Origin of the sequence: Sphaerotilus sp. FB-3 (assembly GCF_023706025.1) — a bacterium.
Lineage (GTDB): Bacteria > Pseudomonadota > Gammaproteobacteria > Burkholderiales > Burkholderiaceae_C > Sphaerotilus > Sphaerotilus sulfidivorans.
The window spans coordinates 1-54,848 of sequence record NZ_BQWE01000057.1 but is presented as its reverse complement, the minus strand read 5'-3'; the positions used below and the strand labels follow the sequence as shown (position 1 = coordinate 54,848).

General features: G+C 70.8%; 52 protein-coding genes, 2 tRNA genes and 1 pseudogene (1 of these 55 running past the window's edge). 25 read left to right on the top strand and 30 right to left on the bottom strand.

Annotation, left to right across the window (positions count from 1 at the left end; genetic code table 11):
* Positions 1–684, top strand: partial view of a septum site-determining protein MinD gene (gene minD / locus NFT33_RS16865; protein ID WP_220785671.1) — the 3' portion only. Its footprint begins 132 nt before the window's first position; the window shows 684 of its 816 coding nt (coding positions 133–816); its start codon lies off the left edge, out of view; it ends in the stop codon at positions 682–684.
* A 4-nt stretch (positions 685–688) separates the two neighbouring features.
* The gene (gene minE / locus NFT33_RS16860) at positions 689–952 is read left to right on the top strand and encodes a cell division topological specificity factor MinE (RefSeq protein WP_037482075.1); all 264 of its coding nucleotides are present in this window, start codon (positions 689–691) and stop codon (positions 950–952) included.
* On the opposite strand, the gene NFT33_RS16855 is transcribed toward minE, so the two are convergent.
* Positions 943–2,331, bottom strand: coding sequence for a CapA family protein (locus NFT33_RS16855; RefSeq protein WP_251677066.1), 1,389 nt, complete (start codon positions 2,329–2,331; stop codon positions 943–945). The genes minE and NFT33_RS16855 overlap by 10 nt on opposite strands.
* Before the next feature lie 31 nt (positions 2,332–2,362).
* Between NFT33_RS16855 and NFT33_RS16850 the strand changes: the two are divergent.
* Positions 2,363–2,800, top strand: a pseudogene (locus NFT33_RS16850) (hypothetical protein); the annotation flags it as partial.
* Here the strand turns inward: NFT33_RS16850 and NFT33_RS16845 are convergent.
* Positions 2,771–5,161, bottom strand: coding sequence for a penicillin-binding protein 1A (locus tag NFT33_RS16845; RefSeq protein WP_376744177.1), 2,391 nt, complete (start codon positions 5,159–5,161; stop codon positions 2,771–2,773). The pseudogene NFT33_RS16850 and the gene NFT33_RS16845 overlap by 30 nt on opposite strands.
* Positions 5,162–5,301: 140 nt before the next feature.
* On the opposite strand from NFT33_RS16845, the gene NFT33_RS16840 reads away from it, so the two are divergent.
* Positions 5,302–6,459: a DNA alkylation repair protein gene (locus NFT33_RS16840; protein ID WP_251677062.1), complete on the top strand. Its 1,158-nt coding sequence runs from the start codon at positions 5,302–5,304 to the stop codon at positions 6,457–6,459.
* 16 nt (positions 6,460–6,475) lie between these two features.
* On the opposite strand, the gene NFT33_RS16835 is transcribed toward NFT33_RS16840, so the two are convergent.
* The 10 genes from NFT33_RS16835 to pedF all read right to left on the bottom strand — a co-directional run bounded on the left by NFT33_RS16835 (position 6,476) and on the right by pedF (position 14,001).
* A complete protein-coding gene (locus NFT33_RS16835; protein ID WP_251677060.1) occupies positions 6,476–6,862 on the bottom strand; it encodes a Spx/MgsR family RNA polymerase-binding regulatory protein in 387 nt (128 codons plus the stop codon).
* Positions 6,863–6,873: 11 nt separating this feature from the next.
* Positions 6,874–7,752: an NADPH-dependent 7-cyano-7-deazaguanine reductase QueF gene (queF, locus tag NFT33_RS16830; protein WP_251677058.1), complete on the bottom strand. Its 879-nt coding sequence runs from the start codon at positions 7,750–7,752 to the stop codon at positions 6,874–6,876.
* A 36-nt stretch (positions 7,753–7,788) separates the two neighbouring features.
* Positions 7,789–8,403 (bottom strand): response regulator transcription factor, encoded by a 615-nt coding sequence (locus NFT33_RS16825; protein ID WP_220785666.1) that lies wholly within the window; start codon positions 8,401–8,403, stop codon positions 7,789–7,791.
* Positions 8,381–9,844 carry a cache domain-containing protein gene (locus tag NFT33_RS16820; protein WP_251677056.1) on the bottom strand — a complete coding sequence of 488 codons (1,464 nt, stop codon included), beginning with the start codon at positions 9,842–9,844 and terminating at the stop codon, positions 8,381–8,383. Before NFT33_RS16820 ends, NFT33_RS16825 begins: the two co-directional genes overlap by 23 nt.
* Positions 9,845–9,883: 39 nt before the next feature.
* Positions 9,884–10,231: a protein tyrosine phosphatase family protein gene (locus NFT33_RS16815; protein ID WP_251677054.1), complete on the bottom strand. Its 348-nt coding sequence runs from the start codon at positions 10,229–10,231 to the stop codon at positions 9,884–9,886.
* Between the two features lie 64 nt (positions 10,232–10,295).
* On the bottom strand, positions 10,296–10,742 hold the full coding sequence (locus NFT33_RS16810) for a GatB/YqeY domain-containing protein (RefSeq protein ID WP_173806221.1): 447 nt from the start codon (positions 10,740–10,742) through the stop codon (positions 10,296–10,298).
* Between the two features lie 108 nt (positions 10,743–10,850).
* Complete coding sequence (gene rpsU / locus NFT33_RS16805; protein ID WP_037482088.1) at positions 10,851–11,063, bottom strand: 30S ribosomal protein S21; 213 nt, start codon at positions 11,061–11,063, stop codon at positions 10,851–10,853.
* 191 nt (positions 11,064–11,254) lie between these two features.
* A complete protein-coding gene (locus NFT33_RS16800) occupies positions 11,255–12,487 on the bottom strand; it encodes a BaiN/RdsA family NAD(P)/FAD-dependent oxidoreductase (RefSeq protein WP_251677052.1) in 1,233 nt (410 codons plus the stop codon).
* A gap of 52 nt (positions 12,488–12,539) precedes the next feature.
* Positions 12,540–13,415, bottom strand: a complete 876-nt coding sequence (locus NFT33_RS16795) for a substrate-binding periplasmic protein (protein WP_251677050.1) — start codon at positions 13,413–13,415, stop codon at positions 12,540–12,542.
* Positions 13,416–13,527: 112 nt separating this feature from the next.
* The gene (pedF, locus tag NFT33_RS16790; RefSeq protein ID WP_251677048.1) at positions 13,528–14,001 is read right to left on the bottom strand and encodes a cytochrome c-550 PedF; all 474 of its coding nucleotides are present in this window, start codon (positions 13,999–14,001) and stop codon (positions 13,528–13,530) included.
* A 351-nt stretch (positions 14,002–14,352) separates the two neighbouring features.
* Here pedF and NFT33_RS16785 point away from each other — a divergent pair, with 351 nt between their 5' ends.
* Complete coding sequence (locus tag NFT33_RS16785) at positions 14,353–16,569, top strand: sigma-54-dependent Fis family transcriptional regulator (protein WP_251677046.1); 2,217 nt, start codon at positions 14,353–14,355, stop codon at positions 16,567–16,569.
* A 49-nt stretch (positions 16,570–16,618) separates the two neighbouring features.
* Here the strand turns inward: NFT33_RS16785 and NFT33_RS16780 are convergent, their stop codons facing one another.
* Entirely contained in the window at positions 16,619–17,578 is a 960-nt protein-coding gene (locus NFT33_RS16780) for a phage virion morphogenesis protein (protein WP_251677044.1), read from the bottom strand.
* Between the two features lie 313 nt (positions 17,579–17,891).
* Between NFT33_RS16780 and NFT33_RS16775 the strand changes: the two genes are divergently transcribed.
* The 10 genes from NFT33_RS16775 to NFT33_RS16730 all read left to right on the top strand — a co-directional run bounded on the left by NFT33_RS16775 (position 17,892) and on the right by NFT33_RS16730 (position 26,201).
* Complete coding sequence (locus NFT33_RS16775; RefSeq protein ID WP_180692759.1) at positions 17,892–18,734, top strand: MBL fold metallo-hydrolase; 843 nt, start codon at positions 17,892–17,894, stop codon at positions 18,732–18,734.
* A gap of 157 nt (positions 18,735–18,891) precedes the next feature.
* On the top strand, positions 18,892–19,611 hold the full coding sequence (locus tag NFT33_RS16770) for an ATP-binding cassette domain-containing protein (RefSeq protein WP_251677042.1): 720 nt from the start codon (positions 18,892–18,894) through the stop codon (positions 19,609–19,611).
* Positions 19,612–19,627: 16 nt separating this feature from the next.
* Positions 19,628–20,605 (top strand): PQQ-dependent catabolism-associated beta-propeller protein, encoded by a 978-nt coding sequence (locus NFT33_RS16765; RefSeq protein ID WP_251677040.1) that lies wholly within the window; start codon positions 19,628–19,630, stop codon positions 20,603–20,605.
* 8 nt (positions 20,606–20,613) lie between these two features.
* A complete protein-coding gene (locus NFT33_RS16760) occupies positions 20,614–21,789 on the top strand; it encodes a type 1 periplasmic-binding domain-containing protein (protein ID WP_376744180.1) in 1,176 nt (391 codons plus the stop codon).
* Positions 21,789–22,637 carry an ABC transporter permease gene (locus NFT33_RS16755; RefSeq protein WP_251677036.1) on the top strand — a complete coding sequence of 283 codons (849 nt, stop codon included), beginning with the start codon at positions 21,789–21,791 and terminating at the stop codon, positions 22,635–22,637. The genes NFT33_RS16760 and NFT33_RS16755 overlap by 1 nt, the downstream gene beginning before the upstream one ends.
* A 1-nt stretch (position 22,638) precedes the next feature.
* Positions 22,639–23,346, top strand: a complete 708-nt coding sequence (locus NFT33_RS16750) for a MotA/TolQ/ExbB proton channel family protein (RefSeq protein WP_251677034.1) — start codon at positions 22,639–22,641, stop codon at positions 23,344–23,346.
* 1 nt (position 23,347) lies between these two features.
* The gene (locus NFT33_RS16745; RefSeq protein ID WP_251677032.1) at positions 23,348–23,950 is read left to right on the top strand and encodes a hypothetical protein; all 603 of its coding nucleotides are present in this window, start codon (positions 23,348–23,350) and stop codon (positions 23,948–23,950) included.
* A 4-nt stretch (positions 23,951–23,954) separates the two neighbouring features.
* On the top strand, positions 23,955–24,455 hold the full coding sequence (locus tag NFT33_RS16740; RefSeq protein WP_149503157.1) for a hypothetical protein: 501 nt from the start codon (positions 23,955–23,957) through the stop codon (positions 24,453–24,455).
* Position 24,456: 1 nt separating this feature from the next.
* On the top strand, positions 24,457–25,179 hold the full coding sequence (locus tag NFT33_RS16735; RefSeq protein ID WP_251677030.1) for a hypothetical protein: 723 nt from the start codon (positions 24,457–24,459) through the stop codon (positions 25,177–25,179).
* The gene (locus NFT33_RS16730; RefSeq protein WP_251677408.1) at positions 25,176–26,201 is read left to right on the top strand and encodes a tripartite tricarboxylate transporter substrate binding protein; all 1,026 of its coding nucleotides are present in this window, start codon (positions 25,176–25,178) and stop codon (positions 26,199–26,201) included. The genes NFT33_RS16735 and NFT33_RS16730 overlap by 4 nt, the downstream gene beginning before the upstream one ends.
* On the opposite strand, the gene NFT33_RS16725 is transcribed toward NFT33_RS16730, so the two are convergent.
* From NFT33_RS16725 to earP, 5 genes are all read right to left on the bottom strand, one after another.
* Positions 26,188–26,532, bottom strand: coding sequence for a zinc ribbon domain-containing protein YjdM (locus NFT33_RS16725; protein WP_251677028.1), 345 nt, complete (start codon positions 26,530–26,532; stop codon positions 26,188–26,190). The genes NFT33_RS16730 and NFT33_RS16725 overlap by 14 nt on opposite strands.
* Before the next feature lie 196 nt (positions 26,533–26,728).
* Entirely contained in the window at positions 26,729–29,218 is a 2,490-nt protein-coding gene (locus NFT33_RS16720; protein WP_251677026.1) for a DEAD/DEAH box helicase, read from the bottom strand.
* On the bottom strand, positions 29,215–30,861 hold the full coding sequence (locus NFT33_RS16715; protein ID WP_251677024.1) for a site-specific DNA-methyltransferase: 1,647 nt from the start codon (positions 30,859–30,861) through the stop codon (positions 29,215–29,217). Before NFT33_RS16715 ends, NFT33_RS16720 begins: the two co-directional genes overlap by 4 nt.
* A 174-nt stretch (positions 30,862–31,035) precedes the next feature.
* Positions 31,036–31,590, bottom strand: a complete 555-nt coding sequence (gene efp / locus NFT33_RS16710; protein WP_251677022.1) for an elongation factor P — start codon at positions 31,588–31,590, stop codon at positions 31,036–31,038.
* A gap of 127 nt (positions 31,591–31,717) precedes the next feature.
* Complete coding sequence (earP, locus tag NFT33_RS16705; protein ID WP_251677020.1) at positions 31,718–32,953, bottom strand: elongation factor P maturation arginine rhamnosyltransferase EarP; 1,236 nt, start codon at positions 32,951–32,953, stop codon at positions 31,718–31,720.
* A gap of 33 nt (positions 32,954–32,986) precedes the next feature.
* Here earP and uvrC point away from each other — a divergent pair, with 33 nt between their 5' ends.
* The 5 genes from uvrC (at position 32,987) to NFT33_RS16680 (ending at position 37,995) form a co-directional block, all read left to right on the top strand.
* Entirely contained in the window at positions 32,987–35,065 is a 2,079-nt protein-coding gene (uvrC, locus tag NFT33_RS16700) for an excinuclease ABC subunit UvrC (protein WP_251677018.1), read from the top strand.
* A 55-nt stretch (positions 35,066–35,120) separates the two neighbouring features.
* Positions 35,121–35,687 (top strand): CDP-diacylglycerol--glycerol-3-phosphate 3-phosphatidyltransferase, encoded by a 567-nt coding sequence (gene pgsA / locus NFT33_RS16695; protein ID WP_149503163.1) that lies wholly within the window; start codon positions 35,121–35,123, stop codon positions 35,685–35,687.
* A 46-nt stretch (positions 35,688–35,733) separates the two neighbouring features.
* A tRNA-Val gene (locus NFT33_RS16690) sits at positions 35,734–35,809 on the top strand.
* Between the two features lie 96 nt (positions 35,810–35,905).
* A complete protein-coding gene (locus NFT33_RS16685; protein ID WP_149503164.1) occupies positions 35,906–37,843 on the top strand; it encodes a SurA N-terminal domain-containing protein in 1,938 nt (645 codons plus the stop codon).
* 76 nt (positions 37,844–37,919) lie between these two features.
* Positions 37,920–37,995 (top strand) — tRNA-His (locus tag NFT33_RS16680).
* A gap of 36 nt (positions 37,996–38,031) precedes the next feature.
* Here NFT33_RS16680 and NFT33_RS16675 read toward each other — a convergent pair.
* Positions 38,032–40,737, bottom strand: coding sequence for a cation-translocating P-type ATPase (locus NFT33_RS16675; RefSeq protein ID WP_251677016.1), 2,706 nt, complete (start codon positions 40,735–40,737; stop codon positions 38,032–38,034).
* Between the two features lie 111 nt (positions 40,738–40,848).
* Entirely contained in the window at positions 40,849–41,496 is a 648-nt protein-coding gene (locus NFT33_RS16670; RefSeq protein WP_149503166.1) for a response regulator, read from the bottom strand.
* A 156-nt stretch (positions 41,497–41,652) separates the two neighbouring features.
* Between NFT33_RS16670 and surE the strand changes: the two genes are divergently transcribed.
* The 5 genes from surE to NFT33_RS16645 all read left to right on the top strand — a co-directional run bounded on the left by surE (position 41,653) and on the right by NFT33_RS16645 (position 46,734).
* Positions 41,653–42,408: a 5'/3'-nucleotidase SurE gene (gene surE / locus NFT33_RS16665; RefSeq protein WP_220787583.1), complete on the top strand. Its 756-nt coding sequence runs from the start codon at positions 41,653–41,655 to the stop codon at positions 42,406–42,408.
* Between the two features lie 5 nt (positions 42,409–42,413).
* On the top strand, positions 42,414–43,271 hold the full coding sequence (locus tag NFT33_RS16660) for a protein-L-isoaspartate(D-aspartate) O-methyltransferase (protein ID WP_251677014.1): 858 nt from the start codon (positions 42,414–42,416) through the stop codon (positions 43,269–43,271).
* A gap of 59 nt (positions 43,272–43,330) precedes the next feature.
* Positions 43,331–44,254, top strand: coding sequence for a peptidoglycan DD-metalloendopeptidase family protein (locus NFT33_RS16655; protein ID WP_149503169.1), 924 nt, complete (start codon positions 43,331–43,333; stop codon positions 44,252–44,254).
* 96 nt (positions 44,255–44,350) lie between these two features.
* Positions 44,351–45,805: a 23S rRNA (uracil(1939)-C(5))-methyltransferase RlmD gene (rlmD, locus tag NFT33_RS16650; RefSeq protein ID WP_220787581.1), complete on the top strand. Its 1,455-nt coding sequence runs from the start codon at positions 44,351–44,353 to the stop codon at positions 45,803–45,805.
* Between the two features lie 44 nt (positions 45,806–45,849).
* A complete protein-coding gene (locus NFT33_RS16645; RefSeq protein ID WP_251677011.1) occupies positions 45,850–46,734 on the top strand; it encodes a transglutaminase-like domain-containing protein in 885 nt (294 codons plus the stop codon).
* Positions 46,735–46,762: 28 nt separating this feature from the next.
* Here NFT33_RS16645 and NFT33_RS16640 read toward each other — a convergent pair whose 3' ends face one another.
* From NFT33_RS16640 to ribBA, 10 genes are read right to left on the bottom strand one after another with little or no spacing between them, the layout of a single operon-like run.
* Positions 46,763–47,053, bottom strand: a complete 291-nt coding sequence (locus NFT33_RS16640) for a GNAT family N-acetyltransferase (protein ID WP_251677009.1) — start codon at positions 47,051–47,053, stop codon at positions 46,763–46,765.
* A 13-nt stretch (positions 47,054–47,066) separates the two neighbouring features.
* The gene (gene tolA / locus NFT33_RS16635; protein ID WP_251677007.1) at positions 47,067–48,341 is read right to left on the bottom strand and encodes a cell envelope integrity protein TolA; all 1,275 of its coding nucleotides are present in this window, start codon (positions 48,339–48,341) and stop codon (positions 47,067–47,069) included.
* Between the two features lie 13 nt (positions 48,342–48,354).
* Complete coding sequence (locus NFT33_RS16630) at positions 48,355–48,804, bottom strand: ExbD/TolR family protein (protein WP_037481243.1); 450 nt, start codon at positions 48,802–48,804, stop codon at positions 48,355–48,357.
* 13 nt (positions 48,805–48,817) lie between these two features.
* A complete protein-coding gene (gene tolQ, locus NFT33_RS16625; protein ID WP_149503173.1) occupies positions 48,818–49,531 on the bottom strand; it encodes a protein TolQ in 714 nt (237 codons plus the stop codon).
* Between the two features lie 31 nt (positions 49,532–49,562).
* Positions 49,563–49,994 carry a tol-pal system-associated acyl-CoA thioesterase gene (gene ybgC, locus NFT33_RS16620; RefSeq protein ID WP_251677005.1) on the bottom strand — a complete coding sequence of 144 codons (432 nt, stop codon included), beginning with the start codon at positions 49,992–49,994 and terminating at the stop codon, positions 49,563–49,565.
* A 10-nt stretch (positions 49,995–50,004) separates the two neighbouring features.
* Entirely contained in the window at positions 50,005–51,297 is a 1,293-nt protein-coding gene (locus NFT33_RS16615) for a serine/threonine-protein kinase (RefSeq protein WP_251677003.1), read from the bottom strand.
* 32 nt (positions 51,298–51,329) lie between these two features.
* Entirely contained in the window at positions 51,330–52,544 is a 1,215-nt protein-coding gene (locus tag NFT33_RS16610; protein WP_251677001.1) for a pyridoxal phosphate-dependent aminotransferase, read from the bottom strand.
* Between the two features lie 34 nt (positions 52,545–52,578).
* Positions 52,579–53,097: a transcription antitermination factor NusB gene (gene nusB / locus NFT33_RS16605; RefSeq protein WP_149503177.1), complete on the bottom strand. Its 519-nt coding sequence runs from the start codon at positions 53,095–53,097 to the stop codon at positions 52,579–52,581.
* Positions 53,094–53,558: a 6,7-dimethyl-8-ribityllumazine synthase gene (ribH, locus tag NFT33_RS16600; RefSeq protein WP_220785222.1), complete on the bottom strand. Its 465-nt coding sequence runs from the start codon at positions 53,556–53,558 to the stop codon at positions 53,094–53,096. Before ribH ends, nusB begins: the two co-directional genes overlap by 4 nt.
* Before the next feature lie 53 nt (positions 53,559–53,611).
* A complete protein-coding gene (ribBA, locus tag NFT33_RS16595) occupies positions 53,612–54,709 on the bottom strand; it encodes a bifunctional 3,4-dihydroxy-2-butanone-4-phosphate synthase/GTP cyclohydrolase II (RefSeq protein WP_251676999.1) in 1,098 nt (365 codons plus the stop codon).
* Positions 54,710–54,848 lie beyond the last annotated feature (139 nt).

Sequence of the window (54,848 nt, the reverse complement as noted above, 5' to 3'; positions counted from 1 at the left end):
AACCTCGACCTGATCATGGGCTGCGAGCGCCGGGTCGTGTACGACCTGATCAACGTGATCAACGGCGAGGTCAATCTTCACCAGGCGCTGATCAAGGACAAGAACTGCGAGAACCTGCATGTGCTGGCGGCCTCGCAGACCCGCGACAAGGAGGCCCTCAACAAGGAGGGCGTCGGCCGGGTCTTCCAGGAGCTGGCCGAGCAGGGCTTCGAGTACATCGTCTGCGATTCGCCGGCCGGCATCGAGACCGGCGCGATGATGGCGATGCACTTCGCCGACGAGGCGCTGGTGGTGACCAATCCCGAGGTGTCGTCGGTGCGCGACTCCGACCGGATCCTGGGCATGCTCAGCTCCAAGACGCTGCGTGCGATCGAGGGCCGCGAGCCGGTCAAGGAGCATCTGCTGATCACCCGCTACAACCCGAGCCGGGTGCAGGGTGGCGAGATGCTGTCGCTGGCCGACATCAACGAGATCCTGCGCATTCCGCTGATCGGCGTGATTCCGGAGTCCGAGGTGGTGCTGCAGGCCTCCAACCAGGGCGTGCCGGTGATCCACATGAACGGCAGCGATGCCTCCGAGGCCTACAAGGACGTGGTGGCGCGCTTCCTCGGTGAGGACAAGCCGATGCGCTTCATCGATGTGGTCAAGCCGAGCTTCTTCAAGCGGCTCTTCGGCGCGAGGTGACCCGATGGGGTTTCTTTCCTTCATGCTCGGCGAGAAGCAGAAGTCCGCGACGGTGGCCAAGGAGCGGCTGCAGATCATCCTGGCGCACGAACGCAGCTCGCGCAGCTCCAGCCCCGACTACCTGCCGGCGCTGCAGCGCGAGCTGCTGGCGGTGGTGACCAAGTACGTCGCGATCCATCCGAACGATGTCAAGGTCCACCTCGAGCGCCATGACAACCTCGAGGTGCTCGAGGTCAAGATCGAGCTGCCCGAGTCGCCTCAGCGCTGAGCGCCGGCCTGGCAGCGCAGCACCGTGCCGACGCCGCGCTGCCCGCACGGCGTCCAGGCCTGCAGGTCGGGATGCGGTGTGCCCTGCAGATCGATGTCGGCCTGCACCGTGTCCCAGTCGCGCACGCCCTGTGCGTCCACCGTCATGCGCAGCAGCCAGCCGCGGCGTGCCGGCGCGAAATCCTCGAAGCCGTCGAAGACGAAGTTGCCCAGGCTCCAGACCACCGGCCGTCCGGCCACCAGGTCGGCGCCCTGGGTGACATGCGGGTGGCCGCCGACCACCGCGTCCGCGCCGGCCTCGATCATGCGCCGCGCCAGGCGGCGCTGGCGCTCGCCCGCTTCCGGCTCGCGCTCCCAGCCCCAGTGCATGAAGGGAATCACCACGTCGGCGCCGGCCTGGCGCGCGGCGCGGATGTCGGCCACCACCTGCAGGTCGTCGCTCCAGGCCACGCCGGGCGTGGACGGGCCGGCACGGAAGCTGCGCGGCTTGAACTCGTTGTAGGCCAGCAGCGCGATGCGCAGCCCGGCGCGCTCGATCCACAGCGGCCGGTGCGCCTCGCGCAGGTCGCGCCCGCCGCCGAAGGGCGCGATGCCGGCCGCGCGCACCCGCTCCAGCGTCTCGACGAAGGCCGCCGAACCCTGGTCGCCGGCATGGTTGTTGGCCACCGACAGCGCGTCGAAGCGGCCCTGCAGCACCCGCAGCGTCGCCGGGTCGGCGCGGAAGCTGTAGATCTTGTTCGGCAGCGGCGTGCCGCTGGCGGCGACCGGGCACTCGAGGTTGCCGATGCGCACGTCGGCCTGGCGCAGCAGCGCGTCGAAGGGGGCCAGCGGATCGCCACCCGCCGCGATCAGCCGGCCCGGCCCGTCGTCGAGCATCAGGTCGCCGGCGAAGACCAGGCGCACGCGGGCGTCGGGGTCGGCGCGCCGTGCCGGGCGCGCGGCCGGCACCGGCCGAGGCGGTGGCGGCAGTGGTGCGGCGGTGCGTTCGCAGGCGTACTGCAGCTCGCCGTCGCGCAGCGGCTCGTGCACCCGCTGCCAGCCGGTGAAGCCGCCGTCGGCCGCGCGTGCCGATCCACGCGCCGGCAGCCGGAAGCGGCCCTGTTGCAGCGGCAGCGGCGACTGGTCGGCATCGCGGTCGGCATCGGTGTCGACACGCAGCTCGATCATGCGGCCGTCGCGCTGCAGCACCGCACGCCACAGGAAGTAGGATCCGACCGGCTGCGCCGGCGTGCCCAGTGCATCGGCGCGCTCGTCGAGCTCGACGACGCGGGTCTCGCCGCCGTAGTCGACATGGCAGCGCACCAGCGGCGCGGCACCGGCCGCGCCTGCCAGAGCGCTGGCGGCCAGCAGCAGGGCGGCCTGACGGGCGGGTCGGGCCATCATCGGTCTTGTCATCGGGAGGATCTTCATCATGGGCTCAGGCATTACCACGCAACGGGCGGCGCGCATCTTCGCATCGTCGTCGCTGTCGTCGCCGCTCCGGGCCGGGCTGGCGCTCGGGCTGGCCCTGGCGCTGTCGGGCTGCGATGCGCAGCGCGAGGCCCGGCTGCAGCCCGGCCAGGCCACCGAGCAGGAGGTGCTGCGCGAGTTCGGCACGCCGGTGACGATCCGGGTGCAGCCTGACGGCCTGCGCCGGCTGGAGTTCTCGGCCCAGCCCGAGGGATCGACCAACCATGTCGCCACGATCGGCACGGATGGCCGGCTGGTGCAGCTGCGCCAGCTGCTGCAGCCCGAGAGCTTCGCGCAGATCCGCCCCGGCATGACGGTCGAGCAGGTGCGCGAGCAGCTCGGCCCGCCCGCGCTGAAGGAGGCCTATGCGCTAAAGAAGGAGGAGGTCTGGGACTGGCGCTGGCAGGACGGTCCGACGCGGCGCATCTTCCGCGTGAGCTTCGACTTCGACGGCCGGGTGCTCTCGGCTGCGGCGATGGATGATCCGCGCGATCTCTACCGCTGAGTCCGGCGGCAGCGTGCCGATGTAGCTCGGCGCGGGTTCCTCGGCCTGCTCGACATAGCGCCAGTCCTCGCCGACCGGCTGCAGTCCGGCCGGCACCGGCGGGGCCGGCGCGATGGCGCTGCCGGCCAGCGCGCTGGCCATGAAGTCCATCCAGCTCTGCCGCGCCAGCGCGACCGGGTCGAAGGCACCGGCATCGGGCGCCAGCGTGGCGGCGCGGCCGATCCAGGTCACCGTGACCAGCCGCTGCTGGTAGCCGGCGAACCAGCCGTCGCCCTGGTCGGAGCGCCCGGCCCGGGCGAACAGGTCGGGGCGCTGCAGCCGGTCGAGCACCGGCGCGGCCTGGCCGGCCAGCAGGTGGTCCTTCAGCAGCGTGCCCATCAGGAAGACATTGCGGGCCGGCACCACCCGCTGGCCCGGATCATGCGGCGGCAGCGCGGGCGGGCGGTAGATCACCACGCCGGAGGCGTCGGTGATCCGGTCCACGAAGTTGGGCGCGACCGGATCGCCGCCGTCGCGCGCCAGCACGCTGTAGGCGCGGGCGAGCTGCATCGGCGTGGTGCCGGCCTGGCCGGTGGCCAGGGTCAGATCGCTGGGCAGCCGGTCGCGGTCGAAGCCGAAGCGCTCCAGCCAGTCGCGGGTCGTGTCGATGCCCACATGCCGCAGCCGCTGCACGGCGGCATGGCGCGCGTCGATCAGCTGGGCCTGGCGCAGCGTCAGCACCCGGGCCTCGCCGGCGGGTGCCTGCGCCAGGGTCGCGCCTTCCTCGGGCAGCGGCGCGTCGCTGATCAGGCTGTCGGGCATGACCCCGCGCTCGAGCGCGGCCGAGTCGATGAAGGGCTGCAGCGCCGAGCCGGCCGGCCGCCAGACCGCGGTGGCCCGGTCCAGCGGACTGCGGTGATGGTCGAAGCCACCGACCAGCGCGCGCACCCGGCCATCGATCGGATCGAGCGCCACCAGCGCGCCCTCGGCCTGCGGCCATTGCGCCAGGCTCCAGAAGGTGCCGCCGTCCTCGCGCTGCAGGCGCTCGAGCCGGATGACCGCGCCCCGGCGCAGCGCGGGCGTGCCCGGCGGCGCCTCGTGCAGGCGCTGCAGGCCGATCGGCCCGAGGGCCACCGCCCGCCCGTCGGCCAGCCGGGCTTCCAGACCGTCGACCCGCACCGTGGTCACGACCGCCAGACGCAGATCCTCGTCATCGCGCCGGTCGCGCAGCGCCTGCGCGGCGATGCGGTCGAGTGCGCTGCCCTCGATGCCCTCGGGCAGATCCTCCTGGCCCTCCGGGCCGCGCCAGGGGCGGGTGCGCTCCTGGGCCATCAGGCTCTGGCGCAGCGCGGCATGGGCGGCGCGCTGCTCGGCCGCGGTCACGGTGGTGTAGATCCGGTAGCCCTGGGCATAGACCGATTCGCCCAGCCGCGCCGCCGCCCAGCGCCGGGCCATGTCGGCCAGATGGCCGGCCTGGACCTCGGTCTGGCTGGGCCGGCGAACCACCAGCACCTCGGCCTCGGCGCTGGCGCGCTGGGCGGCGCTGATCAGGCCGTCGCGCTCCATGCGCTGCAGCACCTGACGCTGCCGGGTGCGTGCGCGTTCCGGGTTGACCACCGGATTGGCCCAGGCCGGGTTCTGCGGCAGGCCGGCGAGCATCGCGGTCTCCGCCAGCGTCAGCGTCTGCAGGGGTTTGCCGAAATAGGTCCGCGCCGCAGCGGCGAAGCCATGGCTGCGCTGGCCCAGGTCGATCTGGTTCAGGTAGAGCTCGAGAATGCGCGGCTTGTCCAGCTCGCGCTCGATGCGCAGCGCCAGCAGCGCCTCGCGCAGCTTGCGCTCGAGCGTGCGGTCCTGGTTGAGGAAGAAATTGCGCGCCACCTGCTGGGTGATGGTCGAGCCGCCCTCGCGCAGCTCGCCGCCGAGGTTGGCCAGCACCGCGCGCGCGATGCCGATCGGGTCGATGCCGGGGTGACGCAGGAAGCGCCGGTCCTCGACCGCGATGACCGCCTGCTGCAGCAGCGGCGGGATCTGCGCGATCGGCACGAACTCGCGGTTCTCCTCGCCGAACTGGGCGATCGGCACGCCGTCGGCGGTGAAGACCTGCAGCGGCTGCTGCGGCTGGTAGTGCAGCACCCGGTCCAGCGCGGGCAGCTGCGGCCACAGCCGGGCCACCGCGATCGCGACCGCCGCCGAGCCGGCCAGCAGCAGCAGCGTGAGCAGCACCGCCAGGGTGAGCAGGATCCGGCGGCAGGACAGGACGAGAGACTTCTTCGTCACGACAGGGAGACGGGCGATGGCGGGTTCGGCAACAGGGTCTGGCCCCGACAGGTCGATGCTGGACCGACGGCAGCCCCGCACTGTAACCGCCTGTACCAAGTCGCGGCCCCGGCCAAGGCATGGGTTGCTATGCTGCGATCATGGCCGAAGCCCTCAGGAACCTGCTCGACGAAGTGGCCGTCGGACAGCTCGGATTTCATCTGGCACGGGTGCTGCCCGGGCTGGACCGCCACGCCTTCGAGACCGAGGCCTGTGCCGGGCTGCAGGCGCTCGAGCTCAAGGCGCGGGTGCAGCATCTGTCGGCGGTGCTCGAGCGCCATCTGCAGCGGGTGCTGGCGGACGACTTCGCGGCCGCCTGCGACGCGCTGGAGGCGGCACTGGCGCCGCCCGGCACGGTGCCCTGGGGCGAGGCGCCGCGCGGACCGGCCGATCCGGCCGCCGGCCTGGCGGGCTGGGTGGTGTGGCCGCTGACCGACTGGGTGGCGCGCTGCGGCCTGCATGAGCCCGATCGTGCGCTCGATGCGCTGCACGCGATGACCCAGCGCTTCACCGCCGAATGGGCGGTGCGGCCCTTCATCGAGCGCCATCCGGAGCGGACCTGGGCGCGGCTGGCCGCCTGGTGCGAGGATCCGAGCGAGCATGTGCGCCGGCTGGCGAGCGAGGGCAGCCGGCCGCGCCTGCCCTGGGGCCGGCAGCTGCAGGGCCTGATCCGCGATCCCGCGCCGACGCTGCCGCTGCTGGCGCGGCTGCAGGACGATCCGAGCGCCTATGTGCGCCGCTCGGTCGCCAATCACCTCAACGACATTTCCCGCGATCATCCGGAGCAGCTGCTGCATTGGCTGCAGGCGCATCTGCCGCAGGCGCCGGCGCCGCGCCGGGCGCTGCTGCGCCACGCCAGCCGCACGCTGATCAAGGCCGGCCACGCGCAGGTGCTGGCCGCCTGGGGCCAGGGCGAGCCGCTGGCCGGCCGCGCGACGCTCACGCTGCGGCCCGGCGCGATCGCGCTGGGCGAGGCGGTGGAGCTGCGCGTCGGGCTGCAGTCGCAGGCCGGGTCGGCGCAGCCGCTGGTGATCGACTATGCGGTCCACCAGGTGAAGGCGGACGGCCGCACCTCGCCGAAGGTCTTCAAGGGCTGGACCCTGACGCTGGCGCCGGGCGAGGCGCGGGTGCTGGTGCGCCGCCATGCGCTGCGCGCGATCAGCACCCGACGCCACCATCCCGGCTGGCACCGGGTCACGCTGCAGGTCAACGGGCAGACGCTGGCCGAGGCCGGCTTCGAGCTGCTGACCGGCGGTTGATGCGCCCCGGGCGGGCTCAGCGCGCCAGCCGCGCGGCGAAGTCCGCCGCGTCGAAGCCGACGCTGAAGCGGCCGTCCGGCCAGCGCACCAGCGGCCGGCGGATCACGCTGGGCTGGGTCTGCATCAGCGCGATCGCGGCGGCCGCGTCGGTCACGGCGGCCCGCTCGGCCTCGTCGAGCCGGCGCCAGGTGGTGCCGCTGCGGTTGATCAGCCGCTCCCAGCCCAGCGCCTCGCTGGCGGGCCCGAGCAGCTCGGCGGGCACGCCCTGCTTCCTGAAGTCGTGGAAATGCACCTCGACGCCGGCGGCCGGTGCCTGTGCGGCCAGCCAGGCGCGCGCCTTCTTCACCGTGTCGCAGTTCGGGATGCCGTGCAGCGTCAGCACGCGGGGCGCGGGGGTCTGCATCGCCGCTTCCATCACTGGCGCGCGGTGCGCACGTTGGCCGGCAGCGTCGCCGGATGGCTGGTGCGCCAGGGGCTGATGTCCAGGCCGCCGCGGCGGGTGTAGCGCGCGTAGACCTGCAGCCGCACCGGCTGGCAGCGCTCCAGGATGTCCGTGAAGATGCGCTCGACGCACTGCTCGTGGAACTCGTCGTGCTCGCGGAAGCTGATCAGGTAGCGCAGCAGCCCCTCCTGGTCGATCTGCGGGCCGGTGTAGCTGATCTGCACGCTGCCCCAGTCGGGCTGGCCGGTGACCAGGCAGTTGCTCTTGAGCAGGTGCGAGGTCAGCGTCTCGGTGACCGGCTGCTCGTCGAAGGCGGCCGTCAGCAGCTCGGGCGCGGGCGGGCCGTAGCGGTCGCAGTCGATGTCCATGCGGTCGAGCAGCACGCCCGACAGCTCGTGGATCGGCTGCGCGTCGAAGGCCTCCGGCAGCACCAGCCGCACGCCCACCCGGGCGCCGGCGGCCGCGCTCAGGTCGTGCACCAGCATCTCGCGCAGCCGCTCGGGCGACTCCACCCGGGTCATGTTGAAGCTGTTGAGGTAGAGCTTGAAGGACTTGCTCTCGATGATGCAGGGCGAGTCGCAGGGCACGGTGATGGTGGCGATCGCCACCTGCGGCTTGCCGCGCGGCGTCAGCCACGACAGCTCGTAGGCGGTCCACAGGTCCGCGCCCATGAAGGGCAGGCGCCCGGCGGCGATGCGCTCTGCGCTCAGGCCGATCTCCTCGCGCTTCGGGGTGCGCGAGATCGGGTACAGCAGCTCGGGCGCGTAGGTCGCGCGGTAGCTGGCGGTCTTGCCCAGCAGCGAGCCGCTCGGATCGCGGGCCGGGGACGGGGAGGAGGGGGTGTCGCTCATGGCCGCAATGGTAGCGGGGCCGCCCCGCCGGGGCGGTCAGCCCGCGGTGCGGCAGTGCTCGACCGCGTAGCGGATCAGCTCGGCCTGGCCCTCGATGCGCAGCTTGCGGCGGATGTTCTGGCGGTGCGTCTCGACGGTGCGCACGCTCAGGTCGTGCTCGGCGGCGATCTGCTTGCTCGACATGCCGCGCGCCAGGCAGGCGAGGATCTCGGCCTCGCGCTCGGACAGGATCGGGCGCGGGCCGTCGCTGCGTGCGCTCTGGCGCGACAGGCTGGCGCTCAGGAAGGTGTCGCCGGCGGCCACCGCCCGGATCGCGTCGACGATGTCCGACGAGGGCGCGTCCTTCAGCACATAGCCGCGTGCGCCGGCCTGCATCGCCTGGTGCACATAGTCCGGGTTGTCGTACATGCTCAGCACGATCACATGGATCGCCGGCCAGCGCTCGCGGATCTGCGCGGCCAGCGCGATGCCGCTGACCTGCTTCATGCCGATGTCGGTCAGCACCAGCGCGGGTTCGAGCCGCGCGATCGCCTCGAGCGCGCCGTCGGCATCGGCCGCCTCGCCGACGACCTCCAGGCCGCTCTGGTGGTTGATCAGCGTGCGCACGCCTTCGCGCACGAGCGGGTGGTCATCGACGATCAGGATGCGCATCGGATCGGAGGGGAGCCAGGGGTTGGAGGGCGGGCACGGCCAGCCGGCGCACGGCGTCGGCGCCGATCTGGGCGACGACCCGGGTCGAGCCCGGGCGCGACTGTACCCGGAACACGCCGCCGATCGCCTCGACCCGCTCGCGCATGTTGAGCAGGCCGATGCCCCGGCGCGGGTCGGACTGGATGCGCTCCGCATCGAAGCCGTGGCCGTCGTCGGCCACCGTGAGCCGCACCTCGCCGCCGAGGTAGATCAGCCGCAGGTCGACCCGGCTGGCCTGGGCATGCTTCTCGATGTTGGTCAGCGCTTCCTGGGTGATGCGGAACAGCACCGTGTTGACCGCCTCGGGCAGATCGCGCTCGCGTCCGCCGATGCGCATGAAGAAGGCCATCTGCGCATGCTCGGCGAATTCCTCGCCGAGGTGGCGCAGCGCGCTGGGCAGGCCCAGCGTGTCGAGCACCACCGGGCGCAGCCGGTGCGAGATGTCGCGCACCTCGGCCAGGGCCTCCTCGATGCGGCTGCGCGCGCGCTCCAGCGCCACCGGTGCCCGGCCGTGCTCGACGCGCAGCTGCTCCATCGTGCTGTCGAGCAGCAGCTTGATCGACACCAGCGTCTGGCCGGTGCCGTCATGCAGCTCGCGCGAGAGGTGGGCGCGCTCGTTTTCCTGCGACTGCACCACCTGGCGCGCCAGCTGCTGCAGCTGCGCGTCGGCGGCGCGGTGGTCGCCCAGGTTCATCGCCAGCGTGCTGCCGCCCACCAGCGCCAGCGCCATCAGCGCGATGATCGCGATCCAGCCGGTGGTCTTGTCGATGTTGGCGCGCCCCTGGCGCTCCAGCGCGTCCAGCGTGGCCTGCACATCGTCGAGGTAGATGCCGGTGCCGACCATCCAGCCCCAGCGCTGCAGGCCGACGACATAGCCCAGCTTGGGCGCGACCTCGCGGGCACTGGGCTTGTTCCAGACATAGCGGAAATAGCCCTCGCCTTCGCGGGCCTTGGCGATCAGGGCCTGCACCACCGGCTGGCCGTCACGGTCACGGATGTCCCACAGGTTCTGGCCGACCAGCTCGGGCTGGTGCGGCAGCACCAGGCAGCGGCCGCTGTAGTCGTAGGCGAAGAAGTAGCCGTCGCCGTTGTCGTAGTCGAAGGCGTTGAGGATGCGGATCGCTTCCTGCCGGGTGGCTTCGTCGTCGCGCCCGCTGTCGTAGAGCGGGCGGATCATGTTCATCGCCATCTCGACATGGTGGCGCAGCTCGGCCTCCTTGCTGGCGAGGTAGGCGGTCTCGACCAGCGCCCGTTCCTGCAGCGCCAGATCCTGGGCCTGCGAGCGCACCGCCAGCGCGATCACCGCCACCGCCGCCAGCAGCGGCATGACGGCCAGCAGCAGGATGCGTCGGCGCAGCCGCCGCGGACCGATCGGCTCGGACGGGGCGGCGGTCGCGGTCATGGCGGCGGCAAGGCGGGCAGGCGGACCGACGGACCGGCTTCAGGCCTGGGTGGCCTGCATGTACAGCCGGGTCGCGCGGGCGCCGCTGCGGCAGAAGGCCAGGATCGGCCGCGGCAGCGTCGCCAGCAGCTCGGCGAAGCGGGCGATCTCCTCGGGGCTCTGGTAGCCGCCGGCCACCGGCAGGTGCACGTACTGCAGGCCTGCAGCCTGTGCAGCCGCCGCGATCTCGGCGCTGGTCGGCTGGTCCGGGCCGTGCTCGAAGTCCGGGCGGTTGTTGACGACGCTGCGGAAGCCCGCGGCGGCGGCCTCGGCCATCGCGGCCGGGGCCAGCTGCGGCGCCACGCAGAAGTCCGGGGCGACTTGCTGGATCGGCAGGGTGTTGCTCATCGGGAACCTCGCTGAAGCGGGAGTGGAAAAGACCGGAACGGTCTGGCCTGGCCGGTCGGGACGGTCAGCCGGCCAGCGCGCGCTTGACCGCCGCCGACACCAGCGCCATGTCGGCCTTGCCGGCGAGCTGCTGCTTGACCGCGCCCATGACCTGGCCCATCGCGCCGGGGCCGGTGGCGCCCAGGCCGGCGACGATCGCCTGCACCGCGGCATCGATCTCCTCGGCGCTCAGGCGCTGCGGCAGGTAGACCTCGAGCACCTTCAGCTCGGCCGATTCCTTGTCGGCCAGGTCGGTGCGGCCGGCGGCGGTGAACTGGCCGATCGAGTCCTTGCGCTGCTTGATCAGCCGGTCGACGACCGCGACGACGGCCGCGTCGTCCAGCGTGATCTGCTCGTCGACTTCCTTCTGCTTGACCGCGGCCAGCAGCAGGCGGATGGTGCCCAGGCGTTCGCTGTCCTTGGCGCGCATCGCGTCCTTCATGTCGGCGGTGATCTGGTCCTTGAGGCTCATGGTGGATTCCTTGGTGGTCTGAAAACGACAAAACCCGCAACGGCGTCCCGTGCGGGTTCTGGCAGTGCCTGACGGGACGGTGTCCGCCGAGGCGGCGGACCCTGCCGATCAGTACAGGCGCTTGGGCAGCTGCATCGAGCGCACGCGCTTGTAGTGGCGCTTGACGGCGGCGGCCTTCTTGCGCTTGCGCTCGGCGGTCGGCTTCTCGTAGAACTCGCGAGCACGCAGTTCGGGCAGCAGGCCCAGCTTTTCGATCGTGCGCTTGAAGCGACGCAGGGCGACGTCGAACGGCTCGTTTTCCTTGACTCGGATGGTCGTCATGAACTGAAGGATCCTTCGGTTGTGTCCTCGGTGGCCGGCGCGGGGTTTTCCGGAAACCCAGATGTCGTCGACTCGATCGGACTTCTTTGCCAGCAAAGCCGCGGATTGTAGCCCAGGTTTTGCCGACAGTGGTGAATTCGTGAGTGTAGCAGCTGGAGGGCGCTCCGGCGCTGTCCGGAGCCGCTTTTCCGTCATCCGGCGCGCGCGCCGGCCTGCGTGGCCGCCATCGCGTCGGCGCAGGCCGCGGCGCTGGCCCAGGCCCACTGGAAGTTGTAGCCGCCGAGCCAGCCGGTCACGTCGACCACCTCGCCGATGAAGTGCAGGCCCGGCACCTTGCGGCTCTCGAGCGACTGCGAGCTCAGCTCGCGGGTGTCGACGCCGCCGGCCATGACCTCGGCCTTCTTCCAGCCGGCGTCGCCGGCAGGCTGCAGCGACCAGGCGCGCGCGCGCTGCGCCAGCGCCTGCAGGTCGCGGTCGCGGCATTCGGGCATCGGGCGGGCGGCGTCCAGGCCGGCGCCGGCCAGCCAGGCCTCGGCCAGCCGGGCGGGCAGCAGCGTGGCGAACTCGTTGCCGAGCTGGCGGCGCGAGCCCTGCTTGGCTTCCAGAAGCCGCGCGGCCAGATCCAGCCCCGGCGTCAGGTCGATCTCGATCGGCTGGCCCGGCCGCCAGAAGCTGGAGATCTGCAGGATGCCGGGGCCGCTCAGGCCGCGGTGGGTGAAGAGCAGGTCTTCGAGGAAGGTGGTGCGGGCCTTGCCGGCGCCGCAGGAAATGCCGGCCGGCAGCGCGATGCCCGACAGCGCCGCGAACGGTGCCCAGGCCTGCGCGTCGAAGGTCAGCGGCACCAGCGCCGGCCGCGGCGCGATCACGCCCAGGCCGAACTGCTGCGCCACCTTCAGGCCGAAGTCGGTCGCGCCGATGGCCGGCACCGGCAGGCCGCCGGTGGCGATGACCAGGCGCGGCGCCGCCACCGGGCCGGCGTCGGTGTCGAGCTCGAAGCGCGGGGTCTCGCCCTTGCTGCGGCGGATGCCGTGCACGCCGCAGGGCTGGCGGCGGACCACACCGCCGGCCTCGCCCTCGCGCAGCAGCATCGCGATGATGTCCTCGGCGCTGTGGTCGCAGAAGAGCTGGCCCTTGTGCTTCTCGTGGAAGGCGATGCGGTGGCGCTGCACCAGCGCGATGAAGTCGGCCGGCGTGTAGCGCGACAGCGCCGAGCGCGCGAAGCGCGGGTTGTCGGAGAGGTAGTTGGCGGGGCCGGCGTCGCGGTTGGTGAAGTTGCAGCGCCCGCCGCCGGAGATGCGGATCTTCTCGGCGATCCGGTCCGAGTGGTCGAGCAGCAGCACCCGCAGACCCTGCTGGCCGGCGCGTGCGGCGCAGAAAAGGCCGGCCGCGCCGGCCCCGACGATGATGGCGTCGAAATGTTCCATCGGGCGGATTATCCGGGAGGGGCCCGGTGCCGCCCGGCCGCGCCCGGCGACCTCAGACCGGACGCCACTCCAGCCGGCCCTTGGCGAATATCGCCTTCAGCGCGCCGGAGGCGGCCAGCTCGTTGACCACACGTTGCAGCGCCTCGGCCAGGTCGGTGGCGTTCTTCTTCGTCGCCATGCCGACGGCCCAGCCGTCCTTGGGCGCGCGCGGCATCGGCATCGGGCCGATGGCGAAGCGCGGGTCGCCCTGCAGCGTCGATTCCAGCTCCGAGCGCAGGCCGGCGGCGGCCACCACCTCGCCGCGCTGCAGCATCTGTGCGGCGATCACGCCGTTGTCCATCTTGGTCTGCAGCGAGTCGCGCAGCATGCCCGACTCGGCGCCGATCATCAGCCAGCCGGCCAGCGACTGGCCCGGCACCGCCACCGGCCGGCCGCGCAGCGGCTCCAGGCTGTCGAGCTCGGGCAGCTTCGAGAGATCGCGTGCCACCACCACCCGCTCGCGCCAGTAGGGGCCGAAGATGCTGACCTGCGGGTTCTCCATCATCAGCGGGCGGTCGACCGGCACATGCAGCAGCACGTCGGCCGGGCCGTAGCCGAGGTAGTGGCCGCGCCAGACCATGTTGCGCAGGTCGTCGTTCATGTTCTCGCCGGCATTGAAGGGCAGCGGCGAGAGCTCCACCCCCAGCCCCTTGGCCAGCGCCTGCGCCAGCTCCATGTCGATGCCCTGGCCCTTGACATGGAAGGGCGGCAGGTCGTGGTAGAGGCCGACCACCAGCCGGCCGCGCTCGCGCACCCGGGTGAGTGCGCTCTTCTCGTCCTGAGCCCGGGCGCTGCCGCCGACGCCCAGCAACGCGCCCAGGGCCAGCGCCGGTGCGGCGGTGATCAGGCGGCGGCGCGGCAGGCCGGTGGTCTCGTCACGATCGGTCATGGTTCTTGTCTCCGTCTCTGGGGATCTGTCCGGATGGAAAAGTCCGGATGGAAAAAGCCGGCCGGCACCCGAGGGTGGCGGCCGGCGTCGATTGTCGGTCGTCCGCGGGGACTCAGGGCAGCGGCTTCTCGCGGCGGGTCTCCAGGTAGGCCTTGATGGCCCACATGGCTTCCTGGTTGAAGGTGCCCTCGAACGGCGGCATGTAGACCGCGCCGTTGCGCACCTTGCCGCGGCGCACGCTGGTCAGGTAGTAGTCGTCGACATCCTTGACGCAGGCGGCCTGGCGGGCCGGGGCCTTGATGTTGGCGCAGTCGTTGTCGAGCTTGCGCAGGTCCGGGGCGATGCCGCCGGAGATGGCGTCCAGGCCGTGGCAGCGCGCGCAGTTCTGCGTGTAGGCCGAGGTGCCGACCTCGATGGCCTTGTCGTTCTTGCGATAGGGGTTTTCAGCGCGCCACTCCGCACCCAGCGGCGGCAGCCCTGAGGTGTCGACCGACTGCGGCGTCACGTCGCCGTGGGCCCGCGCCTGGCCGCCGAGGGTTGCAAGGGCCGCGAGGGCTGCTGCGCGAAAGAAAGTGCCACGTGCCATTCGTGTCTCCTGGAGGGTGCTGTGGAGTGGATGCCTGCGGGCATCGGCTGCTTGTTGCAGTTGCTGGCATCGAATCTGCAATCACTGTGCCAAGCACGGAAACCGGGGCGGATCGGGCGGCAAAACCAGGGTCTGTCCTGATCTGGCGGGTGTCGGTTGCTTCCGATTTGCGCGCAATCATGGTGTTTTCCAGCGCCCTGTGACATGTGACCGGGTCATGTGTTCGATTTGATGACAACCCGGATGGCCCTGTTCGATCCCGCCGCGAACATGTCCGTCCACTGGCAGGAACGCGAGACAATGGCGTCTCGTGCTCCACCGCCCAGAGACCAGAGAAGATCAGGAGACAGCATGGCAGGTCCCTATACCCCGGCATCCGCTGGTTTGCGCATGCGCCCCGGCAGCAGCAGCGATCCGCGGCGCCCGATCGCCTCGGCGCTGCCGCTCGACAACGAGCATGTCCACAAGATCGACCAGTCGCACCAGCGCTGCGCCGCCTTCGGGCTGTCGCGCATCGAGCGGCTGGACTATTCGCCGCTGGGGCGATCCGACCTGAGCGTGGTGCGCGAGCGCAACCAGCGTCTGTACGCGCATGCCGCGCCGGTGATGGAGATGCTCTACGAGCAGATCGTCAACAGCGAGTCGATGGTGCTGCTGTGCGATGCCACCGGCACGATCCTGCACTCGATCGGCGATCAGGACTTCCTGAACCGCGCCTCCAAGGTCGCGCTGCAGCCCGGCGTGAACTGGTCGGAGCAGGCCAAGGGCACCAATGCGGTCGGTACCGCGCTGATCGAGGAGTCGCCCACGCTCGTGCATGCCGACGAGCACTACATGCATGCCAACCACTTCCTGACCTGCTCGGCCGCGCCCATTCTCGATCCGCGCGGCAACATCCTGGGCGTGCTCGATGTCTCCGGCGACCAGCGCAGCTACCACCAGCACACGATGGGCCTGGTGAAGATGAGCGCGCGCATGATCGAGAACCACTGGCTGACCGACGACTACCGCAATGTCATGCGGCTGCATTTCCACAGCCGGGTCGAGTTCATCGGCACGCTGATGGAGGGCATCCTGGCGGTGAGCCAGGACGGCAAGCTGGTCGGCGCCAACCGCGGCGCGCTCGAGCAGCTCGGCCTGTCGGGTGCGGCGCTGCGCATGCACACCATCTCGTCGCTGTTCGGCACCACGGTGGCGGCGCTGGTCGACCGCTTCCGCTCGCCGCTGGCCACGCCGCTGCCGGTCGAGCTCTCCAGCGGCCGGCAGTTCCATGTCTATGCGCGCTTCAACTGGCCGGTCTGGCATGCGGCCTCCAGCGGCTTTGCGGCCGAGGCGACCGCGTCCGCTGCCCAGGCGGCCGGGGCTGAGGCGGGCGCCGCTGAGGCCGCCGGCGGCGGCAGCAGTGCGGCCAGCAGCAGCGGCAGCGCGGGCGGCGGCACGGCGGCCGGTGCCGCGCCGGCCACCGGCCTGGCCAGCCTGAGCCTGGGCGACACCCAGTTCGCCGCGCTGATCGACAAGATCCGCCGTGTCCTCAACCGCGACATTCCGATCCTGATCCTCGGCGAGACCGGCACCGGCAAGGAACTGCTGGCCCGCGCGATCCACCAGGATTCCGAGCGCGCCCGCCAGCCCTTCGTCGCGGTCAACTGCGCCTCGATTCCCGAGACGCTGATCGAGGCCGAGCTGTTCGGCTACGAGGAGGGCGCCTTCACCGGCGCCCGGCGCAAGGGCGCGGTCGGCAAGATCGTGCAGGCCAACGGCGGCACGCTCTTTCTCGACGAGATCGGCGACATGCCGATCAGCCTGCAGGCGCATCTGCTGCGGGTGCTGCAGGAGCGCCAGGTCACGCCGCTGGGCAGCGCCAAGTCGGTCTCGGTCGATGTGACGCTGGTCTGCGCGACCCACCGCAACCTGCGCGAGATGATCGAGCAGAAGGCCTTCCGCGAGGATCTCTACTACCGCCTCAACGGGCTGGCGGTGCGCCTGCCGCCGCTGCGCGAGCGCTCCGACCTGATGGCGCTGGTCGAGCGCATCCTGGACCGCGAGAGCCCGGAGCGGCGCCTGCGCCTGAGTCCGGAGGTGGTGCGGCTGTTCCAGGGCTACCACTGGCCGGGCAATGTGCGCCAGCTCTTCAACGTGCTGCGCACCGCCTGCGTGATGGCCTCTGGCGAGTCGCTGATCACCCGCGATCATCTGTCGGACGACTTCATCGACGACGCGCGGCGGGTGGCGCAGCAGCGCGCCGCCAGCGCCGAGCCGGTGGCCGCGCCGGTCTTTGTCGCGCCGACCGGACCGGCACAGCAGGTCGCCGCCGTGCCGATGCCGCCTGCGGCCGCGCCGGTCGAGCCGGTGCCGCCCGCCGCGTCGATGCCGGCGCCGCAGATGCCGGCACCGGTTGCTGCACGCCTGCCCGACGAGCCGGCGATGTCGCTCGAGGACATCGAGCTGCGCACCATCCAGCAGGCGGTCGATGCGGCCGGCGGCAACATCTCGGTCGCGGCCAAGCGCCTGGGCATCAGCCGCAACACCATCTACCGCAAGCTGCGCTGGCGCAGCGACGGCCGCTGAACCGCGCGCGGGCCGCCGAGGCCCGCGCGTCGCGGTCAGTCGTGGAGGCTCAGCGCGGCGCCGTGGCGCCGAACCAGCGCGCCTCGGCCTCGCGCCAGGCGTGCTGCCAGTTCAGGCCATGGCGCAGGCCGGCGGCCATCGCGGCGGCCTCGGGCGCCGGCGGCGGGTCGCTTTCCTGCGTGCCGTCTTCCATCGCCTGGTCGGCCTGGCGCTCCAGCGTCTCCAGATAGGCCCGGTGGCCGGCAGGCGCCTGCGCGCCGAGCATCTCGCCCTGTTCCGGCAGCCAGTGCAGCGGGCCGTCTGGCGGCTGCTGCAGCGCCGACAGCGCCTGCAGCGAGGTCTTCATCACCGCGATGCGCGCGTCGCGCAGGTCGGGCGCGCCGTCGCTCCACAGCAGGCCGTGCGCGGCGGCAATGCGCTGGCGTGGCAGCTGCCAGACGGTGACCGCGGTGGTGTCCGAGCGCATCAGCCGATGCCAGCGCCACGGGCCGAGCCGGCCGGTGGTGCCGCGCAGCAGCCGCTGCGGCAGCACCACCGGCTCGGCCGGCGTGCCGGCGGGCAGGTCGCGGCGCTGCGCCAGCCGCTCCACGCACTGCGGGCAGCGTTCCCGCATCGCCGCGGCGACCTCCTCATGCGCCCAGCGTCGGGCGGCCGGCAGCCCGCCCTGGCCGAGCACCAGCTCCGGCCGCGGCCAGGGTGCGATCACGTCGCTCACCCGTCGGCCGGCCTGGCGTGCGAGCTGGCAGTCCAGCGCCCGCGCGAAGCGCGCATCCGGGCCGCTGCCCAGCAGCCACAGGCGCCGGCCCTCCCGCACCGCCAGCAGATTGGAGATGCGCCCCTGGTTGATCGGATGGCTGTCGCCGGCGCTGCCGGAGATCAGCCAGACCCCGTCGGCCAGCGCCCGGATCGGCAGCGCCGGGCCCGGGCAGGGCGCAGGCGCGGCGCTCGCGGCGCCGGTGGCCGTCAGCAGCATGGCCAGGGCGGCGATCTTCGTGTCAGGCCAAGGCATTCGGGTTGCCCCTGTGTCAGCGTGTGGGTGTGGATTGTTCCCAAATGGAGCAGTGCATGACATGTCACCGCAGGAGCTCGATCCGGGCCCGGTCCGGGCTCGGGAATGTCCCTGTCGTGTCGGTCGTGAAGCGGCGCGGGCCCGCCGCAGGCGTCGGCCGAACGACATTCCGTGTCCGGCACGCGTCTTGCACGAAACAGGCCAGCGTCCGAAACGACCTCGGACCCCATTTTTCCCATTCCATCATGACCGAACTCGAAGTGCAGCAGGCCTGCCGCATTCTTTCCCGAGGGGTCGGGCAGCCGGAGATGCCATGAAGCTGGTCGTACTCAAGGGAGGCGGCGACGCCGTGCCGTTCCAGCCGATCGCGCCGGCGCTCAACTCGACCCGTGCGCCGGGCGTGCTGGCGCTGTCCGGCGACCAGATGCGCTGGGTGCTGATCAACATGTCGCCGGCGGTGGCCGGGCAGCTCGGCACCGATGCCCGGCTGCTGCGCCACCGCGGCCTGGCCGACGCGCCGGTGCGCGCGGTGGTGCTGACCGATTCGCAGGTCGACCATGTGACCGGCCTGCTGAGCCTGCGCGATGGCGCGCCGATCCATCTCTACGCGACGCCGGCCGTCTTCGAGGAGCTGACCCACACCCTGCCGGTGCTGCCGCTGCTGCAGCACTACTGCAGCGTGCACTGGCATGTGATCCCGGTGGCGGGCGAATCGCGCGAGGCGGTGTTCCGGGTCGAGGGCCAGCCGACGCTGGAGTTCACCGCGGTGGCCACCGACGGGCCGCTGCCGCTGCATTCGGCCCGGCCGGCCGCACCGGCGGTCGGCGAGACGATCGCGCTGGCGGTGCGCGACGTGGTGACCGGCCAGCGCCTGTTCTGCGCCCGCAGCCTGCTCGAGGCCGGGCCGGAGGCACTCGAGTGGATGCAGCAGGCCGACTGCCTGCTGCTGGGCGACGACGCGATCGATCCGCGGCTGGAGGCCGGCGAGCAGGTCGAGGCCGGCGAGCAGCTGCTGGCGCAGCTCGATCAGGTCGGCGCGCGGCGCAAGCTGCTGATGCCGGTGCCGGAGTCCGGCCTGAGCGCGGCGGTGCCCGCCGGCGTGCTGGCCCGCCACGGCATCGAGCTGACCGCCGACCGGATGGAAATCGACCTCTGACATCGACCGCTGATCCCGCCCCGGGCAATCTGCCTTGGTGAAAGCCCGGACGGGACAGCCGGGCCGGTCCTGGGTACAAACCGGCCCTGTCCGAACCCTTGCGTCCTCACCCCGTGCCGTGCCTCCTCCTTCTGTTTCCGATGCCGATGCCGATGCCATGCTGCAGATCCAGGGCCTGATCAAGCGATACGGCGAGCGCACCGCGCTGGCCGGTCTGACGCTGGCGCTGCCGGCCGGGCAGTTCGTCGCGCTGCTCGGGCCCAACGGCGCCGGCAAGTCGACGCTGTTCCAGGTGCTGACCGGCCTGTTCGTCGCCGACGAGGGCGAGGTGGAGGTGGCCGGGCAGTCGCTGCGCCGCTCGGCGGTGCGTGCGCTGGCCGACATCGGCGTGGTGTTCCAGCAGATGTCGCTCGATCTCGACCTCTCGGTCGAGCGCAATCTGCGCTTCCATGCCGACCTGCACGGCCTGCCGCGCCGGGTGGCGGGCGAGCGCCTCGCCGAGGGCTGCCGCGCGCTGGGCCTCGACAAGGATCTGGCGCGGCCGGTGCGCGAGCTTTCTGGCGGCAACCGGCGCAAGGTCGAGCTGGTGCGGGCGCTGCTGCACCGGCCGAAGGTGGTGCTGATGGACGAGCCGACCGTGGGTCTCGACCCGAAGTCGCGCCGCGATCTGCTCGCCGCCATTCGCGCCGACATCGCCGCGCGTGGCACCACCGTGCTGTGGGCGACGCATCTGGTCGAGGAGGCCGAGGCCGCCGACCGGGTCGTCGTGCTGCACAAGGGCCGGCTGCTGGCCGATGGCTCGCCGGCCGCGGTCACGGTGGCGCTGGGCGGCGAGCGGCTCGAAGAGGCCTTCATCCGCGCCACCCACACGTCCTGAACAGGAGACAAGAACCATGACTGCTCGCCATCTGCTCTCGCTGGCCGCCCTGGCGGCCCTGAGTGCCACCGCCACGCTGCCGGCCCGTGCACAGACCGCCTTCGTCTCGAGCGAGAAGGACCACAAGCTGACGGTGGTGGACCTGAAGACGCAGGCGGTGACGGGCACGATCGCCACCTGCAAGCGCCCGCGCCACATGGTGCTGATGCCGGACGGGCGTCAGCTGCTGGTGGCCTGCGGCGACTCGGGCCAGGCCGACCTGATCGATCTGGCCACGCGCAAGTCGGTGAGGAAGATCGGGCTGGGCGACGACCCGGAGATCTTCGACCTGACGCCGGATGGAAGGACGCTGTATGTCTCGAACGAGGAGGACGGCGTGGTCGGGGTGGTCGATGTGGCCAGCGGCAAGCGCAGCGGCGAGATCAAGGTCGGCGAGGAGCCGGAGGGCGTGCTGGTGAGCCGGGATGGCCGGACGGTGTACGTGACCTCGGAGGTGGCGAGCCTGGTGCATGTGATCGACGCGGCCAGCGGGAAGGTGACGAAGAACATCAAGGTGGGCAAGCGGCCGAGGCGCTTCGCGCTGACGCCGGACGGCAGCCAGCTGTGGGTGACGAACGAGCTGGGCGCGAGCGTGACGGTGATCGGCACGAAGGATCACGAAGTGCTGGACACGATCCGCTTCGAGGTGAAGGGCGCCCGCGCGGCGGACATCACGCCGGTGGGGCTGGCGATGACGGCGGACGGCAAGCGTGCGTTCGTGGGGCTGGGCAAGGCCAACCATGTGGCCTTCGTGGATGTGGCGAGCCGGAAGGTGACGGACCTGGTGCTGGCGGGCAAGCGGGCATGGGGGCTGGGGCTGAACAAGGCGGAGGACCGGCTGCTGGTGGCCAACGGGCTGTCGGACGATCTGACGATCATCGACGTGGGTGCGGCCAAGGCGCTGAAGACGGTGGCGGTCGGGCGGGTGCCGCACAGCGTGGTGGTGGTGGAGTGATGAAGACGATGCCGTGGCTGCAGTTCATGTCCTGGCGGGATCGGGCGATCGGCGCGGCGCTGCTCGGCGTGGCGACGCTGGCGCCGGCGGCTGCCTTCAAGGCGACGCTGCTGGTGCCGGCCGGCGACGAGCGCCTGGACCGCACCCGGGTCGAGCGGGCCTATTTCGGCCATCCGACCGGGCCGGCCTCCGACGGGGTGCAGGTGGCGCTGAAGGAGGCGCGGCTGGAGCTGGAATCGGCTGGTGCCTCGCTGGCGGTCGAGACGGTCGAGGTCGGCTCGGCCGCCGAGGCCCGGGCGGCGGCGCAGAAGGCCGAGAAGGGCGGGGCGGTGGCGCTGCTGGCCGACCTGCCGGCCGACTGGCTGCTGGCCGGCGCGGACGCGGTCAGGCTGCCGGTGCTGAACCTGGGCGCCACCGAGGACCGGCTGCGCCAGCAGGACTGCCGGGCGCGCCTGCTGCATGTCATTCCGAGCGAGCGCATGCGCGCCGATGCGCTGGCGCAGGCCCTGGTCAGCCGCAAGTGGAGCAGCGTGCTGCTGCTGACCGGCCCGTCGGCCCAGGATGCCCAGCGCGCCGCCGTCGCGCAGGCCGCGATCCGGCGCTACGGCCTGAAGCTCGCCGGCCCCCGGCCCTTCAAGCTCTCGGGCGATCCGCGCGAGCGCGATCTGGCCAATCCGCTGCTGCTGACGCAGGGCGCGCATGATGTGGTCTGGGTGGTCGACAGCGACGGCGAGTTCGCCCGGATGCTGCCCTACCGCACCGCCACGCCGCGCCCGGTGGTGGGCGACGCCGGCCTGACCGCGCTGGCCTGGCATGCGCAGTACGACCGCTTCGGCGCGCCGCAGGTCTCGCGCCGCTTCGCCAAGGGCGCGCAGCGCCCGATGTCGGCCGCCGACTGGAGCGCCTGGATGGGCGGCAAGGCGCTGGCCGCCGCGGTGGTCGCCGCGCCGAAGGGGCCGGCCGCCGCGGTGCACAAGGCGCTGCTGGAGACCGAGCTGGACGGCTCCAAGGGCGTGGCGATGAGCTTCCGCCCCTGGGATGGCCAGCTGCGCCAGACGATGCTGCTGACCGATGGCCAGGGCGTCATCGGCACCGCGCCGGTCGACGGCGTGCTGCATCCGAAGAACAGCCTCGACACCCTGGGCGTGGACGCGCCCGAGAAGCTCTGCAAGGTGGCGCGCTGATGGCCGGTCCGATGCATGCCCTGCAGGCCATGCGCGCCATCGTCTGGCGCGAGGTGGCGAAGTTCTCGCGCCAGACCGGCCGGCTGGTGTCGGCGCTGGTGCGCCCGCTGCTGTGGCTGGCGGTGTTCGCCGCCGGCTTCCGCAATGTCTTCGGCATGGCGATCGCCGAGCCCTACGACACCTACATCGCCTACGACGTCTACATCGCGCCCGGCCTGATCGGCATGGTGCTGCTGTTCAACGGCATGCAGTCCAGCCTGGCGATGGTCTACGACCGCGAGATGGGGCTGATGCGCCTCTTGCTGACCGCGTCGCTGCCCCGGCCCTGGATCCTGTTCTCGAAGCTGACCGCCACCGCGGTGCTGTCGCTGCTGCAGGCGCTGGCCTTCGTGCTGATCGCCTGGGCGATCGGCACCGAGCTGCCGCTGTGGGGGCCGCAGACGCCGCAGGTGCTGCTGGCGCTGGTCAGCGCGGCGCTGATGCTCGGGGCGCTCGGCCTGCTGCTGAGCGTGCATGTGAAGCAGCTGGAGAACTTCGCCGGCACGATGAACTTCGTGATCTTCCCGATGTACTTCATGTCCACCGCGCTCTACCCGCTGTGGAAGCTGGAGGAGTCGGGCGCGGCCTGGGTGTACCAGATCGCGCGCTTCAATCCCTTCACCCACGCCGTCGAGTGGATGCGCTACGCGATGTACGGCAAGGATCCGGGCTGGGCGCCGTGGATCGTGCTGGGCACGCTGGCGCTGTGCTTCGGCCTGGCGGCCTGGGGCTATGACCCGCAGCGCGGCTTCGGCGCGCTGACGAAACGCGGTGGCGGCGGCGGTCCGCCCGGCGGCGCAGGAGGCTGACATGTCCGGTTTCTGGCAATCGATGCGCGAACGCAACCGCGCAGGCACGGCCCTGCCCGCCGACTACGCACCGCCCGGTGGGGCCGCGGGCGCGGCGGGTGCGGCCGATCTGTCCGCGCTGGCGCAGCGCCTGTTCTGGGGCTGGGCGCTGCTGGCCGGGGTGGCCTTCTTCCTGATCTGGTGGATGCAGCGCCACGGCTGGTGGGTGCGGCTGATCGAGGGCGATCCCAGCGGCATCAGCCTGCTGATCGTGCTGCTGGGCGTGGTGGTGACCGGCTGGTGCGGCCGGCGCGCCTGGCGGCTGCAGGCCGAGGCGCAGCCCGGTCTGGCGCAGGGCTGGCGCGCCCGCTATCTCGACGAGCTGCGCCGCGGCCAGCCCGAGGCGACCGCGCTGCTGTCCGAGCGCACCCACGGTCCGCACGAGACCGCCTGGTGGTTCGCGGCCGCGACGATCAAGCTCGGCCTGCTCGGCACGGTGGTGGGCTTCATCCTGATGTCGATGCAGATCGGCCAGTCGCAGGGCTTCGAGCTGGCCGAGGTGCAGAAGCTGCTGCAGCAGATGACCGGCGGCATGGCGATCGCGCTCTACACCACGCTGGCCGGGCTGGTGGTCAATCTGTGGCTGGGGCTGCAGCTGCTGCTGCTCGACCGCCTGGCCGACCGGCTGGCGGCCGACATCCTGGCCGACGCCGCGGCCGTGGGGCGCTGACATGGCGGTGCTGCGCCCGCGTCGCACCGACGAGATCGACCCGTTCAGCGACCTGCTGTTCAACACGCTGCTGATCTTCGTCATGCTGTTCACCGTCGCGCTGCTGGCGATGAACCCGAAGGCCAAGACCGGCGTGATCGACGCCAAGGCCGAGTTCATCGTCACCGTGACCTGGCCGGACATGAACCCGAACGACATCGACACCTGGATCGAGGATCCGGGCGGCAACCGGGTGTGGTTCCGCCAGCGCGAGGGCGGAATGATGCACCTCGACCGCGACGACCGCGGCCTGTCGAACGACTCGATCGTGGTCAACGGCCAGCAGGTGGTGAACCCGCTGAACCAGGAGGTGGTGACGATCCGCGGCTTCGCGCCGGGCGAGTATGTCGTCAACGTCTTCTACTACGACAGCAAGGACGGCCAGCCGGTGCCGGTCAATGTCTCGGTGGTCAAGGTCAATCCGCGCGCCGAGGTGGTCTTCTACGGCACCGCGAACCTCCCCCGCAAGGGCGACGAGGCGACCGCGGTGCGCTTCTCGGTGGACCGCGACGGGCGGGTCACCGGGGTCAACACGCTGGCCAAGACGCTGGTGGAAAGGATCTGAGGCGATGACGACGACCGATGGCGTGCTGTGGGCCTTTGTCGCGGTGCTGTTCGTGCTGGGGCTGGCGCTGGTGGCCTCGCGCTGGCCGGTGTGGGCCAAGGGCCTGCTGGTGACCGCGGTGACCGCGCTGTATTTCTGGAGCGACGCCGCGCTGGAGCAGGTCTGGGGCTGGCCGAGCCGGCATGCGCTGCCCGAGCGCTTCGTGCTGCTGGCGGCGGTGTTCGACGAGCCGGCCAAGGGCCGCGAGGGCGCGCTCCATGTGTGGGTCAACGAGATCCGCGACGGCAAGCCGCTGCCGCAGCCGCGCGCCTACCAGCTGCCCTACAGCAAGGATCTGCATGCGCTCCTGGGCGAGGCGATCAAGAAGACCCGCCAGGGCGTGACCCAGCTGGGCACGTCCGAGCCGAAGCGCGGACCCAAGGGCCTGAGCTGGCTGCGCCCGGGCTCGGACGAGCAGGTGGTCAAGATCCGCGACCTGCCCGCGCCCCAGCTGCCGGAGAAGTGAGATGAGCCGCCATTCCCCCCGTGCCCGGGCCGCGCTGCTGGCCGCTGCGGTGCTGGCGCTGCTGGCCGGCTGCAAGGAGCCGCCGGGCAGCTCGCTCTTTCCGCTCGAGGAGGGCCGGCGCTGGACCTACCGCCTGAGCAGCGAGTGGGAGAACGACACCCGCGAGCGCGAGACGGTGGTGCTGAGCAACCTGGGGCGCGACAGCGCGCTCGAGTCCGGCAGCGCCTGGCACCGGCGCAGCGACACCGGACTGGACTACTGGCTGCGCGCCGACGCCACCGGCATCTACCGGGTGGCCGCCAAGAGCGATGTCGACGCCGAGCCGAAGCCCGATCCGGCGCCGCGCTTCGTGCTCAAGGCGCCGATCGCGGTGGGCACCAGCTGGCAGACCACCACCACCACCTACCTGATGCGGCGCAACTCCGAATTTCCGCCGGAGATCCGCCATGCCCACCCGTCGGTGCCGGTGGTCTGGACGATCGAGGCGCTCGACGACCGGGTCGAGGTGCCGGCCGGGCGCTTCGAGCAGTGCGTGCGCGTCAAGGGGCTGGCGCTGCTGCGGCTGTTCGCCGATCCGGTCAACGGGTTCAAGGACATGCCGCTGACGACGCTGGAGTGGTATTGCCCCGGCGTCGGTCTGGTCAAGGTGGAGCGGCGCGAGCCGGCCAACTCCACCTTCCTGACCGGCGGCACGATGACGATGGAGCTGATGGAATGGCAATGAGCAAGGATCCGCACGCGCCGCACCGCCGGCAGCTGCTGCGAACGCTGGCCGCCGCGGTGGCGGCCGGGCCGGTGGCGGCGCTGGCCGCACGGGCGCAGCCGGGTGGGGCGGCCTCCGGTGCCGGCGCCGAGACGCGCTTTCCGCTGCGTCCGATCACGCTGTGGGTGCCCTGGCCGGCCGGCGGCGCCACCGACCTGACGATGCGGCTGCTGGCCGAGCTGGCCGGGCGCCATCTGGGCCAGAAGGTGGTGGTGGAGAACCGCGCCGGCGCCGGGGGCACGCTGGCGATGCCGATCCTGCAGCAGGCCGCACCCGACGGCTACACCCTCGCGCAGCTGCCCTATCCGGCGCTGCGCGCGCCGCACATCCAGCGGGTGCTGTGGGATCCGATCCGCGACACCACGCCGATCCTGCAGATCTCGGGCGTGACCTTCGGCATGGTGGTGCCGGCCGGCAGCACGCTGCGCAGCGTGGCCGACGTGATCGCCTTCGCCCGCGCGAACCCGGGCGATCTGACGGTCGCCACCAACGGCGCCGGCACCACGCCGCATGCGGTGATGGACGAGCTGGCCGCGCGCCACGGCTTCAGCTACATCCATGTGCCCTACAAGGGCACCTCCGAGCAGATGCTGGCGGTGGCCTCGGGCCAGGTGATGCTGGGCATCAACTCCAACGGCTTCGCGCCGTTTGTCGACTCGGGCCGGCTGCGCCTGCTGGCGATCTTCGCCGAGCACCGCACCCGGCGCTGGCCGAACGTGCCCACGCTCAAGGAGCTGGGCCACGGCATCGTCGCCACCTCGCCCTACGGGCTGGTCGGCCCCAGCGGCATGGCGCCGGCGGTGGTGGCGACGCTGCACGAGGCCTTCCGCGCCGCGATGCACGACCCGGCCCATGTGGCCGAGCTGGCCAAGTACGACCAGGAGCCCGACTACCTCGGCCCGGCCGACTACGGCCGCAGCCTGCGCGAGAGCTACGCCGCCGAGAAGCGCGCCGCCGAGCGGCTCGGGCTCAGGCCTTCCTGACGAATTCCGACTTCAGCTGCATCGCGCCGACGCCGTCGATGCGGCAGTCGATGTCATGGTCGCCCTCGACCAGCCGGATGCCGCGCACCTTGGTGCCGACCTTGATCACCAGCGAGGAGCCGCGCACCTTCAGGTCCTTGATCAGCGTGACGCTGTCGCCGTCGGCCAGCACCTGGCCGTTGGCGTCGCGCACCACCCGCGCGGCCTCGACCTCGGGCGCAGCTTCGTCTGCCTGGGGCGACCACTCATGGGCGCATTCCGGGCAGACCAGCAGCGCGCCGTCCTCGTAGGTGTAGGTGGACTGGCACTGGGGGCAGGCGGGCAGGGTCATGGGGGAATCCGGCTTGTGTTTGGGAAGAAGAGGGAGGCGGGACTGTACGCGTGCGCCGCACGCACCCTGCGCTGTCATGCCCGTGCAGGTGGGCAGCCGGCTGGCGTCTCCACGTCGAAGATCACGCTCATTGCAGCACCGAAAGAATTTTGGGCATCGACTGCTGGAGCTTGACCGGCTTCAAGCTGGCCAGCCTTTATTCGTAGCGGAGTCTGACAACCTCAAATAGTCCATCGTCAACTAGATCGCCATCGACTAGGCGGAACAGGCGCAGCTCTTTTTTGTCCTTGGCCCCAGCGCCCACCATGAACGTCCGGCCATAGTGCGTATGAGCAGCTCCGGCCTTTTCTTTGTCGTACTGCTGAAGCTGTGGCCCTTTGAACTCGACCAGCGCCACGCCGTCGCCAGCCTTGCGCCCTTTCACAGCCACGACGAAATCGGGGAAGAAGCCGACTCCGTTGGACCACCGATACAGCGCCACCGACTCGGGTTGTCGTACTGGATTGCGATGCCACCACGTCACTTCAGGCGCGATGTCCAGCATCTCGGCAAAGCGCAATTCTTCTGGTGATAAGTCTGCTGGGAAGATGCCGTAGACGTTTCGCTTGGATAGATTCAGACGGTACTTGGATTGGTGAGCGGGGGGAAGCGTCACACGCACAGCCTGAATCTGGCTGGCACGGCAGCGCTTGTGCGCTTGCCGAATCAGCGCCGGGTTGCGCACCAAGACCAGTTCAAGTTGCTGTGTCAGCTCTTCGTCGGAGCTGGGGGGCTCGAACCCAGCCCCTTCCAGCGCATCCCGAAAACGCTGGCGCAGCGCTTGGAGGAACTGGCGGTTGTCCACGTCGGGGTACTCGAAGGCAATCTGCCTCGCTCGCTGGGCGATGCTGGCGGCAGACATGCGGGCCCACACGTCTTCATCCTCAGGCGTGTCGGTGGCCTCGAAGATGTCCACCGTGCGTTTGACCAACTTGGTCCGGCTGCGGTCACGGTCTGACAGAACGCCAGAGAAGTCCACGAAGGACACCAATTGCGCCTCGAAGTCGTCGGTGTTGGTCGGTAGGACTTCAGTCACGAGTGCGGGCAACTCGGCGACTTTCAGCGGGTAGTTGTACTGTTCTTCAGCGTCTAGCTTGAATGCTGTGACCAACGGCGTCGTGCCGTCATGGGCCCCGTGGGTCAATGCCGCCTTGGTCAGCTCAGGGAACAGGGTGAGCGTGTGATGCGACAGGGGTAGTTCGCTGTGGCCGAGTGTGGTAGTTGGTACCGCTGAAGCCGCTACATCGGGCGTGCTGTCTACGGCTGGTAACGTTTGATCGACCGAAGGAAATATCGCTGCCGTCTGGCCTGTTTTCACAACTTGCACGAAGGAAGAATCCACCGTGAACGTGACGACGGTTTCGGGCGTCGTGTCGGCTGTGTGTTCTTTCAGCTTGTTGATGACGGTTGCTGCCCCCGTCAGGCCCTCTTGAGCTTCCCGATTCGCCAGGAACACATAGCCATAGTCCAACACCGGTGGGGTGCCGAGTCGGCGCTGCAACAGCGGATGCACGCGCATGATCCGGCCCACCACCTGGATGCCGAAGTTCGCGTCACGGGTTCCACGCAGGGCCGCCAGGGTGAAGGCGCGCGGGGCATCGAAGCCCATCGCAATCGCCATCTTGAAGACCAGAACTTCGACGGTCGGGTCTTGTGCCAGTGCCTGCAAGTTGGGGTCAGGCTCATCGGCCACATGAACCTTGACCGCCGACGCGGGGAACTTCAGCGGGCCGGTCAGGTACTCGCGGGCCTTCTCTAGCGCCGCGCCGCCGTTGGGCACCTGCACGAGCATTAACGGCGTTAGGGTGACGCCGTCACGGGCCAACACGCCTTTGATATGACGATGCATCGCTGCACACTCAGACATGGCGACTTCCTCGAAGTCCACCAAGGCGGCATCGTCGTTGTTGCCGGTCAGGAATTGAGCTGTCTTGACGCCGAGCTTCAGCAGTCCTGCCTGGTAGCCCTCATGCCGTGTGATGGTGGCCCAGTCCGACGAGTCACCTACCCGATAGCCGGTCTTGTCAGCGAAGCTCGCGACATCCGTGTCCTTCGGCGTCGCGGTCATCAACAGGGCGTAGTCGGGCTCCAACACTTCGGCAAAGAAGCGGTAAGCCTCGCGGGCCTTGACGAAACCGTGATGCGCTTCGTCCACCACCACGCCAACCCGCAGACCGAGGGCCCGAGCCTGCGCGATGAGGTCATCCACCGACAGGCCAGCATCGCCCGTGGTGCGCGCCAGGCGCGCTTCCTTGGTCTTCGTCGCCACCGACTGCCAGGTGATGACGAACAGTGCCCCTGAAGCAAGGTCATCAGGCGTACGCTGGTGCTCGATGTTGAGGAAATTTAACTGCGGCGCCTGCCGTCGCAGACTGGCCATCGCTTGGTCAATCAGCGTCGAGTAGGGTGCGAACCAGAACCACACCACATCGTCCAGCGCTGAGAAGCGGGCTACGACCTCAGTCGCAATCAGCGTCTTGCCGATGCCCGTTGGGGCCTGCAGCATGACTGCGGCTGAGTGCTTGCGTAGCTTGCCCAACTCCTGCGGGTTGGTCAGCCGGTTGTAGTCATCGCGTACGTTCTGAAAGCGCGTCACGAGCGCGCCAATGTGGCGCTCTTGGAATACCAACGGGTCGATGCGGCTCATGCTTGGGCCCCTCCCAGATTGCCGAACCTGAAGCCGAGCTTCAGATCTGCAGGTACCTCTCTCAGATTGTTTTCATTGACCATGCCCGCCAGTGCAGCAGGGGTCCATGTGTAGACGATCGCTTGCGGGTGCTGTTCCAGCGCCTCACGTAAAGAGGCCTTCATCTTGGCCGTGGTGGCTGGCAGGTAGACGAGCGCTTGCCCGTCCCAGACCGATACGGATGCATGCGCCATTCTTTCCGTCAGCGGGTGATGGTGCTTCATTTGGATGTAGGACCACACCAGGCCGTCATCCAGGCGCTCTTCCATACGATGCACCGGAATTGGCTTGGCCCTCAGGTATGCGAAGCCACCTCCCAGCCCTTCGATCTGCTGGCCTTTGCCTGACTCGTAGCCCTCCACCGCACGGCGCACACGGGTGGCACACACGTCGCGGCACAGGTTCTTGTCTGGCTCGTTTTCCGTAGCTTCTGTGTTGGATACCAAGATGAAGCGGCGTTCGCCGCCGTCTTCCTTGTTGAGCTGCAGCAGGGCTTGTGCCAGTGTCCCCGACCCGGCGAAGAAGTCCACCACCAAGTCACCCGGCTTCGTGGCCAGACGCAAGATGCGGTCCATCAACTGCAATGGCTTGGGCGTCGAGAACACATCCTCGTTGCGGTCTTTGGGCAAGATGTCGTTGAGCTGCTTCTTGGCGTCTTGTGTGTGGCCCACGGCGTCATAGGTCCACAGGGTCTGCGGCACGACGCCTTGCTTGACCTCGGACAGAAAGCGCTTCAGACGCGGCGCGTTGTTCCCGTCCTTGCCCCACCAGATGCGCTTGTCTGCATCCAACTCGTCAAATTTACGCCGAGAGACACGCCAGTAAGAACCCGCTGGCGGGCCATCAATGACACGCCCGGACGGACAGGTGATGGGGTAGCGCCCCTCGCCGTAGAAGTTCCGAGCGGCCAAGTCCCCCGATGTCCAAGCCCCGCGAGGGTCGTTGTCCGGGTTCTTGTAGGCTTTGTCCTGCTCCGCCGAACGCGGCAGCGGATTGGGTCGCCAGACGTCGCGATTGGCCGCATAGACCAAGACGTATTCGTGGTCATCCGAGAAGTGAACGGCTGTGTTCTTGGGTGAAAAGACCTTCTGCCAGATGACATTGGCGATGAAGTTGTGTTCACCGAACACCTTGTTCATCAGCAACCCGAGGTTGAATAACTCGTTGTCGTCGATGTGCACGAAGATGACGCCATCTTCGGCCAGCAGGTCTTTGGCAAGCCTCAGCCGCTGATACATGAACTCCAACCAAGTCGAGTGCCGGTAGCGGTTCGTCGCGTCGAAAAAACTGTCGTTGTAGACGAAGTCTTTTCTGCCAGTGTTGTAGGGAGGATCAAGCGACAGCAGCTTGACCTTGCCGGCATGGGTACTGACGAGGTGCCGCAGGGCGTCGTAGTTGTCGCCCTCAATGATGAAGTTGCGCCAGGGGGCAGGGCCGCAAGACAGGGCCGGGTCCAGTTCAAGGCCCACGAAGTCTCGGTTCAGGGCCTTGTCGGGCTCTATGAATCGCCGCTCCCACACCAAGCCGTAAGAGGACTGACTATCGCGGCGCTTGAGCAGCTCAATGAGTGCTTCGCGGCTCAGGTGTTCGTATTCGCTGGCCATGCGGATGTCTTTTATCTTCTGTTTATGAGCGAGCAGCGGTGCGTCAGGTAGTCCGCAGCGTCATGTAAGGCCTGACGCCGTGATGAGAGTGAGCTGATTCAACTCAACAAAAAAGCGGCCCTCGGGCCGCTTTCCATGTGCATCGTGATGGGCCGCGAGCGTGTCGCCCTGCGCTCAGACGCGCTTGCGGTACTCGTGCGTGCGGGTGTCGATTTCGATCTTGTCGCCGTCTTCGACGAACAGCGGCACGGCGATCTCGAAGCCGGTCGGGACGATGCGGGCCGGCTTCATGACCTTGCCCGAGGTGTCGCCCTTGACGCCCGGCTCGGTGTTGATCTCGCGGACCACCGAGGTCGGCATTTCGACCGAGATGGCCTTGCCGTCGTAGAAGGTCACTTCGACCTGCATCTCGTCGAGCAGGTAGTTCAGGGCGTCGCCCATGTTCTCGGCCTCGACCTCGTACTGGTTGTACTCGGTGTCCATGAACACGTACATCGGGTCGGCGAAGTAGGAGTAGGTGCACTCCTTCTTGTCGAGGATGATCTGGTCCATCTTGTCGTCGGCCTTGAAGACCACTTCGGCGCCGCCGCCGTTGAGCAGGTTCTTCATCTTCATGCGGACGGTGGCCGCGCCACGGCCGCCGCGGCTGTACTCGGTCTTCAGCACGACCATCGGGTCCTTGCCCTGCATGATGACGTTGCCGGCGCGGATTTCCTGTGCGAGTTTCATAGACGACTTTCGGTGGAAGCTGGGGCCGGGGTCTGGCGGGTGCGCCCGGCCGGGCATGGCGGTGAGGGCGGTGAGCTGACATCGACCCGCCACACCGCGAAACCCGGCATTCTAGCGCGCTCGTGCGTCAGGACGTTGCCGGCGCGCCGTGCCCGCTGCGCGCGATCGCCTCGGTCAGCAGCGCGCTGCCCAGGTCGGGCTGAAGCGCCCAGCGCGCGGCGCGCTGGCGGCAGGCCGCGCCCCAGCCTTCGCGCAGCAGCGGCCAGAGCTGCGCCCACACCAACGGCAGCCGCGCCGGCGACTCCAGCCCGTTCCAGAGCCGCATCATCTCGGCCACCTGCCGCGCCAGCGGCGCGGGCATGCCCTGCAGCGCGAGATCCAGGAAGGCCTCGAGCTTGGGCGCATGCGCGCCGTCGTCCTGGCGGTAGAGCTGCCACAGCATCGGCCGGCCGGACCAGATCGCGCGCACCGCGCTGTCCTCGCCGCGCACCAGGTTGAGATCGCTCGCCCACAGCAGCCGGTCGAACTCGATCTGCGAGACATGCGGCAGGAAATGCAGCCGCAGCGCGCCGACCTCCAGCCCGGCCTCGCTGCGGTGCAGGCCGCGCCCGGACAGCCAGGCGTGCACCTGATGCGCGCTGTGGCCGGGCGTGACCAGCAGCGTGGTGCCGATGGCGCGCGACGGCCGCGCGCTGCCGCCGTGGCCGTCGGCCAGCAGGTCCAGCCAGGCCGGCAGCAGCGGCTGGTCGTAGCCGAACAGCAGCATCAGCGCATGGTCGGCCGGATCGTCGGCGCCCAGGCGCAGGCCCAGCCGCGCCAGCGTGGCCGCGCGGTGGTGCGCGTCGCGGCGCGCCAGCAGGCCCGGCTCGCGCAGCAGCCCGCCGGTGCGCTCGGTGAAGCCGGGATAGAAGAACCACTTCGTCAGCCCGCACCCCGGGCCGCTCCACTGCGGCGAGGCCAGCCGGTGCGAGCGCTCGACATAGGGCTCGGCGCTCAGGTATTCGAGGTTGAACCACAGCGGCGCCGGCGCGCCGGACGCGGCCCGCGCGGCCATGCGCGCGACGAAGGCCGCCGGCGGATCGCAGCCGAAGGCCTCGACCACCACGTCGCCGGGCACCTCGTCGTCCTGCGGATCGCGCCAGGGCAGCACCTCGACGCCGGGCGCGCCCTGCGGCGCCATCCAGTTCAGCGCCGAGGCGTCGTCGATCCACAGCCGCACCTCGGCACCGCGGCCGGCCAGGTCGCACGCCAGGCGCCAGCACACGCCCAGGTCGCCGTGGTTGTCGATGACGCGGCAGAACAGATCCCAGCGGCGCAGCGCGGCCGGAATGCACAGCAGGGGGGCAGGGCTTTCCTCGGTCATGGCGCGATTATCCCGGGCGGCACAATCGTGGCCATGACGACGCCCCAGAAGAAGACGCAGATGCCCGAGACATCGCCCGGACCGGTCGCCGAACCGGTCGCCGCACCGGGGCCCGACGAGGCTGCAGCCGCCGCCGCGCTGACCGCCGCCGCGGCCGCCGCCCGCGAGCGGCTGCTGGCCGAGGTGGCCGCGCTGCCGCTGCTGCCCGGCGTCTACCGCTACTTCGACGCCAACGACCAGCTGCTCTACGTCGGCAAGGCCAAGCTGCTGCGCCGGCGCGTCTCGAGCTATTTCCAGCGCGATCACGGCGGCACGCGCATCGGCCACATGGTCTCGCGCATCGTGCGGCTGGAGACGACCGTGGTGCGCTCCGAGGCCGAGGCGCTGCTGCTCGAGAACAACCTGATCAAGACGCTCAACCCGCGCTACAACATCCTGTTCCGCGACGACAAGAGCTATCCCTACCTGAAGTTCGTCAGCCACGACTTCCCGCGGGTCGTCTACTACCGCGGCGCGGTCGACCGCCGCCACCGCTACTTCGGCCCCTACCCGAGCGCCTGGGCGGTGAAGGAGGGCATCCAGCTGATGCAGAAGGTCTTCCGGCTGCGGACCTGCGAGGACAGCGTCTTCGCCAACCGCAGCCGGCCCTGCCTGCTGTTCCAGATCCGGCGCTGCTCCGGCCCCTGCGTCGACCTGATCAGCCGCGAGGACTATGCGCACGACGTGCGCGAGGCCGCGCGTTTCCTGAGCGGCGAGACCGAGCAGGTGCTCGCCGGCCTGCAGCAGCGCATGATGGACGCGGCCGAGCGGCTGGAATACGAGCGCGCCGGCGAGATCCGCGACCAGATCGCCACGCTCTCCAAGGTGCTGCAGCAGCAGGCGGTCTTCAACCTGGACGACCGCGACGTCGACATCCTGGCGGTGAAGGTGCAGGGCGGGCGCGCCTGCGTGAACCTGGCGATGGTGCGCGGCGGCCGCCACCTCGGCGACCGGGCGCATTTCCCGGCGCATGTCGAGGACGCGATGGCGCTGCAGTTCGACGAGGTGGAGGAGGGCGCCCCCCCCGAGTCGGTCTCCGAGGCGGTCGCCGACGCCGCGCCGCCGGTCGAGCTGCGGGTGCTGGAGGCCTTCATCGCCCAGCACTACCTGGGCACCGACTGCCCGCCGCTGCTGGTGACCAGCCATGCGGTGTCGCGCGAGCTGCTGGCGGCGCTGTCCGAGCAGGCCGGGCGCAGGGTGGCGGCGCAGCACCAGCCGCGCGAGCAGCGCCGCGCCTGGCTGGACATGGCGATCAAGGGCGCCGAGCTGGCGCTGGCGCGGCTGCTGGCCGAGGAGGGCTCGCAGCAGGCGCGCACCCGCGCGCTGGTCGAGGCGCTCGACCTGGCGCCCGAGGGGATCGACGGCGGGCTGGAGTCGCTGCGCATCGAGTGCTTCGACATCAGCCACACCGCCGGCGAGGCCACCCGCGCCTCCTGCGTGGTCTTCGAGGGCCACCGCATGCAGCCCGCGCAGTACCGTCGCTTCGACATCACCGGCATCACCGGCGGCGACGACTACGCGGCGATGCGCCAGGCGCTGGAGCGCCGCTACGCCAGGCTGGCCGAGGCCGCGCGCGAGGACGGCGGCGCCGCGCCGCCGCGGCGCAGCGGCCAGGCCCGGCTGCCGGACCTGGTGCTGATCGACGGCGGTCGCGGCCAGGTCGCGGTCGCGCGCGAGGTCTTCGAGCGGCTGGGGCTGGACCTCTCGCTGATCGTCGGCGTCGAGAAGGGCGAGGGCCGCAAGGTCGGCCTGGAGGAGCTGGTCTTCGCCGACGGCCGCGAGAAGGTGTACCTGGGGCGCGACTCGGCCGCGCTGATGCTGGTGGCGCAGATCCGCGACGAGGCGCACCGCCACGCCATCACCGGCATGCGCGCCCGGCGCGCCTCGGTGCGCACCGGCGCGGGCTCGAGCCGGCTCGAGGAGATCGCCGGCGTGGGCCCGAAGAAGCGCGCGCGGCTGCTGCAGCGCTTCGGCGGCGTGCGCGGCGTGGCCGCGGCCAGCGTCGAGGAGCTGGCCTCGGTCGAGGGCATCTCGCAGGATCTGGCCGAGGCGATCTACCAGGCGCTGCGCTGACCCCGCGGTACCGCGTTGTCAGCGGCGTCATGCGGCCAGCAGGCACAATGCGTGCATGTTCTGGACCCTGCCTACGCTGCTGACCTGGGCGCGCATCGTCGCCATCCCCCTGATCGTCGGGATCTACTACCTGCCCGTCGAGATGGCGCAGCGCAACCTGATGGCCACCGTGCTGTTCATCGTCGTGGCGCTGACCGACTGGCTCGACGGCTGGCTGGCGCGCCGGCTCAACCAGACCTCGTCCTTCGGCGCCTTCCTCGATCCGGTGGCGGACAAGTTCCTGGTCTGCGCGGCGCTGCTGGTGCTGCTGCAGCTCGACCGGGTCAACGCGCTGGTGGCGCTGGTCATCATCGGCCGCGAGATCGCGATCTCGGCGCTGCGCGAGTGGATGGCGCAGATCGGCGCCTCGCGCAGCGTGGCGGTGCACATGATCGGCAAGCTCAAGACCGGCGCGCAGATGGTGGCCATTCCCTTCCTGCTCTACGACGGCCGGCTGTTCGGGGTGGTCGACACCCGGCTGTGGGGCACGGTGGCGATCCTGGGGGCGTCGGTGCTGACCATCTGGTCGATGGTCTACTACCTGCAGAAGGCGCTGCCGGAGATCCGCGCCAAGGCGCGCTGAGGCTGATCTGATACAGTCACGGTCCTGCCGGAAGTCGGGTCGCACCGGGTGCTTAGCTCAGTTGGTAGAGCGGCGCCCTTACAAGGCGTAGGTCGGGGGTTCGAGCCCCTCAGCACCCACCAGCATCTTCCCGGTGCCCACGGTGGCGCCCGACGATCGCGGCAGCATCATCAAAGGCGAACCCCGGTTCGCCTTTTTCATGTCGCAAGGAAGCGCCGATGTTCGATTTCGTCCGCCGCCACACGCGGATCCTGCAGTTCATCCTGCTGCTGCTGATCGTCCCGTCCTTCGTGGTGTTCGGCATCCAGGGCTATGACCAGTTCTCCGAGGGCCGCGACAGCGTCGCGCGCGTCGACGGCCAGGACATCAGCCGCTCGGAGTGGGACAACGCCCATCGCAACCAGATCGAGCGCATGCGTGCGCAGATGCCCGGCATCGACGTGAAGATGCTCGACACGCCCGAGGTGCGCCAGCGCGTGCTCGAGCAGCTGGTCGACGAGCGGGTGATCTTCGCCGCCGCGCGCGACCTGCACCTGACCCCGACCGAGCAGCGCCTGGAGCGCCTGTTCAAGACCGACGCGCAGTTCGAGCAGCTGCGCAATCCCGACGGCAGCGTGCGCAAGGAGCTGCTGGCCGCGCAGGGCATGACCTCGGCGATGTTCGCGCAGCGCCTGTCGCAGGACATCGCGATGAGCCAGGTCACCTCGGCGATCGCGCTCTCGGCCTTCGCGCCGGAGACGGTCGCGCGTGCCGCGGTCGATGCCTTCTACCAGCGCCGCGAGGTGCGGGTGGTGCGCTTCGACGCCCGCGAGCAGCTCGGCAAGGTCCAGGTCACGGACGCCGACCTGCAGGCCTACTACGACGATGCGGCCAACGCCCGCCGCTTCCAGTCGCCCGAGTCGGTCACGATGGAGTATCTGGTGCTGGATCTGCCCTCGGTCGAGCGCGGCATCAGCATCGCCGAGGACGACCTGCGCAAGTACTACAGCGAGAACGCCTCGCGCTACGAGCAGGCCCAGGAGCGCCGCGCCCGCCACATCCTGATCAAGGCCGAGGCCGGCAGCCCGGCCGACGTCAAGGCCGCTGCCCGCAGCAAGGCCGAGGCGCTGCTGGCCGAGGTGAAGAAGAATCCGGCCGGCTTCGCCGAGCTGGCGAAGAAGAGCTCCGAGGATCCGGGCTCGGCGCCGAACGGCGGCGACCTCGACTGGTTCCCGCGCGGCGCGATGGTCAAGCCCTTCGAGGACACCGTCTTCGTCATGAAGAAGGGCGAGATCAGCGGCATCGTCGAGACCGACTTCGGCTTCCACATCATCGAGCTGACCGACCTGCGCGGCGGCGAGCGTCGCAGCTTCGAGTCGGTGCGCGCCGAGATCGAGGCCGAGGTGCGCAAGTCGCTGGCGCAGAAGCGCTACGCCGAGGCGGCCGAGCAGTTCTCCAACCTGGTCGAGCAGGAAGACACGCTCGAGCCGGTGGCCGCCCAGCTCAAGCTGACGCTGCGCCGTGTCGAGCGCTTCACCCGCGCCTACCGCCCGGCCGCGCAGGCCGAGGGCGCGGCGGTGCTGGCCAACCCGAAGCTGGCCGAGCTGGCCTTCCTGCCCGACAACCTCGCCGGCAAGCACAACTCGCAGGCCACCGACATCGGCGGCAACCAGATGGTCGCGGTGCGGGTGCTGGAGCATCAGCCTTCGCGTCGCCAGCCGCTGGCCGACGTGCGTGATGCGGTGCGCGCCGCGGTGCAGCAGGACAAGGCCGCCCGGGCCGCCCGCGCCGAGGGCGAGGCCCGTCTGGCGAAGTGGAAGGCGAGCGCGCCGCCGCTGGCCGAGCTGCCGGCCGCACAGACGATCTCGCGTGCACGCAGCCAGGATCTGCCGCGCCCGATCGTCGACGCGGTGCTGAAGGCCTCGGTCGACACGCTGCCGGCCTGGATCGGCGTCGATCTCGGCCAGGACGGCCATGCGGTGGTGATGATCGAGAAGGTGCAGGCCGCCGATGCCGCCGACACCGGCCCGATCGAGCAGGTGCGTCAGCAGTATGCCGCGATGTGGGCCCAGGCCGAGACCGAGGCCTACCGCGCCGCGCTGCGCAAGCGCTACAAGAGCGAGATCACCGCCAAGGCCAGGCCGGCCGAGGAGCCGGCAGCGGCGGCCTCGAAGTGACATCGAAAATATTCGCTGAAATCTCTTGCGAAGACAGAAATAGCCGTACTACAATTCAATTCTTCGCTCAGCGACGGTGGCTGTAGCTCAGTTGGTAGAGTCCCAGATTGTGATTCTGGTCGTCGTGGGTTCGAGTCCCATCAGCCACCCCAGACAAAAAAAAGCCCGGTCAGTCGACCGGGCTTTTTTCATGGTGCGCGCCGTCGCACCCGCAGCTTGCGCAGCTCCTCCACCCACAGCACCGTGCTGGCCAGCGCGGCCAGCGGCAGCAGCGTCGAGGCCTGCAGCGGCTGCGCATGGAAGAGCGCGCCGAGCGCCGGCACCTGGAGCACCGCGATCTGCAGCGCGATGCTCAGCGCCAGGCCGCCGGCCAGCCAGTGGTTGGCCAGCAGCCGCGGGCCCAGCGCCGAGGCGGTGGCCGACTGGCAGTTGAGCACATTGAACCAGCAGCACATCGCCAGCAGCGTGAAGGTCTCGCTGCGCACCAGGGCCTCGGACGCGCCCTCGGCCAGCCGCCAGGCGAACCAGCCGAAGGTGAGCGCGGCGATCGTCGGCGCCATCAGGGCCACCCGGCCCAGCAGCGCGCGGTCGAGCAGGGCCGCGTCGCGCGGCACCGGCCGGCGGCGCATCTCGTGGCCGTCGGGCGGGTCCATCACCAGGTTCACCGTGACCGTGCCCTCGGTGACGATGTTGATCCACAGGATCTGCACCGCCGCCAGCGGCATCGGCAGGCCGGCCAGCAGCGCCAGCAGCAGCACCGCCAGCGCCGCCATCGAGGTGGAGAACAGGTAGAGGATCACCTTCTTCAGGTTGGCATGGACCACCCGGCCCTGCTCGACCGCGCCGACCAGGGTGGCGAAGTTGTCATCGGTCAGCACGATGCGCGCGGCGCTCTTGGCCACCTCGGTGCCGGTGATGCCCATCGCCACGCCGACATCGGCCCGGGCCAGCGCCGGTGCGTCGTTGACGCCGTCGCCGGTCATCGCCACCACCTCGCCGCGGGCCTGCAGCGCCTCGACGATGCGCAGCTTCTGCGCCGGCTGCACCCGCGCGAAGACGGCGACGCGGCCGAGCGCGTCCTGCAGCGCGGCCGCGTCCATGCGCTCGAGCTCGCGGCCGTCGACCGCCAGGTCGCCGTCGCGTGCGATGCCCAGATCGCGGGCGATCGCCAGACCGGTCAGGCGATGGTCGCCGGTGACCATGACGGTGCGGATGCCGGCGCGGCGGCATTGCGCCACCGCCTCGCGCACTTCCTCGCGCGGCGGGTCGATCTGGGCGACCAGGCCGAGCAGCCGGGCCCGGCCCTGGAGCGCCGCGAAGCCGCCCGAGGCGTCGGGCGCCGCATCCTCCACCGCCGCGAAGGCCAGCACCCGCCAGGCCCGTGCCGCCATCGCCTCCGCCTGGGCGCGGGCGCGTGCGTGCAGGGCTTCGTCCTCGGGACGGCACAGCCGCAGCACCGCCTCCGGCGCGCCCTTGATCCACACCTGCGCGCCGTTCCAGGTCGCCATCATCTGGGTGTCGGCGTCGAAGGGCAGTTCGGCATGGCGCGGGGCGGCCGCCCGCAGCGCCGCGCCGTCCCGGCCGGCCTTGGCGGCCAGCACCCGCAGCGCGCCCTCGGTCGGATCGCCCAGCACCGTCCAGCCGCCGTGCTCGCCCGCCTCCGGGGGCGGTGCGACCAGCTCCGCGTCATTGCACAGCACCGCCGCGTCGAGCAGCGGCGCCAGCACCGTGTCGTCGGCGTCGATCGAGGACTCGCCGACCCGCAGCCGGCCCTGCGGCCGGTAGCCGATGCCCTCGACGCGCACCTCGCGGCCGTCGGGCAGCCACAGGCCGACCACCGTCATCTCGTTGCGGGTCAGCGTGCCGGTCTTGTCGGTGCAGATCACGGTGACCGAGCCGAGCGTCTCCACCGCCGAGAGCCGGCGGATGATCGCGCCACGCCCGGCCATGCGCTGCATGCCCACCGCCAGCGCGATGGTCATCGCCACCGGCAGGCCCTCGGGCACCATCGACACCATCTGGCTGATCGCGACCATCAGCACCTCGGGCAGCGGCAGCGCGCGCCACAGTCCCAGCAGCACCACCAGCACGAACAGGCCGAGCGAGGCCGCCACCAGCATCCGGCCGAAGCGCTCCAGGCGCCGCTCCAACGGGGTCTTCGGCTCCTCGGCGCCCTCGGTCAGGCCGGCGATGCGGCCGACCTCGGTGCGGCTGCCGGTGGCCACCACCAGCGCGCGGGCGCGGCCTGCGGTCACATGGGTGCCGGCATGCAGCATGCCGCTGCGGTCGGCCAGGCCGGCCTCGGCCGGCACCGCCGCGGCCGACTTGGCCACCGGCACCGACTCGCCGGTCAGCGCCGCCTCGGCCGCCTGCAGCAGCGCATGATCGAGCACCCGGGCATCGGCGGCGACCGCATCGCCGGCGGCCAGCAGCATCAGGTCGCCGGGCACCAGCTCGCGCGCGGCCACCACCTGCTCGGCGCCGTCGCGCAGCACCCGCACCTGCAGGGCCGACAGCCGGCGCAGTGCGGCCATCGAGCGCTCGGCGCGGCCTTCCTGCAGCGTGCCGATCAGCGCGTTGACCAGCACCACCGCCAGGATCACCCCGGCGTCGCCCTGGTGGCCGAGCGCCACCGCCAGCGCCGCGGCGACGAACAGGATGGCGATCAGCGGGCTGGCGAACTGCCGCGCGAAGGTGCGCCACAGCGGCCTGGGCGGCGCCTCGGGCAGCGCGTTGGGGCCGTGCTCGGCGAGCCGCTGCGCGGCGGTGCCGGCCGGCAGGCCCCGCTCGGCATGGCTCTCCAGATGCCGGACCGCCTGATCGGGCGCAAGCGCATGCCAGGCGGGCGAGTCCGGGGGCGGACGGTCGGGGCGGACGGGTGTCGGTGCGGGCACGCCAGGTTCTCCTTTGCTCCGGATGGTTCCCGGATGGTGGGGAGAAGTTCTGCCGTGGGCGTGTCGGCGCGAGGGGGATCGGACAGTGCCTTGACCTGGGTCAAGACAGTGTCAGGTATCGAGCGTGGCGCCGGCCAGCAGGGCCTGCTGGGGCGCGCTGGCCAGCGCGAGCTTGCGGTAGGCGCCGCGGATGTGCTCGTTGACCATCTGTCCCTTCATGCCCATCAGCCGCGCGATTTCCTTGACGGTGAAGCCCTTGCTGATCTGCAGCAGCACCTCGCTCTCGCGGGGGGTGAGGGCGCGTGCGTCACCCTCGGGCAGGTTCTGGGCGCGCAGGAAGGCCTGCATGCGCCGCGCCATCGACGGCGACAGCGGCGGCTGGCCGCGCACGATGCGCTGCAGCTCCTCGACCAGCACCTCGAAGCGGTCTTCCTTGAGCAGGTAGCCGCTGGCGCCGCACTGCAGCGCCGGGAACAGATGGTCGTCGTCGGAATGCAGCGTGGTGGCGATGCGGATGGCCGGATAGCCGGCCAGCCGGGCCAGCAGCGTCAGGCCGGCCTGGTCGGGCTGCTCCAGGTCGCACAGGATCAGCCGGAAGGCCTCCGTGCCGTCGCCCTGCAGGTCGAGCGCGGCGCTGGCGGCCTCGATGCCGGCCGCCTCGACGAAGCTCAGCTCGTCGCTGAAGCTCTCGCGCACGACGCGCGCCAGGAAGCCTCGGGCGACGGCATTGTCCTCGACGATCAGCACGCGGATGGGCATGGGGTGCGGTTCCTGGCAGGGCGCCTTCGGGCGCTGGAGTGTGCAAGTTCAGGATTATCGGCGCAGGCACCGGGAAGCGGCAGTACCCCATCCCCCGGGTCCGGGCTGTCGCCCCCGGATGCGCGGGTGCGCCGGCCGGTGCCTACAATCGACCTCATGAGAATACTGGTGGCCAATGATGATGGATACCTTGCGCCGGGGCTGCATGCGCTGGTCGAGGTCTGCCGAAGCTTCGGCGAGGTCGATGTGGTCGCGCCCGAGCAGAATGCCAGCGGCACCTCCAACTCGCTGTCCCTGCACCGGCCGCTGTCGGCCTGGCGGGCCGACAGCGGGGTGAGGGTGGTCAACGGCACGCCCTCCGACTGCGTGCATGTCGCGCTGACCGGCCTGCTCGAGCACCGCCCCGATCTGATCGTCTCGGGCATCAACAACGGCCCGAACCTGGGCGACGACACCATCTACTCCGGCACGGTCGCCGCGGCCACCGAGGGCTATCTGTTCGGCGTGCCGGCGATCGCCTTCTCGCAGGCCGAGCATGGCTGGCGCCATCTCGACGCGGCGGCCGAGACCGCGCGACGGATCATCGCCGAGGTGCTGGCGCGGCCGCCCTCGGCCGGCGCCTGGCTGCTCAATGTCAACATTCCGGCCCGACCGGATGCGGCCGATCTGCCGCGCCAGGTCACCCGGCTGGGCCGGCGCCATGCCAGCGAGCCGGTGGTGCGCCAGTTCAGCCCGCGCGGCGACCCGATCTACTGGATCGGCGCGCAGGGCGAGGTCCGCGAGGCCGGCGAGGGCACCGACTTCCATGCGGTGGCCGCCGGCATCGTCTCGGTCACGCCGCTGCAGGTCGATCTGACCGACCATGCCGGCCTGCCGGGCTGGCAGCGCTGGCTGGCCGGGCCGTCCGGCTGAGCCTGATGGCCGACGAGGACGACGACGCCCGGCCGCCCTCGGGCCGCTGGCCGCTGCGGCTGGAGCGGGCCCGGCCGTCGCCGCGGCGGCTGGTTGCGCCCGGCACCGATTCGGTGATCCGCCATGAGCAGGCGCCCGCGACCCCCCGGGTCGCCTTTCCGGTGCGCCGGATGGCCGAGCCGGTCCGGCCGGCGCCGGGCGACTGCGCACCGCTGCGCCAGCACATGGTCGACCGGCTGCGCCAGGCCGGCTGCCGCGACGAGGCGGTGCTGGCGGTGATGGCACGGGTGCCGCGCCATCTCTTCGTCGACGCCGCGCTCCAGGGCCAGGCCTACGAGGACACCAGCCTGCCGATCGGCCTGGGCCAGACCATTTCCAAGCCCTCGGTGGTGGCGCGCATGATCGAGCTGCTGCGCGAGCGCCCGGGCGGCCCGGCGCTGCGCCGGGTGCTGGAGATCGGCAGCGGCTGCGGCTACCAGGCCGCGGTGCTGGCCGGCCTGGCCGAGCGGGTGATCTCGATCGAGCGGCTGCGCGGCCTGCACGAGCGGGCGCTGGCGCGGCTGGCGCCGATGGCGCTGGCCAATCTGCAGCTGGTCTACGGCGACGGCCGGCTGGGCCATGCGCCTGCCGCACCCTTCGACGCCATCATCGCCGCCGCTGGCGGGCATGAACTGCCGCCGGCCTGGCTGGAGCAGCTGGCCCGCGGCGGGCGGCTGGTCGCGCCGGTGCACGACGCGGCGCTGAAGTCGCAGGTGCTGATGGTGGTGGACCGGCTGGCCGACGGCAGCATCGTGCAGCGCATTCACGAGCCGGTGCGCTTCGTCCCCTTAGAATCCGGGATCAGCGAATTCGGACACTCCTGAGGTGAGGCTCCCACGCCCCGTCCGGACTCATCAGCGGCTGCGGGCCTCCATCACACTCCATGACGACTCCATATTCCACGCTTCCCGGCATCAGGTTCCTGCTCGGCGGCGCCTTCGCACTGCTCCTGACCGGCTGCGCCTCGCATCTGCGCCCGCCGGCTCCGCTCGAGAACCGCAGCCCTTCGAGCAGCTCGAAGCCGGCCGAGCCCGAGCGTCTGCCCCCCGGCCACGAGAATGCCGGCAAGCCCGGCTACTACACCGTCAAGCCCGGCGACACGCTGATCCGCATCGGTCTGGAGACCGGCCAGAACTGGAAGGACATCAGCCGCTGGAACCAGCTCGAGAACGCCGACCTGATCGAGGTCGGCCAGGTGCTGCGGGTGGTGTCGCCCGGCCAGGATCCGAGCCAGGTCGCCTCGCGACCGGTGGTGACACCGCGCATCGAGCCGCGTCCGATCGCGCCGGCCCCGGTGGCGACGGCGCCGGTGCCCGCGACGCCGCCGGCCACCGCGGCCACGCCGGCCGCCTCGGCGCCGGCCACCCCGCCGGTGGCCAGCACCCCGGTGCCGGCGCCTGCGGCCGGCCCGGCCGCCTCGGCCGGCCGCGATGCGGACGACGATGTCAACTGGCTGTGGCCGTCCCAGGGCCCGATCGTCACCGGCTTCGAGGGCACCCGCAGCAAGGGCGTGGCGATCTCCGGCAAGGAAGGCGATCCGGTGCTGGCCGCGGCCGACGGCCGGGTGGTCTATGCCGGCTCGGGCCTGCGCGGCTATGGCAACCTGATCATCATCAAGCACAACGACACGCTGCTGACCGCCTACGCGCACAACAAGGCGCTGCTGGTGCGCGAGGACCAGATGGTGCGTCGCGGCCAGAAGATCGCCGAGATGGGCTCGAGCGACACCGACCGCGTCAAGCTGCATTTCGAGGTCCGCCGCAAGGGCAAGCCGGTCGATCCGGTCAAGGTGCTGCCGGCGCGCTGAGGCCGGCCGCCACCGCGCCTCCATTCCTCTGACCGCCGCTCCGGCACCTGCATGCCGGTCGCGGCGGTCTCGCTTTCATCCCCCGCAATTCCTCCCATGACCGACATCAACGAATGGCTGAAGGTCGACGCGCTCGACCTCGAGGCCCAGGGCGTGGCCCGCAACAGCGAAGGCAAGGTCGTCTTCATCGAGGGCGCGCTGCCCGGCGAGACGGTGCGCGTGAAGACCGGCCGGCGCAAGAACAACTGGGAGCAGGGCGAGCTGGTCGAGATCGGCCGCGAAAGCTCGCAGCGCGTGACGCCCGGCTGCCCGAACTTCGGCCTGCATGCCGGCGCCTGCGGCGGCTGCAAGATGCAGCATTTCCATGCGTCGGCGCAGGTCGCGGTCAAGCAGCGCACGCTGGAGGACAACCTCTGGCATCTCGGCAAGGTGCGCCCGGAGCGGGTGATGCGCCCGATCGAGGGCCCGACCTGGGGCTACCGCTACCGCGCGCGGCTGTCGGTGCGCCATGTGGTCAAGAAGGGCACGGTGCTGGTGGGCTTCCATGAGCGCAAGTCGCGCTACATCGCCGACATGAGCGAATGCCGCATCCTGCCGCCGCACATCAGCGCGATGCTGCTGCCGCTGCGCGCGCTGGTGATGTCGATGGACGCGCGCGACACGCTGCCGCAGATCGAGCTGGCGCTGGGCGAATCGCCCGAGGGGCTGGTCAATGCGCTGGTGCTGCGTCATCTGGAGCCGCTAGGCGCGGCCGACCTGCAGCGCCTGCGCGACTTCGCCGCCCAGCACCGGGTGCAGTGGTGGCTGCAGCCCAAGGGCCCGGACACGGTGCATCTGCTCGACGCCGGCGAGGGCGCGGGGCCCCAGCTCGCCTACACGCTGCCCGAGTTCGGCGTGACCATGCCGTTCAAGCCGACCGACTTCACCCAGGTCAACCACCACATCAACCGGGTGCTGGTGGCGCGTGCGCTCAAGCTGCTGGACGCCCAGCCCGACGAGCGGGTGATCGACTGGTTCTGCGGCCTGGGCAACTTCACGCTGCCGATCGCCACCCAGGTGCGCGAGGTGCTGGGCATCGAGGGCAGCGAGGCGCTGGTGCAGCGCTCGCGCGAGAACGCGATCGTCAACCGCCGCGACAACGCCACCTTCGCGGCGCGCAACCTGTTCGAGCTGTCGGCGCAGGACCTGGCCGCCTACGGCTCGGCTGCGCGCTGGCTGGTCGATCCGCCGCGCGAAGGCGCGTTCGCGCTGGCCAAGGCGCTGGCCGAGGTGCGCCAGAACCCGATCGCGGGCTACGAGCCGCCGGCGCGCATCGTCTACGTCAGCTGCAATCCCTCGACGCTGGCGCGCGACGCCGGGCTGCTGATGCACCAGGCCGGCTACCGCTGTGCCGCCGCGGGCGTGGTCAACATGTTCCCGCACACCGCGCATGTCGAGTCGATCGCGGTGTTCGAGCGCATCGACGGCTGGACGCTGCCGGCGCCGGTCGAGGCCGAGCCGCAGGCCATGGCCCCTGAAGGCGCTGCGCCCGAGACGGCCGACCCGGCATGAGCACCGTTCTTGCTTGATCCGGGCGCCCCTTCACGGAAAGATTCATGATCCGCCTTCGGCTGTCCATCGAGCTTGACTACCTCGTCCTGACGCCCTCGTGCGACTTCGTCTTCAACATCCATGTGGCGCACACCAGCCGCCAGACGGTGCGCGAGGAGGCGCTGACGCTCGATCCCTGCCAGCGCGCCGAGGTGCAGCTCGACCCGGTGCACGGCAGCCGCTACATGCGCCTGCATGCCGCGGCCGGGCCGCTCAGGGTGTCCTACCAGGCCACGGTCGACATCCGCCACCACATGGAGGATCCGGCCAGGATCGGCGAGGTGCCGGTGTCGCGGCTGCCGGTGCATGTGCTGCCCTATGTCTACCCGAGCCGCTACTGCCAGTCCGACCGGCTGCTGCGGCTGGCCTTCGCCGAGTTCGGTCATCTGCCGCCGGGCTACGCACGGGTGCAGGCGATCCGCGACTGGGTGCACCGCCGGGTGCTCTTCCAGTCCAACAGCACGAACTCGACCACCTCGGCGCTGGACACGCTGGTCGAGCGGGTGGGCGTGTGCCGAGACTTCGCGCACCTGATGATCGCGCTGTGCCGCGCGCTCAACATTCCGGCGCGCTTCGCCACCGGCATCGACTACGGCGCCGACCCGGCGCTGGGCCCGACCGACTTCCACGCCTATGTCGAGGTCTACCTGGGCGACCACTGGTACATCTTCGATCCGTCGGGCACGGCCATTCCGATGGGCTTCGTGCGCTTCGGCACCGGGCGCGACGCGGCCGACGCTGCCTTCGCGACCATCTTCGGCGGCGTACAGTCGCCGCCGCTGCCGCCGCGCCTGCGCATCGAGGCGCTGACCGGCACGCCCGATCTGACGCTGCCGGTGCACTGCACCCAGGCGCTGTCGACCGACGACGGGCCGCCGGTGCGGCAATGAGGGTCGGGGCGGGGCTTGGGCCTCAGCCTCAGACCCGCAGCGTCTGCGTCTGCGGATGCCGCTGCATGTAGACCCGCACATACGAGCAGCTCGGGCGCACCTTCAGCCCCTCGGCGGCGGCCCAGTCCAGCGCGGCCCGCACCAGCGCGGCGGCGATGCCGCGGCCCTCGAGCGCGCGCGGCACGCCGGTGTGGTGCATGTCGATCAGGTCGCCGCTGCGGTGGTAGGCGGCCACGCAGGTCAGGCCGTCCACGACCGCCTCGAAGCGCGATGCGGCCGGGTTGTGGACGATGGTCAGATCGGTCGGGGGCGTCGTCATGGGCGGTCTCGGCTCAGCGCTCAGTGGCGGTCCAGGGAATGTCGATCACCGGCGGCACGCGGTTGTCGATGTCGCGCGGCACCACGCCGGCCTTGTCGATCGCGTTGATCACCGCCTGGTCCCACTCGGGCTGGCCGCTGGACTTCAGCAGCTCGCGCGAGATGATGGTGCCGTCGGGCGCGACGCGCACCCGCACCACCGCGGGCGCGCTGCTGCGGATCTCGCCGGTGAAGGTGAGCTTGGGCTTGAGGTAGGCACGCAGCCGGCCGGCATAGCCCGCCGACGGGCCGGAGGACTGCGCGGCCGTGCCGCCACCGCCCGATCCGGCCGGACCGCCGCGACTGCCGGCGCCGGCACGGCCGCTGCCCTCTCCTTCGCCGCCGTCTCCGTCGCCGAGCTGCTTCTGCAGGCGGCGCAGGTTTTCCTCGCGCAGCCTGGCGGCGCGCTCCTGGTCTGCCTTTTCCGCCTTCTCGGCCTTCTCCCGGGCGGCTTTGTCCGCCTTTTCCCGGGCGGCCTTCTCGGCCTTTTCCTTCTCGGCGCGCTCCTTGTCCGCACGTTCCTTCTCGGCCTTGCGTTCGGCGGCCTTTTCCTTTTCCGCCTTCTCGGCCTTTTCAGCCTTCTCGCGCTCGCGGCGTTCCTTCTCGGCCTGCTCCTTGCGGGCGCGCTCCTTCTCGGCGCGCTGCTGCTCGGCCTTTTCGGCCTTCTCCGCCTTTTCCGCTTTTTCCCGTTCGGCTTTTTCCCGGGCTGCCTTGTCGCGGGCGGCCTTCTCTGCCTTTTCAGCCTTTTCGGCTTTCTCTGCCTTCTCGCGCGCGGCTTCCTCGGCTTCGCGGCGGCGCTTCTCGGCGCGCTCGCGGGCGATGTCGGCCTCGCGCTGCTCGGCCGCTGCAGGCGGGGGCGGGCTGGCCTTGGGCTTCGGAACCGGCACGGGGACCGGCATCGGCTCTGGCGCCGGTGCCGGAGGGGGAGGAGGCGGTGGCGGTGCGGGTGGCGGGGGCACCGCCTCGACGGGCGCCTCGACGCGGGCGGCTGGCGCGGCGGCCGCAGCAGGTGCGGCGGCCTGCGGCACCGCCGACCACAGCTCGGCGCTGACGGTGGCGATCTCCTCGCGCTTCCAGGCCACGCCCCAGGCGAGCGCGGCGATCAGCCCGGCGTGCGCGATCAGCGCCACCGTCGAGCCCAGCCCCAGGCTGTCGGCCGAGGGGGGACGGCGCACCGGATCGTCGGCCGGGTCCGCTGGGGGCGGCGGCGGCACCATCTGCGCGCGCGGCGGCGAGGGCGGGAGCGTCATCGGCCGACCTCGCTCAGCCACCGGTGGTGCGCACCGCCAGGCCGACGCGGGCCACGCCGGCGCGCTGCAGGGTGTCCATCACCTTGACGACCAGCTCGTAGCGCACGCCCTTGTCGGCTGCGATGATGACCGGCACCTGCGCGGCGCCTTCGGCCAGCGCCTTGACGCGTGCGGCCAGCCGGCCCATCGCGACCCGCTCGTCCGGATCGCTGCCGGCGGGCGTGCGGCCGTCGACCTTCAGCCGCAGCTGGCCGTCGGCGTCGACGATGACCTCGATCACCCGGTCGGGCTGGCGCTGCGCCTGACCGATGGTGGGCAGGTCGACCACGCCGGGCGTCATCAGCGGGGCGCTGACCATGAAGATGATCAGCAGCACCAGCATCACGTCGATGAACGGGACCATGTTGATCTCGTTGATCGTGCGGCGGCGCCCCGATCCGGAGCGGGACTGCATCGCGGGCATCGTCGGACTCCGCTCAGAGCGTGGCGGCGGTCGCCGAAGGCTGCGCGGCGGCCATCTGGCCGGCGTTGCGCGCCAGGATGTTGGAGAACTCCTCCATGAAGGTCTCCTGCTGGATCGCCAGGCGGTCGATGTCGCGCGCGAAGCGGTTGTAGGCGATGACCGCCGGAATCGCGGCGAAGAGGCCGATCGCGGTGGCCACCAGCGCCTCGGCGATGCCCGGCGCGACGGTGGCCAGCGTCACCTGCTGCAGATTCGACAGGCCGGTGAAGGCATGCATGATGCCCCAGACGGTGCCGAACAGGCCGACATAGGGCGAGACCGAGCCGACGGTGGCCAGGAAGGACAGGTTGGACTCGATCACGTCGAGTTCGCGCTGGAAGCTCGCGCGCATCGCGCGCCGGGCACCGTCGAGCAGGGCGCCGGGGTCGCCGACGCGGCGCTCGCGCAGCTTCAGGAATTCGCGCATGCCGGCGGTGAAGATGCGCTCCATCGGTGCGGACTGGTGGGCGTTGCGCTCGCTCTGCTGGTAGAGCTCGCTGATGTGGCGGCCCGACCAGAAGTCGCGCTCGAAGCGGTCGTTGCCGCCGCGCACCCGGCGCAGGCCGGTGATCTTGGCGACGATCACCGCCCAGCTCGCCAGCGACACCAGCAGCAGCACCGCCATGACGATCTGCACGACGATGCTGGCCTGCAGCACCAGCTGCAGGATGTTCAGGTCCTGGTTCATGGCATCAAGCCTCGGAAGAATCGGAAGGGAGTCAGGGCTGCGGTCCGAGGGCGGACAGCAGGGCAGGGGGCATGCGCCGGGGGCGCAGCGAGGCGGCATCCACGCAGCCGATGCGGATGCGGCCCTCGGCCAGCAGCGTGCCGTCGCGCCAGGCCTGCTGCTCGAGCACCAGGCTGGCACGGCCGCTCTCGGCCACCCGCACCGTCACCTCGACGAGATCGTCGAGCCGCGCGGGCTGGCGGTGGCGCACCTGGGTGTCGGTCACCACGAACATCGCCTGGTCCTCGAGCCGCATCGCCTGCTGCGAGAAGCCGAGCGTGCGCAGCCATTCGGTGCGCGCGCGCTCGAAGAACTTCAGGTAGTTGGCGTAGAAGACCACGCCGCCGGCGTCGGTGTCTTCCCAGTAGATGCGCAGCGGCCAGCGGAATTCGTCGAGGAGCGGGTTCGGGTTCGCAGAGGTCATCGGATCGGGATCAGGTGCGGGCCCACAGCAGCGTGGCCACCAGCAGCAGCAGCACCAGCACCACCGCCAGCAGCGTGCTGAGCATCCAGCCGGGCGGCCGGCCGGTCGGCGAGGGCGCCGTGGGAACAGCGAGATGCCGGGACGCAGCCGGCGCGGCCCCCAGCGGACCGGGCAGCGTGGAGGCCGGTGGCGGCAGGGTCTGCGCCGCGGCGGCCGAAGCCGACGCGGCGGGGCTGGCCGGCTCGCCGGCCTCGGGCTGCGAGGACAGCCAGGCGCGCAGCTCGCGCGCCATCGTGCCGGCGGTGCGGTGGCGCTGCTCCGGATCGATGCGGATCGCCTTCAGCGCGATCTCGGCCAGCTCGTGCGGCACGCCGGGATCGATCTCGCAGGGATGGCGGGGCCGCCCGGCGCGCACCGAGGCACGGATCTCCGCCAGCGTGCCGCCCAGGAAGGGCCGCTGGCCGCACAGCAGCTCGTAGAGCACCACGCCGAGCGAGTAGACATCGGTGCGCGGATCGCATTCGCGGCCGTCGAACTGCTCCGGCGCGGCGTAGTAGGGCGAGCCCAGCGCCGGCCCGCCGATCGCCTCGGCCTGATGCAGCAGCTGCGCGATGCCGAAGTCCAGCACCACCGGCCGGGTGCGTCCGACCATGAAGATGTTGCCCGGCTTGACATCGCGGTGCACCACGCCCTTGCCGTGCGCGTAGCTGAGCGCGTCGGCCACCCGGCGCACGATCAGCGCCGCCTGGGCGCCGCTGGGATGCCAGCCCGAGCGCAGCATCTGCGACAGGTCCTTGCCGCGCAGCAGCTCCATCGCGATGTAGGCACCGTCCGGGCTGACACCGGCGTCATGCACGGTGACGATGTGCGGATGGCTCAGGCGCGCCGCTGCGCGAGCCTCGTCGAGCACCCGCGCCACCAGCGGTTCGCGCTCGCCGTCCGGCACCGCCAGCGGCAGCGTCTTGACCGCGACCCGGCGGGTCAGCACGGTGTCGTAGGCCGACCAGACGGTGCCCAGGCCGCCGGCGCCCAGCGGCCGCTCCAGCACATAGCGGCCCATCTGGTTCTGGTTCAGCAGGGCCTGGGCATCGGGAATCAGCACCGGCGCGGCCGGCATCGGCGGCACCGGCGTGGTCAGCTCGCCCGGCAGGCTCAGATCGAGCGCCGCGCCGATCTGCTGCTCGAAGGGCAGGCTGTCGGGCGGCAGGGTCTCGGTCAGCGCGCCCGGATCGGTGGGCAGCCAGCCGGCTTCGGCCGGACCGGGCGGCGGGGGCGGGCGGTGCGAGGTCGAGGTGGTGGTCATGGCGGTGGCGGGGACTCGCGTGACCGTGGCCGTCAGCGCCCGAGCACCCGCCGCAGGCGTCGCACCGCCTCGTGCAGGTCGTCCATCGAGCTGGCGAAGGAGAGCCGGGCATGGTGCGCGGTCTGCGCATGGCCGAAGTCGCGCCCCGGCGTCAGCGCGATGTGGGCGCGCTGCATCATCTCCATGCAGAAGGTCCAGCTGTCAGGCGCGTGGGCCCGGGTGTCGAACCAGACATAGAAGGCACCGTCCGGGCGCACCGGCACCGTCAGGCCGAGCGATTCCAGCGCCGGCACGATGAAGTCGCGCCGGGCCTGCATCGTGCGGCGGCGCTGCTCGCACAGCGCCAGCGTGTCGGGCTCGAAGCAGGCCAGCGCGGCATGCTGAGCGACCGTCGAGGCACAGATGTAGAGGTTCTGCGCCAGCTTCTCGACCGCCGGCACCAGCGCCTCGGGCAGCACCATCCAGCCCAGCCGCCAGCCGGTCATGCCGAAATACTTGGAGAAGCTGTTGATCACCACCACATCGTCGCCCAGCGTCACCGCGCTGCGCGCCTGGCCGTCGTAGCTCAGGCCGAGGTAGATCTCGTCGACGAGGGTCAGGCCGCCGCGCTCGCGCACCACGGCGGCGATGCGGGCGAGCTCGTCGGGCGCGATCGAGGTGCCGGTCGGGTTCGACGGCGAGGCCAGCATCACGCCGCGGGTGGCCTCGCTCCAGGCCGCCTCGACCGAGGCCGCGTCGAGCTGGAAGCGCTGCGCTGCACCGGCCGGCAGCAGCCGGGCGATGCCGCCGGCGGCGGTGACGAAATGGCGGTTGCACGGATAGCTCGGATCCGGCATCAGGATCTCGTCCCCTGCGCCCACCACCGCGGTGGTCAGCAGCTGCAGCGCCGCCGACGCGCCGGCGGTCACGACGATGCGCCGCGCCGGCACATCCGCCTGCCAGCGCTCGGCATACCAGCGCGAGATCGCCTCGCGCAGGGCCGGCAGGCCGGTCGCCGGGGTGTACTGGGTGCGACCGGCGTCGATGCAGCGCTGCGCTGACTCGGCCACCGCCGGGGGGGCGGTGGCGTCGGGCTCGCCGATGTTCAGGTAGATCATCGGCTCGCCGCCCTGGGCCGGATCGCAGGCCGGGCTGCGCGCGATGAGGTCGGCGGCCTTGGCGCACTCCATCACCCAGAAGGGCTCGATGCCGGCGACACGCGGCGCCAGCCGGAACGGATCGGGGGAGGCGCTGGGGAGTCGGTCCATGGGCGGTGGCGGGTCTCGACGGCAGGCGGCAGGATCAGGACGGGCGCGGTGCGCTGCGGGCGGCGCGCTGGGCCGCGACCTCGGCCGGACGCAGCGCGGCGGCGGCCTTGTCGAGCACGCCGTTGACATACTTGTGGCCGTCGGTGCCGCCGAAGGCCTTGGCCAGCTCGACCGCCTCGTTGATCGCGACCCGGTAGGGCACCTCGACGCAGTGACGCAGCTCGTAGGTGCCGATCAGCAGCACCGCATGCTCCACCGGCGAGAGCTGGGCCACGCCGCGGTCCAGATGCGGCGCGATCACGCCGTCCAGCTCGGCCACCTGGCTGATGCAGCCCTGCAGCAGCGCGTCGAGATGGGCGCTGTCGCAGCGGCCGTGCTCGTCCTGCTCGCGCATGTGCGCCATCACCACGCCGACATCGGCGCGGCTGATCAGCCATTCATACAGGCCCTGCAGCGCCAGCTCGCGCGAGCGGCGGCGGGCGGATTTCGGCCGCGGCGTGCCGGCGGCGGCTTGCGTGGCGGACTGGGGACGGTTTTTCTGATTCGGGTTCAAGACAATTCTTCCAGCAGATTCGCCATCTCGACCGCGACGCGGGCCGCGTCGGCGCCCTTGTCTTCGGCACGGGCCCAGGCCTGGGCCTCGTTCTCGACGGTCAGGATGGCATTGGCGATCGGCACGCCATGGTCGAGCGACACCCGGGTGACGCCGGCGCCGCTCTCGTTGGCGACCAGTTCGAAGTGATAGGTCTCGCCACGGATGATGCAGCCCAGCGCGATCAGCGCGTCATGCTCGTCGGCCTCGGCCAGCGCCTGCAGCGCCACCGGCACCTCCAGCGCGCCGGGCACGCTGATGTGGCGGATGTGGCGCGCCTCGACGCCCAGGCGCTGCAGCTCGGCGATGCAGCTCTGCGCGAGCCGGTCGGTCAGCTCGGCGTTGAAGCGGGCCTGGACGATGGCGACGCGCAGGTCGCTGCCGTCCAGACGGGTGGATTGGCCCTTGTCGGCACCTTGCATGGCGATGACTCCGTGGTGAGTGTCGGCGTGTTGGCGTGTTGGCGTTTTGGCGCTCAGGCCTGGGGCTCGGAGGGCAGGAAGCCGGTGACTTCCAGGCCGTAGCCGACCATGCTCGGCATGCGGCGGCGGTTGCTCATCAGCTTCATGCGACGCACGCCGAGGTCGCGCAGGATCTGCGCGCCCACGCCGTAGGTGCGCAGGTCCATGGCGGTGCGGGCCGGCTCGGCCGGCTGCGGCTGCGCCAGGCCGAGCAGCGCCTGCGCGTCCTGGCCGACGTTGAGCAGCACCGCCACGCCGCGGCCGGCCGACTCGATCGTCGCCAGCGCATGCGGCAGTGCCCACGAGTGGCGCGCACGGCCGACATCGAGCAGGTCCAGCACCGACAGCGGCTCGTGCACCCGCACCAGCAGCTCGTCGTCGGGGGTCCAGCTGCCCTTGGACAGCGCCAGATGGACCTGGCCGGTGCGGTCGCGGTAGACGCGGCTGTCGAACTGCCCCCAGGGCGTGGTCAGCGGTGCCTGGTGCAGCGGCTCGATCAGCGATTCGTTGCGGCTGCGGTAGCTGATCAGGTCGGCGATGGTGCCGATCTTCAGGCCGTGCTCGCGGGCGAATTCCTGCAGGTCGGGCAGGCGGGCCATCGTGCCGTCGTCCTTCATGATCTCGCAGATCACCGAGGCGGGCGACAGGCCGGCCATGCGGGCCAGATCGCAGCCGGCCTCGGTGTGGCCGGCGCGCATCAGCACGCCGCCGTCCTGGGCCTGCAGCGGGAAGATGTGGCCGGGCTGGACCAGATCGGCCGGCCGGGTGTCGCGGGCGACCGCCACCTCCACGGTGCGCGATCGGTCCGCCGCCGAGATGCCGGTGGTCACCCCGGTGGCCGCCTCGATCGAGACGGTGAAGGCGGTGCTGTGCTTGGTGCCGTTGCGCGCAGCCATCGGTGGCAGCTGCAGATATTCGCAGCGCTCGCGTGTCAGCGTCAGGCAGATCAGGCCGCGACCATGCTTGGCCATGAAATTGATGGCTTCCGGCGTGACCAGATCGGCGGCGAGGACCAGATCGCCCTCGTTCTCGCGGTCCTCCTCGTCGACGAGGATGATCATGCGACCGGCCGCAAGCTCGGCCACCAGCTCGGGTATCGGAGAAATCGACATTCCGGGATTGTAGGCGTTCGGCGGCCTGCCACCCTGAAGCCGGCGCGAGTCTGTCCCCTAGGCACTGTTAACGCAACCGAAGCGCCTCGGCCACGAGTGCCACGGTAATGAAGGCAGCAAACATGACATCGAGCTTGTC

What these genes read in the sequence shown, in the direction of transcription:
- minE (WP_037482075.1), top strand. Translation starts at nt 689, where the DNA reads ATGGGGTTTCTTTCCTTCATGCTCGGCGAGAAGCAGAAGTCCGCGACG.
- NFT33_RS16855 (WP_251677066.1), bottom strand. Translation starts at nt 2,331, where the DNA reads ATGGCCCGACCCGCCCGTCAGGCCGCCCTGCTGCTGGCCGCCAGCGCT.
- NFT33_RS16840 (WP_251677062.1), top strand. Translation starts at nt 5,302, where the DNA reads ATGGCCGAAGCCCTCAGGAACCTGCTCGACGAAGTGGCCGTCGGACAG.
- NFT33_RS16835 (WP_251677060.1), bottom strand. Translation starts at nt 6,862, where the DNA reads ATGCAGACCCCCGCGCCCCGCGTGCTGACGCTGCACGGCATCCCGAAC.
- queF (WP_251677058.1), bottom strand. Translation starts at nt 7,752, where the DNA reads ATGAGCGACACCCCCTCCTCCCCGTCCCCGGCCCGCGATCCGAGCGGC.
- NFT33_RS16825 (WP_220785666.1), bottom strand. Translation starts at nt 8,403, where the DNA reads ATGCGCATCCTGATCGTCGATGACCACCCGCTCGTGCGCGAAGGCGTG.
- NFT33_RS16820 (WP_251677056.1), bottom strand. Translation starts at nt 9,844, where the DNA reads ATGACCGCGACCGCCGCCCCGTCCGAGCCGATCGGTCCGCGGCGGCTG.
- NFT33_RS16815 (WP_251677054.1), bottom strand. Translation starts at nt 10,231, where the DNA reads ATGAGCAACACCCTGCCGATCCAGCAAGTCGCCCCGGACTTCTGCGTG.
- NFT33_RS16810 (WP_173806221.1), bottom strand. Translation starts at nt 10,742, where the DNA reads ATGAGCCTCAAGGACCAGATCACCGCCGACATGAAGGACGCGATGCGC.
- rpsU (WP_037482088.1), bottom strand. Translation starts at nt 11,063, where the DNA reads ATGACGACCATCCGAGTCAAGGAAAACGAGCCGTTCGACGTCGCCCTG.
- NFT33_RS16800 (WP_251677052.1), bottom strand. Translation starts at nt 12,487, where the DNA reads ATGGAACATTTCGACGCCATCATCGTCGGGGCCGGCGCGGCCGGCCTT.
- NFT33_RS16795 (WP_251677050.1), bottom strand. Translation starts at nt 13,415, where the DNA reads ATGACCGATCGTGACGAGACCACCGGCCTGCCGCGCCGCCGCCTGATC.
- pedF (WP_251677048.1), bottom strand. Translation starts at nt 14,001, where the DNA reads ATGGCACGTGGCACTTTCTTTCGCGCAGCAGCCCTCGCGGCCCTTGCA.
- NFT33_RS16785 (WP_251677046.1), top strand. Translation starts at nt 14,353, where the DNA reads ATGGCAGGTCCCTATACCCCGGCATCCGCTGGTTTGCGCATGCGCCCC.
- NFT33_RS16780 (WP_251677044.1), bottom strand. Translation starts at nt 17,578, where the DNA reads ATGCCTTGGCCTGACACGAAGATCGCCGCCCTGGCCATGCTGCTGACG.
- NFT33_RS16775 (WP_180692759.1), top strand. Translation starts at nt 17,892, where the DNA reads ATGAAGCTGGTCGTACTCAAGGGAGGCGGCGACGCCGTGCCGTTCCAG.
- NFT33_RS16770 (WP_251677042.1), top strand. Translation starts at nt 18,892, where the DNA reads ATGCTGCAGATCCAGGGCCTGATCAAGCGATACGGCGAGCGCACCGCG.
- NFT33_RS16765 (WP_251677040.1), top strand. Translation starts at nt 19,628, where the DNA reads ATGACTGCTCGCCATCTGCTCTCGCTGGCCGCCCTGGCGGCCCTGAGT.
- NFT33_RS16760 (WP_376744180.1), top strand. Translation starts at nt 20,614, where the DNA reads ATGCCGTGGCTGCAGTTCATGTCCTGGCGGGATCGGGCGATCGGCGCG.
- NFT33_RS16755 (WP_251677036.1), top strand. Translation starts at nt 21,789, where the DNA reads ATGGCCGGTCCGATGCATGCCCTGCAGGCCATGCGCGCCATCGTCTGG.
- NFT33_RS16750 (WP_251677034.1), top strand. Translation starts at nt 22,639, where the DNA reads ATGTCCGGTTTCTGGCAATCGATGCGCGAACGCAACCGCGCAGGCACG.
- NFT33_RS16745 (WP_251677032.1), top strand. Translation starts at nt 23,348, where the DNA reads ATGGCGGTGCTGCGCCCGCGTCGCACCGACGAGATCGACCCGTTCAGC.
- NFT33_RS16740 (WP_149503157.1), top strand. Translation starts at nt 23,955, where the DNA reads ATGACGACGACCGATGGCGTGCTGTGGGCCTTTGTCGCGGTGCTGTTC.
- NFT33_RS16735 (WP_251677030.1), top strand. Translation starts at nt 24,457, where the DNA reads ATGAGCCGCCATTCCCCCCGTGCCCGGGCCGCGCTGCTGGCCGCTGCG.
- NFT33_RS16730 (WP_251677408.1), top strand. Translation starts at nt 25,176, where the DNA reads ATGAGCAAGGATCCGCACGCGCCGCACCGCCGGCAGCTGCTGCGAACG.
- NFT33_RS16725 (WP_251677028.1), bottom strand. Translation starts at nt 26,532, where the DNA reads ATGACCCTGCCCGCCTGCCCCCAGTGCCAGTCCACCTACACCTACGAG.
- NFT33_RS16720 (WP_251677026.1), bottom strand. Translation starts at nt 29,218, where the DNA reads ATGAGCCGCATCGACCCGTTGGTATTCCAAGAGCGCCACATTGGCGCG.
- NFT33_RS16715 (WP_251677024.1), bottom strand. Translation starts at nt 30,861, where the DNA reads ATGGCCAGCGAATACGAACACCTGAGCCGCGAAGCACTCATTGAGCTG.
- efp (WP_251677022.1), bottom strand. Translation starts at nt 31,590, where the DNA reads ATGAAACTCGCACAGGAAATCCGCGCCGGCAACGTCATCATGCAGGGC.
- earP (WP_251677020.1), bottom strand. Translation starts at nt 32,953, where the DNA reads ATGACCGAGGAAAGCCCTGCCCCCCTGCTGTGCATTCCGGCCGCGCTG.
- uvrC (WP_251677018.1), top strand. Translation starts at nt 32,987, where the DNA reads ATGACGACGCCCCAGAAGAAGACGCAGATGCCCGAGACATCGCCCGGA.
- pgsA (WP_149503163.1), top strand. Translation starts at nt 35,121, where the DNA reads ATGTTCTGGACCCTGCCTACGCTGCTGACCTGGGCGCGCATCGTCGCC.
- NFT33_RS16685 (WP_149503164.1), top strand. Translation starts at nt 35,906, where the DNA reads ATGTTCGATTTCGTCCGCCGCCACACGCGGATCCTGCAGTTCATCCTG.
- NFT33_RS16670 (WP_149503166.1), bottom strand. Translation starts at nt 41,496, where the DNA reads ATGCCCATCCGCGTGCTGATCGTCGAGGACAATGCCGTCGCCCGAGGC.
- surE (WP_220787583.1), top strand. Translation starts at nt 41,653, where the DNA reads ATGAGAATACTGGTGGCCAATGATGATGGATACCTTGCGCCGGGGCTG.
- NFT33_RS16660 (WP_251677014.1), top strand. Translation starts at nt 42,414, where the DNA reads ATGGCCGACGAGGACGACGACGCCCGGCCGCCCTCGGGCCGCTGGCCG.
- NFT33_RS16655 (WP_149503169.1), top strand. Translation starts at nt 43,331, where the DNA reads ATGACGACTCCATATTCCACGCTTCCCGGCATCAGGTTCCTGCTCGGC.
- rlmD (WP_220787581.1), top strand. Translation starts at nt 44,351, where the DNA reads ATGACCGACATCAACGAATGGCTGAAGGTCGACGCGCTCGACCTCGAG.
- NFT33_RS16645 (WP_251677011.1), top strand. Translation starts at nt 45,850, where the DNA reads ATGATCCGCCTTCGGCTGTCCATCGAGCTTGACTACCTCGTCCTGACG.
- NFT33_RS16640 (WP_251677009.1), bottom strand. Translation starts at nt 47,053, where the DNA reads ATGACGACGCCCCCGACCGATCTGACCATCGTCCACAACCCGGCCGCA.
- tolA (WP_251677007.1), bottom strand. Translation starts at nt 48,341, where the DNA reads ATGACGCTCCCGCCCTCGCCGCCGCGCGCGCAGATGGTGCCGCCGCCG.
- NFT33_RS16630 (WP_037481243.1), bottom strand. Translation starts at nt 48,804, where the DNA reads ATGCCCGCGATGCAGTCCCGCTCCGGATCGGGGCGCCGCCGCACGATC.
- tolQ (WP_149503173.1), bottom strand. Translation starts at nt 49,531, where the DNA reads ATGAACCAGGACCTGAACATCCTGCAGCTGGTGCTGCAGGCCAGCATC.
- ybgC (WP_251677005.1), bottom strand. Translation starts at nt 49,994, where the DNA reads ATGACCTCTGCGAACCCGAACCCGCTCCTCGACGAATTCCGCTGGCCG.
- NFT33_RS16615 (WP_251677003.1), bottom strand. Translation starts at nt 51,297, where the DNA reads ATGACCACCACCTCGACCTCGCACCGCCCGCCCCCGCCGCCCGGTCCG.
- NFT33_RS16610 (WP_251677001.1), bottom strand. Translation starts at nt 52,544, where the DNA reads ATGGACCGACTCCCCAGCGCCTCCCCCGATCCGTTCCGGCTGGCGCCG.
- ribH (WP_220785222.1), bottom strand. Translation starts at nt 53,558, where the DNA reads ATGCAAGGTGCCGACAAGGGCCAATCCACCCGTCTGGACGGCAGCGAC.
- ribBA (WP_251676999.1), bottom strand. Translation starts at nt 54,709, where the DNA reads ATGTCGATTTCTCCGATACCCGAGCTGGTGGCCGAGCTTGCGGCCGGT.